This is a genomic window from Pseudoduganella sp. jia 12 (assembly GCF_055502675.1).
Genome location: NZ_JBUXKP010000011.1, coordinates 229,598 through 277,189, shown reverse-complemented (window position 1 = coordinate 277,189; position 47,592 = coordinate 229,598). Strand labels below are relative to the sequence as shown.

Annotated in this window: 47 protein-coding genes, 1 tRNA gene and 1 pseudogene; 25 read left to right on the top strand and 24 right to left on the bottom strand. The window is 65.7% G+C overall.

Going from position 1 to position 47,592, the window contains the following annotated elements:
- A pseudogene (locus tag ACY65G_RS23880) lies at nt 1-292 on the top strand (IS1595 family transposase); the annotation flags it as partial.
- A 49-nt stretch (nt 293-341) separates the two neighbouring features.
- Here the strand turns inward: ACY65G_RS23880 and ACY65G_RS23875 are convergent.
- Entirely contained in the window at nt 342-1,364 is a 1,023-nt protein-coding gene (locus ACY65G_RS23875; RefSeq protein ID WP_464999778.1) for an alpha/beta hydrolase, read from the bottom strand.
- A 51-nt stretch (nt 1,365-1,415) separates the two neighbouring features.
- The gene (locus ACY65G_RS23870) at nt 1,416-2,198 is read right to left on the bottom strand and encodes an alpha/beta fold hydrolase (protein WP_464999777.1); all 783 of its coding nucleotides are present in this window, start codon (nt 2,196-2,198) and stop codon (nt 1,416-1,418) included.
- Between the two features lie 299 nt (nt 2,199-2,497).
- On the opposite strand from ACY65G_RS23870, the gene dgoD reads away from it, so the two are divergent.
- The 10 genes from dgoD to ACY65G_RS23820 all read left to right on the top strand — a co-directional run bounded on the left by dgoD (nt 2,498) and on the right by ACY65G_RS23820 (nt 16,085).
- Nucleotides 2,498-3,646: a galactonate dehydratase gene (gene dgoD / locus ACY65G_RS23865; protein ID WP_464999776.1), complete on the top strand. Its 1,149-nt coding sequence runs from the start codon at nt 2,498-2,500 to the stop codon at nt 3,644-3,646.
- 5 nt (nt 3,647-3,651) lie between these two features.
- Entirely contained in the window at nt 3,652-4,632 is a 981-nt protein-coding gene (locus ACY65G_RS23860; protein ID WP_464999775.1) for a 2-dehydro-3-deoxygalactonokinase, read from the top strand.
- Nucleotides 4,629-5,261, top strand: coding sequence for a 2-dehydro-3-deoxy-6-phosphogalactonate aldolase (locus tag ACY65G_RS23855; RefSeq protein ID WP_464999774.1), 633 nt, complete (start codon nt 4,629-4,631; stop codon nt 5,259-5,261). Before ACY65G_RS23860 ends, ACY65G_RS23855 begins: the two co-directional genes overlap by 4 nt.
- 119 nt (nt 5,262-5,380) lie before the next feature.
- A complete protein-coding gene (locus tag ACY65G_RS23850) occupies nt 5,381-7,852 on the top strand; it encodes a beta-galactosidase (RefSeq protein ID WP_464999773.1) in 2,472 nt (823 codons plus the stop codon).
- A gap of 25 nt (nt 7,853-7,877) precedes the next feature.
- Nucleotides 7,878-10,496 carry a TonB-dependent receptor gene (locus ACY65G_RS23845; RefSeq protein WP_464999772.1) on the top strand — a complete coding sequence of 873 codons (2,619 nt, stop codon included), beginning with the start codon at nt 7,878-7,880 and terminating at the stop codon, nt 10,494-10,496.
- Complete coding sequence (locus ACY65G_RS23840) at nt 10,496-11,374, top strand: SMP-30/gluconolactonase/LRE family protein (protein ID WP_464999771.1); 879 nt, start codon at nt 10,496-10,498, stop codon at nt 11,372-11,374. The genes ACY65G_RS23845 and ACY65G_RS23840 overlap by 1 nt, the downstream gene beginning before the upstream one ends.
- Nucleotides 11,375-11,428: 54 nt before the next feature.
- The gene (locus ACY65G_RS23835) at nt 11,429-12,634 is read left to right on the top strand and encodes a glycoside hydrolase family 53 protein (protein ID WP_464999770.1); all 1,206 of its coding nucleotides are present in this window, start codon (nt 11,429-11,431) and stop codon (nt 12,632-12,634) included.
- Between the two features lie 173 nt (nt 12,635-12,807).
- Nucleotides 12,808-13,764: a LysR substrate-binding domain-containing protein gene (locus ACY65G_RS23830; protein WP_464999769.1), complete on the top strand. Its 957-nt coding sequence runs from the start codon at nt 12,808-12,810 to the stop codon at nt 13,762-13,764.
- A complete protein-coding gene (locus tag ACY65G_RS23825; RefSeq protein WP_464999768.1) occupies nt 13,761-14,567 on the top strand; it encodes a PPK2 family polyphosphate kinase in 807 nt (268 codons plus the stop codon). The genes ACY65G_RS23830 and ACY65G_RS23825 overlap by 4 nt, the downstream gene beginning before the upstream one ends.
- A gap of 60 nt (nt 14,568-14,627) precedes the next feature.
- Complete coding sequence (locus ACY65G_RS23820) at nt 14,628-16,085, top strand: NAD-dependent succinate-semialdehyde dehydrogenase (protein WP_464999767.1); 1,458 nt, start codon at nt 14,628-14,630, stop codon at nt 16,083-16,085.
- Nucleotides 16,086-16,247: 162 nt separating this feature from the next.
- On the opposite strand, the gene ACY65G_RS23815 is transcribed toward ACY65G_RS23820, so the two are convergent.
- From ACY65G_RS23815 to ACY65G_RS23805, 3 genes are all read right to left on the bottom strand, one after another.
- The gene (locus ACY65G_RS23815) at nt 16,248-16,616 is read right to left on the bottom strand and encodes a DUF4148 domain-containing protein (RefSeq protein WP_464999766.1); all 369 of its coding nucleotides are present in this window, start codon (nt 16,614-16,616) and stop codon (nt 16,248-16,250) included.
- A 77-nt stretch (nt 16,617-16,693) separates the two neighbouring features.
- On the bottom strand, nt 16,694-17,062 hold the full coding sequence (locus ACY65G_RS23810; protein ID WP_464999765.1) for a hypothetical protein: 369 nt from the start codon (nt 17,060-17,062) through the stop codon (nt 16,694-16,696).
- 215 nt (nt 17,063-17,277) lie between these two features.
- Nucleotides 17,278-18,294, bottom strand: coding sequence for an extracellular catalytic domain type 2 short-chain-length polyhydroxyalkanoate depolymerase (locus tag ACY65G_RS23805; protein WP_464999764.1), 1,017 nt, complete (start codon nt 18,292-18,294; stop codon nt 17,278-17,280).
- A 162-nt stretch (nt 18,295-18,456) separates the two neighbouring features.
- Here ACY65G_RS23805 and ACY65G_RS23800 point away from each other — a divergent pair, with 162 nt between their 5' ends.
- The gene (locus tag ACY65G_RS23800; protein ID WP_464999763.1) at nt 18,457-19,068 is read left to right on the top strand and encodes a glutathione peroxidase; all 612 of its coding nucleotides are present in this window, start codon (nt 18,457-18,459) and stop codon (nt 19,066-19,068) included.
- Between the two features lie 11 nt (nt 19,069-19,079).
- Here ACY65G_RS23800 and ACY65G_RS23795 read toward each other — a convergent pair whose 3' ends face one another.
- The gene (locus ACY65G_RS23795) at nt 19,080-19,472 is read right to left on the bottom strand and encodes a rhodanese-like domain-containing protein (RefSeq protein ID WP_464999786.1); all 393 of its coding nucleotides are present in this window, start codon (nt 19,470-19,472) and stop codon (nt 19,080-19,082) included.
- Nucleotides 19,473-19,568: 96 nt separating this feature from the next.
- Here ACY65G_RS23795 and ftrA point away from each other — a divergent pair, with 96 nt between their 5' ends.
- Together ftrA and ACY65G_RS23785 are read left to right on the top strand one after the other, a co-directional pair.
- Nucleotides 19,569-20,552, top strand: a complete 984-nt coding sequence (gene ftrA, locus ACY65G_RS23790; RefSeq protein WP_464999762.1) for a transcriptional regulator FtrA — start codon at nt 19,569-19,571, stop codon at nt 20,550-20,552.
- Between the two features lie 59 nt (nt 20,553-20,611).
- Nucleotides 20,612-20,968, top strand: coding sequence for a DUF1428 domain-containing protein (locus tag ACY65G_RS23785; protein ID WP_464999761.1), 357 nt, complete (start codon nt 20,612-20,614; stop codon nt 20,966-20,968).
- On the opposite strand, the gene ACY65G_RS23780 is transcribed toward ACY65G_RS23785, so the two are convergent.
- From ACY65G_RS23780 to ACY65G_RS23770, 3 genes are read right to left on the bottom strand one after another with little or no spacing between them, the layout of a single operon-like run.
- Nucleotides 20,958-22,829 carry a chorismate-binding protein gene (locus tag ACY65G_RS23780; protein ID WP_464999760.1) on the bottom strand — a complete coding sequence of 624 codons (1,872 nt, stop codon included), beginning with the start codon at nt 22,827-22,829 and terminating at the stop codon, nt 20,958-20,960. The genes ACY65G_RS23785 and ACY65G_RS23780 overlap by 11 nt on opposite strands.
- A gap of 5 nt (nt 22,830-22,834) precedes the next feature.
- Nucleotides 22,835-23,416 (bottom strand): nucleoid occlusion factor SlmA, encoded by a 582-nt coding sequence (gene slmA, locus ACY65G_RS23775; RefSeq protein WP_464999759.1) that lies wholly within the window; start codon nt 23,414-23,416, stop codon nt 22,835-22,837.
- Complete coding sequence (locus tag ACY65G_RS23770) at nt 23,416-24,153, bottom strand: pyrimidine 5'-nucleotidase (protein ID WP_464999785.1); 738 nt, start codon at nt 24,151-24,153, stop codon at nt 23,416-23,418. The genes slmA and ACY65G_RS23770 overlap by 1 nt, the downstream gene beginning before the upstream one ends.
- Nucleotides 24,154-24,184: 31 nt before the next feature.
- Here ACY65G_RS23770 and ACY65G_RS23765 point away from each other — a divergent pair, with 31 nt between their 5' ends.
- On the top strand, nt 24,185-25,111 hold the full coding sequence (locus tag ACY65G_RS23765; RefSeq protein WP_464999758.1) for a TraB/GumN family protein: 927 nt from the start codon (nt 24,185-24,187) through the stop codon (nt 25,109-25,111).
- A gap of 65 nt (nt 25,112-25,176) precedes the next feature.
- Here the strand turns inward: ACY65G_RS23765 and ACY65G_RS23760 are convergent.
- Nucleotides 25,177-25,251: transfer RNA gene (locus tag ACY65G_RS23760), tRNA-Thr, on the bottom strand.
- A 50-nt stretch (nt 25,252-25,301) separates the two neighbouring features.
- Nucleotides 25,302-26,228 carry an acetylglutamate kinase gene (gene argB / locus ACY65G_RS23755; RefSeq protein WP_464999757.1) on the bottom strand — a complete coding sequence of 309 codons (927 nt, stop codon included), beginning with the start codon at nt 26,226-26,228 and terminating at the stop codon, nt 25,302-25,304.
- Nucleotides 26,229-26,393: 165 nt separating this feature from the next.
- Here argB and ACY65G_RS23750 point away from each other — a divergent pair, with 165 nt between their 5' ends.
- Nucleotides 26,394-26,633: a cysteine-rich CWC family protein gene (locus ACY65G_RS23750; RefSeq protein WP_464999756.1), complete on the top strand. Its 240-nt coding sequence runs from the start codon at nt 26,394-26,396 to the stop codon at nt 26,631-26,633.
- 17 nt (nt 26,634-26,650) lie between these two features.
- Here the strand turns inward: ACY65G_RS23750 and ACY65G_RS23745 are convergent, their stop codons facing one another.
- The gene (locus ACY65G_RS23745) at nt 26,651-27,703 is read right to left on the bottom strand and encodes an extracellular catalytic domain type 1 short-chain-length polyhydroxyalkanoate depolymerase (protein WP_464999755.1); all 1,053 of its coding nucleotides are present in this window, start codon (nt 27,701-27,703) and stop codon (nt 26,651-26,653) included.
- Nucleotides 27,704-27,955: 252 nt separating this feature from the next.
- On the opposite strand from ACY65G_RS23745, the gene ACY65G_RS23740 reads away from it, so the two are divergent.
- The 3 genes from ACY65G_RS23740 to ACY65G_RS23730 all read left to right on the top strand — a co-directional run bounded on the left by ACY65G_RS23740 (nt 27,956) and on the right by ACY65G_RS23730 (nt 30,137).
- Nucleotides 27,956-28,162 carry a DUF1289 domain-containing protein gene (locus ACY65G_RS23740; RefSeq protein ID WP_464999754.1) on the top strand — a complete coding sequence of 69 codons (207 nt, stop codon included), beginning with the start codon at nt 27,956-27,958 and terminating at the stop codon, nt 28,160-28,162.
- Nucleotides 28,163-28,166: 4 nt separating this feature from the next.
- Nucleotides 28,167-29,075 (top strand): MBL fold metallo-hydrolase, encoded by a 909-nt coding sequence (locus ACY65G_RS23735; protein WP_464999753.1) that lies wholly within the window; start codon nt 28,167-28,169, stop codon nt 29,073-29,075.
- Nucleotides 29,076-29,183: 108 nt separating this feature from the next.
- Nucleotides 29,184-30,137: an NAD(P)H-dependent flavin oxidoreductase gene (locus ACY65G_RS23730; protein WP_464999752.1), complete on the top strand. Its 954-nt coding sequence runs from the start codon at nt 29,184-29,186 to the stop codon at nt 30,135-30,137.
- 201 nt (nt 30,138-30,338) lie between these two features.
- Here ACY65G_RS23730 and ACY65G_RS23725 read toward each other — a convergent pair whose 3' ends face one another.
- Nucleotides 30,339-31,025: a hydrolase gene (locus ACY65G_RS23725; RefSeq protein WP_464999751.1), complete on the bottom strand. Its 687-nt coding sequence runs from the start codon at nt 31,023-31,025 to the stop codon at nt 30,339-30,341.
- Between the two features lie 69 nt (nt 31,026-31,094).
- On the bottom strand, nt 31,095-31,913 hold the full coding sequence (locus ACY65G_RS23720; protein WP_464999750.1) for a sigma-70 family RNA polymerase sigma factor: 819 nt from the start codon (nt 31,911-31,913) through the stop codon (nt 31,095-31,097).
- A gap of 124 nt (nt 31,914-32,037) precedes the next feature.
- Here ACY65G_RS23720 and clpP point away from each other — a divergent pair, with 124 nt between their 5' ends.
- On the top strand, nt 32,038-32,640 hold the full coding sequence (gene clpP / locus ACY65G_RS23715; RefSeq protein WP_464999749.1) for an ATP-dependent Clp endopeptidase proteolytic subunit ClpP: 603 nt from the start codon (nt 32,038-32,040) through the stop codon (nt 32,638-32,640).
- On the opposite strand, the gene ACY65G_RS23710 is transcribed toward clpP, so the two are convergent.
- The 9 genes from ACY65G_RS23710 to ACY65G_RS23670 form a co-directional block, all read right to left on the bottom strand.
- On the bottom strand, nt 32,632-33,204 hold the full coding sequence (locus ACY65G_RS23710) for a hypoxanthine-guanine phosphoribosyltransferase (RefSeq protein WP_464999748.1): 573 nt from the start codon (nt 33,202-33,204) through the stop codon (nt 32,632-32,634). The genes clpP and ACY65G_RS23710 overlap by 9 nt on opposite strands.
- A 122-nt stretch (nt 33,205-33,326) precedes the next feature.
- The gene (locus ACY65G_RS23705) at nt 33,327-34,604 is read right to left on the bottom strand and encodes a phenylacetate--CoA ligase family protein (RefSeq protein ID WP_464999747.1); all 1,278 of its coding nucleotides are present in this window, start codon (nt 34,602-34,604) and stop codon (nt 33,327-33,329) included.
- Nucleotides 34,601-34,960, bottom strand: a complete 360-nt coding sequence (locus ACY65G_RS23700) for an MmcQ/YjbR family DNA-binding protein (protein WP_464999746.1) — start codon at nt 34,958-34,960, stop codon at nt 34,601-34,603. Before ACY65G_RS23700 ends, ACY65G_RS23705 begins: the two co-directional genes overlap by 4 nt.
- Nucleotides 34,957-35,757, bottom strand: coding sequence for an ABC transporter ATP-binding protein (locus ACY65G_RS23695; RefSeq protein WP_464999745.1), 801 nt, complete (start codon nt 35,755-35,757; stop codon nt 34,957-34,959). The genes ACY65G_RS23700 and ACY65G_RS23695 overlap by 4 nt, the downstream gene beginning before the upstream one ends.
- Nucleotides 35,754-37,049: an ABC transporter substrate-binding protein gene (locus tag ACY65G_RS23690; RefSeq protein ID WP_464999744.1), complete on the bottom strand. Its 1,296-nt coding sequence runs from the start codon at nt 37,047-37,049 to the stop codon at nt 35,754-35,756. The genes ACY65G_RS23695 and ACY65G_RS23690 overlap by 4 nt, the downstream gene beginning before the upstream one ends.
- A 23-nt stretch (nt 37,050-37,072) precedes the next feature.
- Nucleotides 37,073-38,131, bottom strand: a complete 1,059-nt coding sequence (locus tag ACY65G_RS23685) for a branched-chain amino acid ABC transporter permease (RefSeq protein WP_464999743.1) — start codon at nt 38,129-38,131, stop codon at nt 37,073-37,075.
- Nucleotide 38,132: 1 nt separating this feature from the next.
- Nucleotides 38,133-39,029, bottom strand: a complete 897-nt coding sequence (locus ACY65G_RS23680; RefSeq protein WP_464999784.1) for a branched-chain amino acid ABC transporter permease — start codon at nt 39,027-39,029, stop codon at nt 38,133-38,135.
- Nucleotides 39,025-39,846 carry an ABC transporter ATP-binding protein gene (locus ACY65G_RS23675; RefSeq protein WP_464999742.1) on the bottom strand — a complete coding sequence of 274 codons (822 nt, stop codon included), beginning with the start codon at nt 39,844-39,846 and terminating at the stop codon, nt 39,025-39,027. The genes ACY65G_RS23680 and ACY65G_RS23675 overlap by 5 nt, the downstream gene beginning before the upstream one ends.
- A 14-nt stretch (nt 39,847-39,860) precedes the next feature.
- Nucleotides 39,861-41,807, bottom strand: coding sequence for an AMP-binding protein (locus tag ACY65G_RS23670; protein WP_464999741.1), 1,947 nt, complete (start codon nt 41,805-41,807; stop codon nt 39,861-39,863).
- 117 nt (nt 41,808-41,924) lie between these two features.
- On the opposite strand from ACY65G_RS23670, the gene ACY65G_RS23665 reads away from it, so the two are divergent.
- Entirely contained in the window at nt 41,925-42,641 is a 717-nt protein-coding gene (locus ACY65G_RS23665; protein WP_464999740.1) for a Crp/Fnr family transcriptional regulator, read from the top strand.
- A gap of 123 nt (nt 42,642-42,764) precedes the next feature.
- Nucleotides 42,765-43,781 carry an alpha/beta fold hydrolase gene (locus ACY65G_RS23660; RefSeq protein WP_464999739.1) on the top strand — a complete coding sequence of 339 codons (1,017 nt, stop codon included), beginning with the start codon at nt 42,765-42,767 and terminating at the stop codon, nt 43,779-43,781.
- On the opposite strand, the gene ACY65G_RS23655 is transcribed toward ACY65G_RS23660, so the two are convergent.
- The gene (locus ACY65G_RS23655; RefSeq protein ID WP_464999738.1) at nt 43,778-44,572 is read right to left on the bottom strand and encodes a nucleotidyltransferase domain-containing protein; all 795 of its coding nucleotides are present in this window, start codon (nt 44,570-44,572) and stop codon (nt 43,778-43,780) included. The genes ACY65G_RS23660 and ACY65G_RS23655 overlap by 4 nt on opposite strands.
- Nucleotides 44,573-44,684: 112 nt before the next feature.
- Between ACY65G_RS23655 and ACY65G_RS23650 the strand changes: the two genes are divergently transcribed.
- Genes ACY65G_RS23650 through ACY65G_RS23640 form a run of 3 tightly spaced genes read left to right on the top strand, consistent with a single transcriptional unit; the run spans nt 44,685 to nt 47,486 of the window.
- Nucleotides 44,685-46,487, top strand: a complete 1,803-nt coding sequence (locus ACY65G_RS23650) for an aminopeptidase P family protein (RefSeq protein WP_464999737.1) — start codon at nt 44,685-44,687, stop codon at nt 46,485-46,487.
- On the top strand, nt 46,484-46,744 hold the full coding sequence (locus ACY65G_RS23645) for a hypothetical protein (protein ID WP_464999736.1): 261 nt from the start codon (nt 46,484-46,486) through the stop codon (nt 46,742-46,744). Before ACY65G_RS23650 ends, ACY65G_RS23645 begins: the two co-directional genes overlap by 4 nt.
- Before the next feature lies 1 nt (nt 46,745).
- Nucleotides 46,746-47,486 carry an MgtC/SapB family protein gene (locus ACY65G_RS23640; RefSeq protein WP_464999735.1) on the top strand — a complete coding sequence of 247 codons (741 nt, stop codon included), beginning with the start codon at nt 46,746-46,748 and terminating at the stop codon, nt 47,484-47,486.
- Nucleotides 47,487-47,592 lie beyond the last annotated feature (106 nt).

The window sequence follows — 47,592 nt, the reverse complement described above, 5'->3', positions numbered from 1 at the left end:
GATCAGCGATGCGGCGAAGGCCTACCAGGCATTTGCGCACGCTGCCCACATCACGCATGAAGCAATCAACGTTCGCGCCGGCATCAGGAAACGCGGCGCGATCCACCTGAACAACGTCAATGGCTGGCATAGCCGCTTCAAGACCTGGTTGCGCCGCTTCAATGGCGTGGCCAGTCGTTACCTGGCCAATTACACCGGGTGGCAACGGGTACTGGATGCCGCAACCTTGACGCTGCCGGTCGACTGGCTGCGCGTGAGTGTCAGCAAAAGCAATATTTCCGGGGCGGGGTAACGAAAAAGTTCCCGATCAACGCACGTCGCATATTTAACGCTGACAGCGCTTATTTCAAACGCTTCTTCAACTCATTGGCCGCCTGGTCCATCGCATCGCGCACCGCCGGCACGTCGGCCAGCACATTGAGCAGCCCGAAGTCGTGGATCATGCCGTTGTAGCGCACCGAGGTCACGGTCACGCCGGCGGCGTCGAGCTTGCGGCCATAGGCTTCGCCTTCATCGCGCAGCACGTCGAATTCGGCGGTCTGGATCAGCGCGGGCGGCAAGCCTTTCAGCTGTTCCAGGCTGGCCTGCAGCGGCGAGGCATACGTTTGCTTGCGGGCCGCCGCATCGCGGGTGTAGTTGTCCCAGAACCAGGCCATCATGTTCTTCGTGAGGAAGTGGCCATCCGCATATTGCTGGTACGACGGCGTGTCGAAGTTCGCATCCGTCACGGGCCACAGCAGCACCTGGGCACGCAGCGCCGGGCCGCCCCTGTCTTTGGTCATCAGGCTGACGACGGCCGCCATGTTCCCACCCACGCTGTTGCCTGCCACGGCCAGGCGCTTGCCGTCCACACCGATCTCGTTGCCGTGGGCGGCTACCCAGCGGGTCGCCGCATACGCTTCGTTGACCGCCACGCCGTAGCCCGCCTCCGGCGACGGCGTGTAGTTGACGAACACCGCCACCGCACCCGAACCCGCCACCAGGTCGCGCACCAGCCGCTCGTGGGTCGGGTAGTCGCCCAGCACCCAGCCGCCGCCGTGGAAGAACATGAACGCGGGCAGCGTGCCCTTCACGCCGGCCGGGCGCACGATCGTCAGCTTGACCGGCTTGCCGTCGAGCGTCACCGTTTTTTCGCTGACGTCCGCGGCGGGCAGTGCCACCTTTGCGCCGGCCTGCGCGCCCACCAGCACGGCACGGGCTTCCTGCGGTGTCATCTGCTCGATCGGCTTGCCGCCTTCGATCGCCTGCAGGAAGGCGGCGGTCTGGTGCTCGACGCCGGGCAGGGCGGCGGCGGTCGAGGTGATTGCAGTGCCTGCGGTGATGGCGAGCAGGGCGGTGGCGAGGATCGATTTGGCGGCGTTCATGTTGTTTCCTTCAGTTTCTTTAGTTAGCGATTTTATAGTGTACGATTTAAATCAGTTGGCCTGGGCGGCGGTTTCGATCAGCTTCGCCACTTGTGCCGGGTGCGACGTCATCACCACGTGCGAGGCGCCCGGGATGGCCACGGTCTGGCGCGATTGCGCCCGGTCGGCCATGAACTTCAACGCGGCGGCCGGAATGTTCTTGTCGGCGGTGCCGTAGACGAAGTACGACGGTACGTTCTTCCAGGCCGGCGCACCGGAGGCTTCGGTCAATGCCGCTTCGGCGATCGGGCGCTGCGTGACCGCCATCAGTGCCGCCTGGGCTTTCGGCACGTCGGCAGCGAACTGCTGGTGGAACTTGTCCTGCTGGATGTAGAAATCCTTGCCGCCATCGGGCAGGGCGACCGGCTCGGCCAGTGCGCCACCCAGCGTGCCGCCCGGGAAGCGGCCCGACAGTTCGAGTGCCGTTTCGCCCTGTTCCGGTGCGAAGGCGGCCACGTACACCAGGCTCTTCACGTTGGACTGGCCGTAGGCCGCGGCCGAGATCACGGCTCCGCCGTACGAGTGGCCCACCAGCACCACGGGACCCTTGACGCTTTTCACCACGGTGGCCACCGCTGCCGCGTCGCCTTTCACGCTGCGCAGGGGATTGGCCGCGCCGATGACGGTGTAGCCGTCGGCACGCAGTTTCGCGGCCACGCCGTTCCAGCTGCTCGAATCGGCGAACGCGCCGTGGACCAGGATGACGGTGGGTTTCACTGCCACGGCCGGCGCGGCGATGGCGGATGCGCTACCGATGATCGACAGGGCGAGGGCGATGGTTTTGATGGCGTTCATGGTAATCTCCAGTTAGATAGTTTGCGTTTAAATAGTGTGCTACTTATTTGGTACGATTCCAGCGCATTGAAAGCTTGGTACTTCGTTTGCTGCTTTCGTTACGTTGTCTTCAGTGCATGGAAAGAAGTATAGATAGCGCGCGATGTAATAGCAAGCGATATTTTTACTTTTTTTCACGGTGTGTCCTGTACTCCATACCGCGTAGATATGCGAAATTGATATATGTTTCGATGAATAAACAATATTTCAACGCTATCGTGCCGCGCTACACTGGCCTGACCACATTCACGCAGGCCGCCATGAAAATCACCAAGCTGACGTTGTACCGCGTTCCGCCCCGCTGGATGTTCCTGAAGATCGAGACCGATGAAGGCATCAGCGGCTGGGGCGAGCCGGTGATCGAAGGCCGCGCGCGCACCGTCGAGGCGGCCGTCAACGAGCTGGCGGAGTACCTGGTGGGGCAGGATCCCACGCGCATCAACGACCTGTGGCAGGTGATGTACCGCGGCGGCTTCTACCGGGGCGGGCCGATCCTGATGAGCGCCATCGCCGGCATCGACCAGGCGCTGTGGGACATCAAGGGCAAGGCGCTGGGCGTGCCCGTCTACGAGCTGCTGGGTGGCCGCGTGCGCGACAAGATGAAGATGTACAGCTGGGTCGGCGGCGACCGCCCGGCGGACGTCATCGAAGGCATCCTCACGCTGCGCGAGATCGGCATTCACACGTTCAAGCTGAACGGCACCGAAGAGCTGGGCATCGTCGATACGGCCACCGCGGTCGACGCGGCCATCGCGCGGATCGCGCAGATCCGTGAAGCGTTCGGCAACACCATCGAATTCGGCATTGACTTCCATGGCCGCGTGGCCGCGCCGATGGCCAAGGTGCTGCTGCGCGAGCTGGAGCCGTTCCGCCCGCTGTTCGTCGAGGAGCCGGTACTGGCGGAGCAGGCCGAGTACTATCCACGCCTGGCCGAGCATACGTCGATCCCGCTGGCGGCCGGCGAGCGCATGTATTCGCGCTTCGAATTCAAGCACGTGTTCCAGCGCGGCGGCATCGCCATCGTGCAGCCCGACCTGTCGCATGCCGGCGGTATCACCGAATGCGTGAAGATCGCCGCGATGGCCGAAGCGTATGACGTGGCATTCGCACCGCATTGCCCGCTCGGCCCGGTGGCGCTGGCCGCGTGCCTGCAGGTCGACTTCGTGTCGCACAACGCCGTGCTGCAGGAGCAGAGCATGGGCATCCATTACAACAAGGGCGCGGAGCTGTTCGACTATGTGGTCAACCGCGAAGATTTCCAGATCACGGACGGCTACTTCCCGCCGCTGCCCAAGCCGGGCCTGGGCGTGATCGTCGACGAGGAGCGCGTCGTCGCCGCCAGCCAGAATCCGCCGGACTGGCGCAACCCCGTGTGGCGCCATCCGGATGGCAGCGTGGCCGAATGGTGACCGCCATGGCGGCCACGCCTTCCCTGATCGGCCTGGACTGGGGCAGCACGAGCCTGCGCGCCTGGCTGGTCGCGCCCGATGGCACCGTGCTGGAAGAACGCAAGGCCGACAAGGGCGCATCCACGCTGTCCGGCCACGCCGCCTTCGTCGAGGCGTTCGATGACGTGGCCGGCGCGTGGCGCACCGCGTACCCCGGCTTGCCCGTGCTGGCCTGCGGCATGGTCGGCAGCACGCACGGCTGGCTGGACGTGCCCTATGCGCGCTGCCCGGCCGGCGCCGCCGCGCTGGCGGCCGGCCTGCGCCGCCCCGATAGCGGGCCCGAATCTGGCCCCGAATCTGGCCCCTATATCGTGCCGGGCGTGCTGTTCGACGACACGAGCCTGCCGCCGGACGTGATGCGCGGCGAGGAAACGCAGGTCGTCGGCGCGCTGCACCTGCACGACACGCTGCGCGCCTCGAGCTGCGTGGTGCTGCCCGGTACCCATTCGAAGTGGGTGCAGGTTTGCAGCGAGCGCATCGTGCGCTTCGCCACGCACATGACGGGCGAGCTGTACGCGGTGCTGCGCCAGCATTCGGTGCTGGGCCGGCTGATGCCCGACGATGCGCCGGTCGATCCCGATGCGTTCGTGCAGGGCGTCGACGCGGCGCGCGACCATGGCGAACTGGGACTGCCGCACCAGATCTTCGCCGCGCGCAGCCTGGGCGTGACCGGACGCCTGCCCAACGAGATGCTGGCCGATTACCTGTCCGGCCTGCTGATCGGCCATGAACTGCGCGCCGGCCTGCAATGGCGCGCGATGGCCGGCCTGGGTTCGCAGCCGCTGGCGCTGGTGGGCGCGCCGAACCTGTGCGCCCGCTACCAGGTGGGACTGCACCGTTTCGACCGGCCCGCCGACCTCGTTCTCGACAACACGGCCCCCGCCGGCCTGCTCGCGCTCGCGCGCGCCGCGGGCCTCCTGCCGCTGGAACCACTGGAGAATCAATGACCGCCGAATCAATCGACGCTTTCGCCAACGCCTTTGAAAAACTGCCGCTCGTCGCGATCCTGCGCGGCCTGCAACCCGCCGAAGCGGAAGGCGTCGGCGCCGCGCTGTACGACGCCGGTTTCCGCCTGATCGAAGTGCCGCTCAATTCCCCCGACCCGTTCGCATCGATCGCGCGGCTGGCACGCAGCCTGCCGGCCGATGCCGTGCTGGGTGCCGGCACGGTGCTGCAGTCCGAAGCGGTGGCGCGCGTGCGCGATGCCGGCGGCACGCTGGTCGTGATGCCCCATGCGGACGTGGAAGTGATCCGCGCGGCCAAGGCGGCCGGCATGCTGTGCGTGCCCGGCGTGGCCACGCCCACCGAAGCCTTCGCGGCGCTGAAGGCCGGGGCCGATGCCCTGAAGCTGTTCCCGGCCGAGCTGATCTCGCCGGCCGTCGTGCGCGCAATGCGTGCGGTGTTGCCAAAAGATATAAAATTGTTGCCTGTGGGTGGCATAACGCCCGGTAATATGGCAGACTTCCGCGCCGCCGGCGTGGCCGGCTTCGGCCTCGGGTCCGCCCTGTACAAGCCCGGCATGGATGCCGCAACGGTCGCCGCCAACGCAAAGGCCTTCGTCGACGCCTGGAAGTAGCAAGGAAGAAGCAAGGAAGAAGCAAGGAAGAAGCAAGGAAGAAGCAAGAACAGGTATGAATAAGCAAGCGCCGGTACCCCGCCGGCGGTAACAGCCCGCAGTGAATCACTGGAGACGCAATGAACAAGGGAGTGAAGCGCCCAACGATGGCGCTGGCGGCAGCTTTCGCCGTATTGCCGGCCATGTTGGTGCAAGCCATGGCGGCGCAGGTCATCGGCGTGGACGCGTCCGCGCCAGCGGCAAGCCCCGTCACCGGCCACCTGCAACTGGGCACCGCCACGACGCCGCGGGGCAGCGCGCTGGGCGCGAACAACCGCTACCTCACCCTCGATGGCCAGCCGTGGATGCCCGTGATGGGCGAATTCCACTATTCGCGCAGCCCCGCCGCCACGTGGGAAGCGGAACTGGCGAAGATGAAGGCGGCCGGCATCACCGTCGTTGCCAGCTATGTGATCTGGAACCACCACGAGCCGCGGGATGGCGCGTTCGACTGGAAGGGTGACCGCGACCTGCGCCGCTTCGTGCAGCTGTGCGGCAAGCTGGGACTGAAGGCGGTCGTGCGCGTGGGGCCGTGGGTGCATGGCGAAGTGCGCTATGGCGGCATTCCCGACTGGGTGGTCGACGGCATGCGCACGCGCGGCGACGATCCCCGGTACCTGCGCCACGTGGCGCGGCTGTACCGCGAAATCGGCGCGCAACTGAAGGGCAGCCTGTGGAAGGATGGCGGTCCCGTCATCGGCCTGCAGCTGGAAAACGAATACAACCTGAATGGCCCGGGCGAGGGCGCCGGCCATATCACCACGCTGAAGAAGCTGGCGCTGCAGGCAGGCATGGATGTGCCGTTCTATACCGTCACCGGATGGGATGGCGCGCAATATCCGTCCGGCCAGGTCACGCCCGTGTTCGGCGGCTATGTCGACGAGCCGTGGGCCGTGTCCACCACGGAGCTGCCGCCGAAGGAAACGTACGCGTTCCGCTTCGACAGCCGCGTCTCCGGCGACCTGGGTGCACAGACGAAATCGCACGGCCCCGGCACCGCCGAATCGGACATCGACAAGACGCCGTTCCTGGGCGCCGAATATGGTGCCGGATTGCCGTTCATGTACCGCCGCCGCCCCGTGGTGTCGCCGGACGATATCGCGTCGATGCTGCCCGTGCAGCTGGGTTCCGGCGTGAACCTGATGGGTTACTACATGTTCCACGGCGGCCGTAATCCGGTGGGCGGCACCACGCTGGAAGAAAGCAGCATCAGCGGCGGCTACAACGACACGCCGGCGATCAACTACGACTTCCAGGCCCCGCTGGGCCCGGACGGCCAGCAGCGCCCGGTCCTCGGGTATCTGCGCCCGTTCCATTACTTCATCGCCGGATTCGGCAACCGGCTGGCGCCGATGACGGTGCGCAAGCCGGACGTGACGCCTGCCGGCCCGACCGACCTGCGCACGCCGCGCGTGGCCGTGCGCAGCAATGGCGACAGCGCCTTCGTGTTCGTCAACAACCACGTGCGCCAGTACCCGATGCCGGTGCAGTCGCTGCAGTTCGATGTGAAGCTGGCCGGCGGCACCGTGCGCTTCCCGGGCAAGCCGGTCGACGTGCCGAACGGCGCCTATGCGATCTGGCCGGTGAACTTCGACCTCGATGGCACGCGCCTGCGCCATGCGACAGCGCAGCCGGTCGCGCGCCTCGATGGCGGCGCCGACGGCATCACCTACGTGTTCGCCGCCACGGAGGGCATTCCCGTCGAACTGGCGCTGGAGGCTGATAGCGCTACGATCGATACGGCCGCTCCCCGCGCGACCGAACACGGCGCCACCATCGTCGACGTCACGCCGGGCACCGCGCGGGCATTGACGATCCGCCGCGCCAACGCAAGGGCGGTGCACCTGCTGGTGCTGCCGGCCGCGCAGTCGCGCCAGCTGGTCATCGGCGACATCGCCGGCCAGCGCCGCCTGGTATTGAGCAGCCAGCAAACCTGGTTCGAAGGCGGCAAGCTGCACCTGCGTTCCGTCGGCGATGCCGCGATGCGCTTTGCCGTCTACCCGGCGCTGGCGCGCGCACCCAAAGCCGACCATGCGCTGCGCGCCCCGGGCAGCGACGGCATTTTCCAGGCTTACGAGGCAGCGCTGCCCGCCGTGCACCTGACCGCCACGGCAACGCCGCTGCGCGAAGCGCGGCCCGCACCGGCCGTCATGAAGGGCGGCCTCGCGCAGGCGGCCGTCCAGCCGATCCCGGAAGCATGGCGCACCGCCGCCACGTGGCGCATCGACGTGCAGCGCGATGCGCTGAAACACGTCGACGATGCGCACGTCGACGGTGCGCTGTTGCAGGTCGACTTCACCGGCGACATCGGCCGGCTGTTCGACGGCACGCGGCTGGCGGACGACTGGTACTACAGCGGCTACGGCTGGCAGGCCGGCCTGAAGGCGCTCGCCCTGAAAGGGGAATTGTCGCTGGCGGTGCTGCCGCTGCGCGCGGATGCGCCGGTGTACATCCCCAAGGAAGCAAGACCGGATTTCGGCGCGCAAACGCAGATTGCGCGCGTCAACAAAGTGAGCCTGACCCCCGTCTACAAGCTCACCGTCACACCATAAAAATTCACACCCCATCGGAGAAAGCATGAACTTCAACAACCAACCCGGCCGCCGCCACGCGATCGCCATCGCCGCAGCCCTGTGCGCGATGCCGGCACTGGCCCAGACCACCGACACCGCTGCCGCACCCGCGGCTGAAACGCAGCAGGTCGTCGTGACCGGCATGCGCGCCAGCCTGCAAAAGGCGCAGGACCTCAAGAAGAACGCCGACCAGGTCGTCGACTCGATCGTGGCCGACGATATCGGCAAGCTGCCCGATTCGAACGTGGCCGAAGCGCTGCAACGCATCACCGGCGTGCAGATTTCGCGCAGCCGCGGCGAAGGCGACCGTGTGCAGATTCGCGGCCTGTCGCAGACGCAAACCCTGGTCAACGGCCGCTCGATCTTCACCGCAGGTAAAGAGCGCGGCCTGTCGTTCCAGGACGTACCGTCCGAACTGCTGGCCGGTGCCGATGTCTACAAGAGCCCGACCGCCGAACAGGTGGAAGGCGGCATCGGCGGCGTGATCGACCTGCGCATGCGCCGGCCGTTCGACTTCGCCGGCTCGAAGGTGGCCGGCACCGTCAAGATGACCGATGCCGATTACGCGAACAAGCGCAATGGCGAAGGCTCGCTGCTGGTATCGAACCGCTGGAAGCTGAATGGCCAGGATTTCGGCGCGCTGGTCAGCATCGCCCACCAGAAGCGCGACTACCGCTCGGATACGCAGGAGCTGAATGCGCCGTCGCAGCTCGCCGACGGCTCCGGCCTGTATGCGCCGATCGGTGCCTGGTATGCGTATGAGCTGGGTGAACGCGAACGCACCGGCATCAACGCATCGCTGCAATGGCGCCCGACCCGCGGCGTCGAGCTGTACCTGGATGCGAACTACACGAAGCTGGAAACGGCCACCGACACGTATGGCTTCTATGCGTCGCCGTACTGGCCGAACTGGTCGGCCGCGACGAACGCCGGTGCCATGTGGCCGAACGGCAGCGTCGAAAGCCAGGATGGCAACGTCACCAAGGGCTCGTTCTATGGCGCGGAGATGAGCACGTCCGGCACCATCGGCGACAACGACACCAAGACGCGCCAGCTGGCGATCGGCGGTTCGTGGCGCGCCAACGGCTGGACCGTCAAGTCCGAACTGGGCTTTACCAAGAGCGATTTCGAGCGCCTGTACCAGGAAATCCGCCTGGGCGTGTGGAGCGAGAATCCGACGTTCAACTATGACCTGACGACCGCGCTGCCATCGGCCTATCCAAGCAACTTCGCCGATCTGGTGAACCCGTCGCAGTACTGGGCCAGCAAGGCCCTGTACTTCCGCCAGAAGAACGAGGGCCGCGAAACCGTGTGGCGTGGCGACGTCGAACGCAGCCTGGACAGCGACCTGATCCCGCGCATCAAGGCCGGCGTGCGCCTGACCGACCGCAAGGCGTCGAGCTCCGAGATCAACACGATCGACGATATCGGCTCTGCGCTGCCGGCACTGTCGGGCCAGATCGGCACGATTCCGCACAACGACCTGCTGCACCGCGAAGGCGCGGGCACGATCCCGAAACAGTGGCTGTCGATCGCCAACCTGGACTGGCTGCGCAATCCACAGACCGTGCGCAGCACGGTCGGCCTGACGGTGCCGGCGTTCGACGCGGCGCAAACCTTCGACTACGCCGAGAAGACCCAGGCGCTGTACGGCATGGCCGACTTCGAATCCGAACTGCTGGGCAAGGCCGTGACGGGTAATTTCGGCGTGCGCTACGTGCGCACGAAAACCGAACGCGGCTGGCAGGAATCGCAGAACGGCACCTACGTGCCGCGGCAGAACAGCACGACCGACGATGACTTCCTGCCGAGCGTGAACGCCCGCATGGCACTGACGGACAAGCTGATCGCCCGCGTGGCCGCCTCGAAAGTGGTGACGCGCCCGGACTTCGACCAGCTGACCCCGAGCCTGTCGCTGAACGCCAACAGCCGCACCGGTTACCTGGGCAACCCGGACCTGCAGCCGCTGTCGGCCCGCCAGTTCGACACCACGCTCGAGTACTACATGAGCCCGAGCGACTACGTGTTCGCCGCCGCGTTCTACAAGAAGGTGGACGGCTTCATCCAGACCACCACGGCCCCGATCCTGTACAACGGCGTTACCTACAGCGTGCGCACGCCATCGAACGGCCAGGATGGCACGATCAAGGGCCTGGAGATCGGCTACCAGGGCTTCTTCACGAGCTTGCCGGGCATGTGGAAAGGCCTGGGCCTGCAAGCGAACTTCACGTACGTGGACAGCAAGGCACCGGGCCCGCTGGGCGGCCAGGAGACGGCGCTGGAAAACCTGTCGAAGCAGAGCTACAACATCGTCGGCATGTACGACTGGAACGACTTCGCGTTCCGCCTGGCCTACAACTACCGCGGCAAGTACCTGGCCGGCACGCAGGACTACTACGTCAACAACGGCGCCACGATGGCACAGACCACGACGTACATGAACGGTTATGGCCTGGTCGATGCGTATGCGAGCTACCAGCTGACGAAGAACCTGAAGGTGGCATTCGAAGTCAGCAACCTGACCCGCAAGTCGCGCAGCAGCTACTTCGGCGTGACCGGCACGCAGTACGGCCGCTATGCGGACGACCGCCGCTTCGGCCTCAGCCTGCAAGCCAACCTGTAATGGACGGCGGCGTACGGCTGGCGCTGGCACACCGTGCACTGCTGGCGGACGGCCTGCTGTGGCAACACGGCGCCGGCCGCTGGTGGTGGACGGACGTTCCGGCCGCCGCGCTGTATGCCTGGCAGGACGGCCAGCGCGGGCCGGCCGCCTGCCGTTTGCCGGACCGCGCCGGCACGTTTGCCTTCTGCCATTCCGGCCGGCTGCTCGTGGGGCTGGCCAAATGGCTGTGCTTTGCCGAGCCGCCGGCGCCGGGCGGCAGGACGCCGCGGCAGCTGGCCTTGCAGCCGGCCGTCGTGGTCGATCCCGCCGAGCCGCGCACCCGCGTGGCCGATGGCCGCACCGACCGGCGTGGCCATTTCGTGTTCGGCACGCGCATCGAGGCCGACGAACCGCGTGCAATCGGCAGTTTCTTCCAGTACTCCCAACGCCATGGCCTGCGCCGGCTGGCATTGCCCGCGGCGGCGGCGGCCGGCAGCATCTGCTTTTCGCCGGATGGCGCCACGATGTATTTCAGCGATGCCGGCGAGCCCCGCATCCTGTGCTGCGATTACGACGCCGATGGCGCGCAAGTGGCGAACGTGCGGCCCTTCGTGGAATTGGCGGACGCCATGCCGCACGGCGCCGTGGTGGACAGCGATGGCTGCGTGTGGAACGCCGAGCGGGGCAGCGGCCGGCTGGTGCGCTACTCGCCCGCGGGTGAACGCATGGGCATCCACACGTTGCCGGTACAGGACCCCACCCGGCCCGCCTTCGGCGGCACCGCGCTCGACCGCCTGCTCGTTGCCAGCGCCGGCGGGCAGCTGTTTCATGTCGCCGCGCCCGGCGCGCGCGGCATTCCCGATACGCCGTTCGACGACGGTGCCCGGATCGATAGTTAACGATTCATAGTTCATCGATCGATGATTGTCGATCGACATACCAGGAGACCTCCCATGATGAAATCCCTGTTCCGCCCGCTCGCGCTGGCGGCGCTGCTGTGCGCCTTGCCCCTGTCGGCACTGGCCAAGGAACCGCTGCTGGCCGGCGGCGACTATTCGGTGCTGCCGCTGATGGAAAGGCATGGCGCCGTGTTCAGCGACCGCCAGGGCAAGCCGGGCGACGCGCTGAAGATCCTGCGCGAATCAGGCCACAACATCGCCCGCCTGCGGCTGTACGAAGGGCCGGGCCCCGGCACCGGCAATGAAGGCTGGCACTGGCCCGCCGGCTCGATGGACCTGCCGGACCTGCTGAAGATGGCGCGCCGCAGCGCCGACCTGGGCATGCAGATCGAGCTGACGTTCCACTACAGCGATTTCTGGACCAACAGCAAGACCCAGATCGTGCCGGCCAAATGGCGTGCCGAACTCGATAGGCTCCCGGACGACAAGGCCCGCTTCGAGCGCCTGCGCAAGCTCGTGTTCGAGCGCACGCGCGAAGTGATGGCGGCGCTGGAGGCGCAAGGCACCACGCCGCAGTATGTTTCGGTCGGCAACGAGACCGAGGGCGGCATGCTGTACCCGTACGGGAAACTGGGCGGCAAGACACTCGATGAAAACTGGCCGCGCCTGGGCGCGCTGTTCCAGGCCGGCTACGACGGCGTGAAAGCCGTGTCGCCCTCCAGCCAGGTGATCATCCACCTGGACGACGGCGGCAACGTGGCCAAGTACCGCCACTATTTCGACCACCTGCAGAAGCTGGGCGTGAAGTGGGACGTGATCGGCGCGTCGTACTACCCGTTCTGGACCAAGCGCAACGTGGCGCAATTTACCGCCTTCGCGCAGGAGATCACGAAACACTACGACCGCGACCTGTTCGTGATGGAGACGGGCTTCAACTGGTCGCCGGTGCTGCCGAACGGCCACGCCGGCCAGCTCTCGGATAACGGCCCGTACCCGGCGTCGATGAGTTCCCCGGAAGGCCAGGCCGCGTTCATCGACGAACTGCTGGGCGCCCTGCGCCGCACCGACCGCGTGCTGGGCGTGCTGTACTGGGACCCGGTGATGATCCAGGTGCCGGGCACCGGCTGGGCGGTGCGCGACACGGATGGCAAGCCGGGTGAAAACGTGGTGTCGAACACCACGCTGTTCGACTTCAAGGGCCGCGCGCTGCCGGTACTCGATGCGTGGCGCAGGCATACGCCGGCGGTGCGGAAAGAGTGAAAGCATGGCAAGGCCGGTGAAATTCAAAATTTTATATTTTTCACGTTACGTGAAAATATAAAGAATTGAAAAACCGCCGCCGGACGCTTCGATTGACGGGGGCAGGGCAGCGGCCTATCATGGCTGACGCACCGGGGATTTGCACCCGGTTTTGCCTCCGATCGCGTCCCCGCATGCACGACATCCTTTCCGACCGGTTCGTCCGCTCCCACCTGAAGATGCGCCAGCTCGTGCTGCTGGTGGAACTTGGCCGCCACGGCTCGATCCTGCACGCGGCACAGGCGGCGAACCTCACGCAGCCCGCGGCCTCGAAGCTGCTGGCCGAACTGGAACATGCGCTGAACGTGCAACTGTTCGAGCGGTTGCCGCGCGGCGTGCTGCCCACCTGGTATGGCGAAGTGCTGATCCGCCGCGCGGGAGCAGCGCTGGCCGAGATGGATGCGGCGCACCAGGAAGTGATGGAGCTGCTTGCCGGCCTGTCGGGCAAGGTCAATGTCGGCGCGGTGCTGACGCCATCAGCCAGTCTGCTGCCCGATGCGATCAAGCTGCTCAAGACGCGCCATGCGCGGGTGCGCGTGTCCGTCACCGTCGATACCAGCAAGCTGCTGACGGATAAACTGCGTGCCGGCGAGCTGGACATCGTCATCGGCCGCGTGCAGGATTCGCACGCCGCCGGCGAGCTGCATTTCGAACCGATCACCGACGAACCGCACAGCCTCATCGCCGGTGCCGGCCACCCGCTGGCATCGCGCACCGACCTGTCGCCGGCCGACCTGGCAGGCGAACCCTGGATCGTGCCGCCGGCCGGCTCGGTGCTGCGCGACCGGTTGACGGCATTGTTCCTGTCGCACGGCCTGGAGCCGCCGTCGGACACGGTGGAAGCGATGGCGCTGCCCGTCATCGTCAACCTGCTGGCGGGCAGTCGCATGGTGTCCGCGCTGCCGGCCGAACTGGTTCGGCCTTACCTGGACATGGGACTGATCACCGTGCTCCCGTACGACCTGGGCCTGACGATGGACCTGTATGGTATCGTCACCCGCAAGCAGCATCGGCTCTCGCCAGGGGCGGAAGCGATGCTCGCCACGCTGCGCGAAGTGGCCGCGCAGCGCTATCCCCGGGAGAATAAATGAAGGCTTGCAGACTGTTCGGGGTGAGCGACCGGCTCGCCCTGGCGGACAAGGATGCGGCGGCAACGCCGCTGTGCACCGGCGACGAGCGCGAGGACCGCAACTTCGGCAAGGGCCTGCACAAGGAAATCGCGATATTGCAGGAAATGCTGTACGCGGAGCGCCAGCGCAAGGTGCTGCTGGTGCTGCAGGGCGTCGACTGCGCCGGCAAGGACGGCACCGTGCACCACCTGTTCGGCCGGATCAATCCGATGGGCCTGCGGCCCGTGCGTTTCGACGTGCCCACGTCGGCCGAGACCGCGCGCGACTTCCTGTGGCGCGTGCACCTGCAGGTGCCGCGCAAGGGCGAGATCGCCGTGTTCAACCGCAGTCACTACGAGGACGTGCTGCACCCGGTCGTGTACGGGCAGGTCAGCGACATCGAAACAGGCCGCCGTTACGCGCAGATCCGCGAATTCGAACGCATGCTGGCCGAATCGGGTACCACGATCGTGAAGGTGTTCCTGCACATCTCGAAAGACGAGCAGCGACGGCGGCTGCAGGAACGCATCGACAATCCGGAAAAGCACTGGAAGTTCGATCCGGAAGACCTGAAGCACCGCGAGAAATGGTCGGCGTACCATGCGGCCTATGACAAGGCGATCGCCGAGACCGATGCGCCCCATGCGCCGTGGTACATCGTGCCGGCCGATTCGAAGCCGCACCGGGATATCGCGGTGGCCGCGCTGCTCGCGGAAACGATGCGGGGAATGAATCTGGCGTTTCCGGCGGGGGATCCGAAGATCGCGAAATTGCGGGTGAAGTAGGCTTTCTGCAAAGGTTTTCACCCTATGGCATAGTGCCCTCTCACTTCCATGGAGAGCACCATGCAACTGACATTGAACGACCCCTCCCTGCTGCGCCACCAGGCTTACGTGAATGGCCAGTGGGTCGATGCCGACAGCGGCACCACATTCTCCGTCGCCAATCCCGCCACCGGCGACGACCTGGGCACCGTGCCGAACCTGGGCACGGCCGAAACGCGCCGGGCGATCGAGGCGGCGAACGCCGCGTGGCCGGCATGGCGCAGGCAGTCCGCCAAGCAGCGCGCCGCCGTGCTGCGCAAATGGTACGACCTGATCATCGAGAATGCCGACGACCTGGCCCTCCTGATGACGACCGAGCAGGGCAAGCCGCTGGCCGAGGCCAGGGGCGAAGTGGAATCCGGCGCGAGCTTCATCGAGTGGTTCGCCGAGGAAGCCAAGCGCATCGCCGGCGACACGCTCGAATCGCCGTGGCCGGACAAGCGCATCGTCGTTACCCGCGAACCGATCGGCGTGTGCGCCGCCATCACGCCATGGAACTTCCCCATCGCGATGATCACCCGCAAGGCCGGCCCGGCGCTGGCCGCGGGCTGCCCGATGGTGCTGAAACCGGCGGAAGCCACGCCATTCTGCGCGCTGGCGCTGGCCGTGCTGGCCGAGCGCGCCGGTGTGCCGCCCGGCGTGTTTTCCGTGGTGACGGGGGCACCGAAGGACATCGGTGCCGAGATGTGCGCGAATCCGCTCGTGCGCAAGCTGTCGTTCACCGGCTCCACCGGCGTCGGCCGCATCCTGATGCAGCAGTGCGCGCCCACGATCAAGAAGCTGTCGCTGGAACTGGGCGGCAATGCGCCGTTCATCGTGTTCGACGATGCCGACATCGACGCCGCGGTCGAAGGCGCGATCGCATCGAAATACCGCAACGCCGGCCAGACATGCGTGTGTGCGAACCGGATCTACGTGCAGGACGGCATCTACGAAGCGTTCGCCGAGAAATTCACGGCCGCCGTCGGCAAGCTCAAGGTCGGCAATGGCGTGGAGCAGGGCGTCACGCAGGGGCCGCTGATCGACGAGAAGGCCGTGCAGAAGGTGGAGCACCACGTGGCCGACGCGCTGGCCAAGGGCGGCCGCCTGCTGGCCGGCGGCCATCGCCATGCGCTGGGCCACAGCTTCTTCGAACCCACCGTGATCGCCGACGTGACGGGCGACATGATCGTCGCCGGCGAGGAAACGTTCGGGCCGCTGGCCCCGCTGTTCCGCTTCAAGACCGACGAGGAAGCGGTGGCGCTGGCCAACAATTCCGAGTTCGGCCTGGCCTCGTATTTCTATTCGCGCGATATCGGCCGCGTATGGCGCGTGGCCGAGGGGCTCGAGTCGGGCATGGTCGGCGTCAACACCGGCATCATTTCCACCGAGGTGGCGCCGTTCGGCGGCGTCAAGCAGTCCGGCCTCGGACGCGAAGGCTCGCGGTATGGCATCGACGATTACCTCGTTACCAAGTACATCTGCCTGGGGTTGAACTGAGCCGGCGCTACCGGCGTTCAATCGAAAAGCATTCAACGATTTCGTGCTCGCCCGGGGCCTGCTGCCACCTGCGCTACTGCGCAAGGCGGTGACGGAAGAATTCGTCCCCGGAGCCGGTAAGGCCGGGGGAGGGGGTGCTGGCCGCCATCGCTGGCCTCCTGCTCAGTTTTCGTAACGCGGATCGGGATTGGCCAGGCGATAGGCGGCCAGCTCGGCCTGCACTTCGGCGCGGGTCTTGCCCTGGCCGGGCGCATCGTCCATCACGAATGGATAGTGCTCGCCAACCGCCAGTTCTCCGCGCTGCTGGGCGATCCGTAACTCGGCACGCACCTGCTCGCGTGTCCTGGTCGAAACGGTTTCGAAGTGGGTACCCGAGTACAGTTCGCCGGAGGCAAAAAGGTTACCCGTGGCGACTGCCGTACTGTGTTCGGCGGTCACCTGGATACGCGGCATGTCGTTTGATTGCTGAGCCGATACGTGGGCGGAAGCGAACATGGCGGCAGTGGCGAGAGCGAAGGCGATGGTTTTCATGGCAGTATTCCTTTCACGGACAAGACAGTTTTTACAAGCTATTAAATAGTGCACTACTTACTGGCGTTGACTCTGCTTTACAGCCGGCCCTCGAGCGCCATTTCCGGGTTCGTTTGACGATCGGCAGCCAGGTCTGCTGCGACTTCGGCGCGTGTCTTGCCGGTACCGGAGACATCGGAAGGAACGAATGGATACTGCTCGCCCGCTTGCAGTTCGCCGCGTTGCTGGGCAATGCGCAGTTCGGCACGCACGTCGTCCCGCGTCCTGGTCGACATGTCATCGATGAAGATGTCCGCGTACGAACCCTCGTAGACCAGGTGATGACCGGAAGCGATAGCGGCGGAGTATTCCGCAACCACCTGGGCGCGGGTCAACTGGGCCGTGGCCGATGCATGGGCCGAAGCGAACAGGGCGGCGGCGGAGAGGGCGATAGCGATGGTTTTCATGTGGTGGCTCCTTGGCAGTGAAGTGTCGGGCAGGTTGATTGTTAGCTATTTAATCGCGAACTACTTATAAGTAGTTCGTTGCGGTTGTTTGTTGCGATGGAAGGATAATAAATCGCGCACTATGTAATAGCAAGCGATTTTATAAAAAAGTTACCTGTCGAGGAAAGTGGAAGCGAATGCCGGTCCGCCTGGTCGATGCGATCGCCAGCGACTGCTCAATGGCGCGGGCTTCCACTGCCGTTTTCCTGCATCAGCCGCTCGGTCATCCGCTTCACCGCCCGCATCTGTCGCCCGGATTTCACGGCGAAATCCGGATCGTCGTAACTGAACCAGTCCCAGCACGAATTCGGATTCCTGAACGATAGCGGTGCGGCCTGCGGGTAGAGCACCACGATGCGATTCGCATCGGCCCAGCCGTTGTAGCCCGCGTGCCGGACCCACGCTTCCTTGACCAGTGCCGACGTCTGCTTGCAGCCGTGGAAAGCCACGTGCAGCTTGCACCCGGCGCCAGCACCTTCGCAACCGGGCGGCACGTACAGCCAGCCGGTGGCCGCCATGCCGTGTTCCAGTGGGCGGCGCAGGAATTCGGCCTGATCGAACTCCACGAAGCGGCCGGCTGCGTCGCCGTTCGCCTTCGGCTTCAGCGGGCCATAAATCCATCGCAGCAGCTCGCCGGCGCCATCGATGTCGCAGTCGCTGATGTAGGGCGCGCCGAGCTGGTCGCAGCGGTTGCCGAAGCTTTCCGTGGGCATCGCGTGTTCGGCCCGCACATCCTTGCGGTAGCGGATGTTTTTCGGCGGGATGTAGTTGCGATAGTAGGCTTGCAGGTCGTTCATGACGGCCATCGGCACGACGCTGTCCGCCAGGCCGGAAAACAGCCATACCCGGTGCCGGGCCAGGTTACTGGTGGGATCGATCCGGCCGCGCCCGGCATACCGGCCCGTGAGCTTGACCAGTTCCGGCACGTTGGTGCCGCCGGGAGACACATTGCACCAGGGCGTGCCGGAAGTGCAGCTGCAGCGCATCGTGGCCACGCTCAGGTTGCCGCGCGAGCACGAGTAGGGGCCGGCGGCAATCACGCCGGCGCCGATGACGCTGGCCGAATAGGCGACATGGAACTGCACCGCCATGTAGCCACCGGAGGACAGGCCGGATACCGACAGCTGGCCGGTCTTCATGGCGGGCAGCGGCATGGCCCGCGCAGCGGCCGGTGTGGACGAAGCAGGCAGCATTATTGCCGCCAATGCGGCAGCCGCACAGGCATGACGAAACAACGAAACGCGGTGCATGAACCACTCCTGACCGGTATTGCTGACGATTGGCATTCCCAAAGCCGGCACGGTGCCGCTGGCCGGCATACAATGGCTTTTTACCATCACTTCGTCGGATTCGACATGAATATTCTGTTCAGGTTCGCGGCCGTGTCCGCGTTTGGCCTTGCAGCGGCAAGCGCCTTCGCGCAGCAGCCGGCCGCATCCACTCCCGCCGCGCCGGCCGCTTCGGCGGCGGCAGCCCGCCCGGCCAGCTGCCCGGCCATCCTGCACCGCTCGTTCAAGCGCTTGCAGGACGAAGCTTCGCAAGACCTGTGCCAGTATGCCGGCAAGGTGGTCCTCGTCGTGAACACGGCCAGCTATTGCGGCTACACGAAGCAGTATGAAGGGCTCGAGGCATTGCATGCGAAATATGCCGACAAGGGCCTGGTGGTGCTGGGCTTCCCGTCGAACGACTTCGGCAAGCAGGAACCGGGTACGGCGAAGGAAATCGCCGATCTCTGCTTCAACACCTACGGCGTCAAGTTCCCGATGTTCGCCAAGACGGTGGTGTCCGGTAGCGCGGCAAACCCGCTGTACGCCGACCTGATCAAGGCCACCGGCAAGGCGCCCGGCTGGAACTTCCATAAATACCTGATCGGGCGCGACGGCAAGGTCATCGAGAACTTCCCCAGCAAGGTGACGCCGCAGGACAAGGCGGTGGTCGGGGCGATCGAGAAGGCGCTGGCTTCCTGACCAGGCCGTGATCAGGCGCGGGCGAGTTCGAACCCCTCGTCCAGCCATCCAGTCACGCCGCCGGGCATGACCTTCACGGGCCGCCCCAGCTTCGCGATGCGGATGGCGGCGCGGGCGGCGCCATTGCAGTGCGGTCCCGCGCAATAGGTCACGAACAGCGTATCGGCCGGGTACTCGGCCAGCTTCGAACCGATGATCTTGCGGTGCGCCAGGTCGAGGGCACCCGGCACGTGGCCCCGCGCAAACGCTTCGGTACCGCGCACGTCCAGCAGCACGAAATCCTGCTGCGGCGTGCCGAGCACGCTGTGCACGTCCCAGCAATCCGTCTCGAACCGCAGCGAACCTTCGAAATGGGCCAGCGCCACGTCGGCGGGGGCGGCCGGAACTTCGGTCACGATCGACATCATCTACTCCTTGATTGGTTGAACGAGGCTTCATTGTCGGCCTGGCCGCGGCACCGATGCAGTGGCGCGAATGCCAACCTGCGTTAAGATTGCGCCATGCCCACCACTCACGTTCCGCGACGCCACCTCGTTGTCGCCCTCGCTTACGACGGCCTGTGCACGTTTGAATTCGGCTGCACGGTCGAGCTGTTCGCGCTCGACCGCCCGGAACTGGGCGTGGACTGGTACGACTTCCAGGTATGTGCCGTGGAACGGGGGCCGATCCGCGCGGCCGGCGGCATCACCGTGCAGGCCCGCTATGCGCCGGGCCTGCTGAAGAAGGCCGACACCATCGTCATTCCCGGCTGGCGTGGCGCCGATGCGGCGCCGCCACCGGCGCTGCTGGCCGCGCTGCGCGCCGCGCACGCCCGCGGTGCGCGCCTGTGCTCGATCTGTTCCGGCGTGTTCGTGCTGGCCGCGGCGGGCGTGCTCGATGGCCAGCGCGCCACCACCCACTGGCGCTACGCCGAGCGGCTGGCGCAGCGCCACCCGGCGATCACCGTCGAACCGGATGCGCTGTATATCGACAACGGGCAGGTGATCACGTCCGCCGGGTCCGCCGCCGGGCTGGACATGTTGCTGCACCTGGTGCGCCGCGACTACGGTGCGCGCGTCGGCAACATGGTGGCGCAGCGGCTCGTCGTGGCGCCGCACCGCGAGGGCGGGCAGGCCCAGTTCCTGCCACGCCCGATGCCCGCCGATGAGGCGGGCCGGCTGGCGAAGTTGATGGAGTGGCTGCGGCGGCATCCCGCGCAAACGCACACCGTGGCCACGATGGCCGAACGGGCGGCCATGAGCGCGCGCACGCTGCAGCGGCAATTCCGCGATGCCACCGGCATGGGACCGGTCGAATGGCTGACCCGCGAACGGGTAGCGATCGCCAAGGACCTCCTCGAATCGCCGCTGCCGCTGGCGCAAGTGGCGGAACGGGCCGGCTTCGGCTCGGAAGAAACGTTGCGGCACCACTTCCGGCGGCTGGCCGCCACGACACCGGGCGCTTACCGGAAAGCATTCCTTGTTGCGGGCACATCGGTCGACTAAGCTGCATGGGCACGGCTGTCCGGCCGCCCGCGAGCTTTCAAAACAAGGAGGAGTCCACCATGCCTTATGTCGATGGTTTCGTTGTCCCCGTCCCGAAAGACAAGATCGAAGCGTATCGTGCGATGGCCGAGAAGGCCGGCGCCGTGTGGCGCGAGCACGGCGCGCTGGAATTTCACGAATGCATCGCGGACGATATAAAGCCGGGGGAAGTCACGTCCTTTCCACAAGCCGTGCAGCTGAAGGAGGACGAAACCGTGTTCTTTTCCTGGATCGTCTACAACTCGCGCGAGGAACGCGATGCGATCAACGAGAAGGTGATGAACGATCCGCGCCTGAAGGAATCGATGGGCGACGCGATGCCGTTCGACGGCAAGCGCATGTTCTGGGGCGGCTTCAGGACGTTCGTCAGCCTGTAGGCCCCGCCGGCACTACCAGTTCGGCGCGCAGCGCGCCCCGCAGCGCGTTGCAGACGACGATTTCCTCGGCCCCCGCCAGCATGCCGCGCGTGATGGGCGTTTCCGTGGCGCCCCATGCTTCCAGCACCACGGCGCGCATCACGCCCGGCAGCAGGCCGCATGCCAGCGGCGGGGTGAGCCAGCGCCCGCCGATGCGCACGAACACGTTGCTGCGGCCGCCCTCGGTGAGTTCGCCCCGTTCATTGAAGTGCAGCTGGTCGAACGCACCCTGTGCTTCGGCTGCCTTCCAGGCCGCGTCGTAGCCCGCGCGCAGCGTGGTCTTGTGGCGCAGGAACAGGTCGTTCGACACGGTGGGCGATTCCGCCAGCAGTACGCGCACCGGTTGCTGCAGCGGGACCAGCACGCCGGTCTGCACGGCGAAACCGCCGGCCCCGTTCATTGCGAGGCGCAATCGGTGTTCCATTCCAGCCTGCAGGTCGTTGCAGGCTACGGCGATATAGGCCCTGGCGGCCGCTTCATCCCATGCAAAGCCGAAGTAGCGGGCCGAATGCGCCAGCCGCGCCAGGTGTCGTTCCACATGCCGCACGCCTCCTTCGCGAGTGGCATGCATGGTTTCGAACAGTTCGAAATCGTTGGACAGGCCGGTGAGGAAACGCGCCTTCAGCCGGCATTCGGCATATTCGTCCCGCGCCACGCTGTCGTGCACGATGCCCGCGCCCACGCCCATCTCGCCGCGCCGCACGCCGCCTGCTTCCGGCTGCAGGACCAGTGTGCGGATCGGCACATTCAGGCAAAAGTCCCCCGGCGCACCGGGGCGCGGCGGATCGAACCAGCCGATCGCGCCCGTGTACAGGCCGCGCGGGTCCGGTTCCAGCTCCGCGATGATTTCCATCGTGCGGCGCTTCGGCGCGCCGGTGATCGAGCCGCACGGGTACAGCGCGGCGAACAGGTCGGCCAGGGTGGCATCGGGCCGCACCTGTGCCTGCACGGTGGACGTCATCTGCAGCACGCCGCTGTAGCGCCGCACGTCGAACAGCGCCGGCACCCGTACCGAGCCGGTCACGGCCACGCGGCCGATGTCGTTGCGCAGCAGGTCGACGATCATCAGGTTTTCCGCGCGGTTCTTCGGGTCGGCGGCGAGGGCCGTGGCGCGGCGCGCATTCTCGGCCTCGATATGGATCGCCGCGTCCCCCTTGTCCGCCTCGCCCGGCAGCGCGGCGGGCGCGGTCCCTTTCATCGGCTGCGCCGTCAGCATAGTGCCTGCGCGACGCACGAACAGCTCCGGCGACAGCGACAGTATCGCCGTGCCATCGTCGACCATCACCAGTGCGCCGTAGGGCACCGGCTGGCGCGCGCGCAGCCGCTGGTATAGCGCGCATGGCGAACCGAAGGCATCGAAGCGCAGCCGGTACGTGTAGTTGACCTGGTAGGTGTCGCCGGCTGCGATGTAGTCGCGGATGCGTGCGATGGCCGCCGTGAATTGCGCTTCGGTGACATTGGCGCCGATGCCGGCCAGGCCGGCAACGCCGTCACCGCGCATTTGCTTGCATTCCGCCTCGCGCTCCATCAGCCAGCGCGCCACCGCTTCGCCATCGAGGTGATCGCATTGCCGGAACAGCAGCACCTGCGCCAGCGGCATGCCGGCATCGCGCGGCGGCATGCCCACGATGTGGTGCCCCAGTTCGTAGCTGCACAGCGTGACGGCGAACAGTCCCTGCGCCAGCGCCGCCTCCATGTCCCGCAACAGGGCCGGCCACGTGTCGAACGACGTGCAGCGCAGCGTGCGCACGTGGCCGGTCAGCAGGCGCGAGCGGCCGCCGGCCGCGGCGTCATCGAGCAGGGCGAAGCACTCGGTATTCATCGGTATCAACGCAGCAGCAGCGCGATCTGCGCGTTCGCATCCTGCGCCGGGGAGAGTGCAAAGCCGCTTTTTGCATAGCGGTGCCAGCGGCCCACCACGAACGCCATCATCAGGCTGGCGCGCGCCGCCACGTCGCGCTCCTGGTCGCCCGCCGCGGCGTCGGCGACGGCCTGCCGCAACGCACCCTTCAGCGCCAGTTCCACGCGGTCGTAGAAGCCGTTCATGCGCTGCTGCAGCCGCTCGTCCTCGCCCACCAGCGCATCGCCGATCAGCACGCGTGTCATGCCCGGGTTGTTGGTGGCGAAGTGCAGCAGCATCGACAGGATGTCGCAGGCTTGTGCCAGGCCGTCTTCCTGGCGCTCGGTGATCTGGTTGATCAGGCCGAAAACCGAGGTTTCGATGAACTCGATCAGCCCCTCGAACATCTGCGCCTTGCTGGCGAAATGGCGGTACAGCGCCGCCTCGGACACGTCGAGCCTGCGCGCCAGCGCGGCCGTGGTGATCTTCTCGCCCTTCGGATGCTCGAGCATCGCGGCCAGGGCCTGGAGGATTTGCAGCTTGCGCTGGCCGGACGGTTGGGTTGGCATTATTCGATCACGGTATTGCGGCGCAGGTGCGACAGCCGCGCCGGCAGGTGTTTGACGGATTTGACCTTGACGTCGACCCAGCCGGGGCGGACCAGGCGCTTGGGCGGGTGCGCCGTGCCGATCGGGTCGCCCACCTTCAGGTACTGCGTGACCCACGCCGTGCGCATACCCAGCGCATGCGCGGTGCGCAGGTTGGCCAGGGTGTCCTCGACGAGGATGCAGCGCCGCGCCGCCACCTGCTGGCGGCGCATTACCTTGCGCAACAACAGCTTCGAGGGCTTGGGCCGCAACTGGCCATGCACGCGCATCGATTCGATGGCGATGTGGTGCGAGAAGTGGCGCTGTATGCCGAGGTGGCGCAGCACCATCGTCGAGTAGCGGTGCGGCGCATTCGTCAGCAGCACCTTGCGGCCCGGCAGGCGCTTGAGCAACTGGCCGAGGCCTTTTTCATGCCGGATCATCGACAGCAGGTCCTCCATGCCATGTGTCTCGGCGAGGAAATGGTCGGCTTTTACGCCATGGTGCTTCACCAGTCCCAGCAGGGTTGCGCCGTAGCGTTTCCAGTACAGCGTGCGCGCCGCGTTCACTGCGTCGATGTGGGCCGGCGTGGTGCCGTCGCCCAGCACGCGCGCGATGTACGTGTTCATGTTCGCCATGATCGCGGGGAAGATGGCGTGCGATGCGTTGTGCAGCGTGTTGTCGAGGTCGAAGAGCCAGACCGGGGCCAAAGGTTTAATATTCACGTCTCTCGGAACTGCAAAGGTAGCCATGCGACGCCAGATTATAGTGATGTTTTGTTGCCTGTTCGTGTTTACCGCGGGGCTGGCGCCGCAGGCGATGGCGGCGGACGGCGTTCCGAACCGCGGCGCGCTGTTCCGCATCGAACAGGCGGACGACAAACCAGGCAACGTCGTATGGCTGTTCGGCACGATCCACGTGGGCGCCAAGAGCTTTTATCCGCTCGAACCCACGATCACGGCCGCGCTGGAAAACGCGGCGGTCCTTGCACTGGAAGTCGACCCGCTCGGCAGCCAGGACGACATAGCCGGCGCCGTGCGCGAATATGGCATGTACCCGGCCGGCCGCGGCCCCGCGTCCGCCGAACTGGCGGCCGCGTACCGGCCGCGCCTGGAGCGCCTGCTGCGGCAGTACGACGTGCCGCCCGCATCGGTGGCGCCGATGAAGCCCTGGATGCTGGCAAGCCTGCTGACGGTGCGCGAATTCGAACGGCAGGGCTACCAGACCGGGCTGGCCGTGGAAGTGTGGCTGTCGCAGGGCGCGCGGGCGCGCAAGCAGAAAATCGTCGAACTCGAATCCGTGCAGGCGCAGATGGCGCTGTTCGGGCGCATGGCCACGGCCGACCAGGCGCTGTTCCTGCAGGAGACGATCGATGCGATCGACGGCAGCGAACAGGCCAGCGACGCGCGCGCGATCGCCTCCGCCTGGGCGACGGCCGACCGGGCCGCGCTGGACCGCATCGCCGGCAAGACGGCGACCGACGACACGTTTTCCGGAAGGTTCGTGAGCCGCGTGCTGCTGGGCGAGCGCAATCCGCTGCTGGCCGAAGGCATCGCGAAACTGCTGGCGCGCGAAAAGCAGAGCGTGGCCGCGATCGGGGTACTGCATCTGGTAGGAAAGGACAGCGTGCCGGAACTGCTGCGGCGGCAAGGATTGCGGGTGGAACGGGTGTATTAGGGCAAGACGGAGGAAAGCAGGGAATGGCGGGTGACGGGGGGAATGGCAGGTGAAGCGGGGGAGGGTGGTGCCCTTTACGTGGATTGAACACGTGGCCTCTCCCTTACCAAGGGAGTGCTCTACCACTGAGCTAAAAGGGCATCTGCGTTGCAGACTTTGAAAAAACGGGCGGTTTGCACCGCCCGTTTTTTCAGTGAGACCGGATCATAGTGCCAAATGCCTGTTCGGTCAACACTTCGAGCAGCAGGCTGTGCTCGATGCGGCCGTCGATGATGTGCACCGTGTTGACGCCGGACTTGGCGGCGTCGAGGGCGGACGAAATCTTCGGCAGCATGCCGCCGGAGATCGTGCCGTCGGCGAACATCTCGTCGATTTCGCGGGCCGAAAGGTCGGTGACCAGGTTGCCGCTCTTGTCCTGCACGCCGGCGATATTGGTCATCATGATGAGCTTTTCCGCCTTCAGGATCTCGGCGATCTTGCCGGCCACCACATCGGCGTTGATGTTGTAGGCCTGGCCATCCTGGCCGAAACCGATCGGCGAAATGATCGGAATGAACGCGTCGTCCTGCAGCGCCTTCACGACGGCCGGGTTGATCGCATCGATTTCGCCGACGAAGCCGATGTCCAGGTATTGGCCCGGGTTTTCCTTGTCCGGCATCGCCATCTTGCGCGCGCGGATCAGGCCGCCGTCCTTGCCGGTCAGGCCCACGGCCTGGCCGCCGTAATGGTTGATCAGCATGACGATGTCCTGCTGGACTTCGCCGCCGAGCACCCACTCGACGACTTCCATGGTTTCCTCGTCGGTGATACGCATGCCCTGCACGAACGTACCCTGCTTGCCGATCTTCTTCAGTGCATTGTCGATCTGGGGGCCGCCGCCGTGCACCACGACCGGATTCATGCCGACCAGTTTCAGCAGGATGACATCGCGCGCGAAGCCGTGCTTCAGGCGCTCATCGGTCATCGCGTTGCCGCCGTATTTGATGACGATGGTCTTGCCATGAAAATTGCGGATGTACGGCAGCGCTTCCGCAAGGATCTGCGCCTTGATTGCCGGGGAAACGGCGGCGAGGTCATCGGCTGGCACATCCAGGTTCAAATTCGACAGTTGGCTCATGGCGGGTCCGGTAAAGAGTGTGGGGCAATTTTACAGCGAAGCGGCAGAAGATCCGCTTCCCACCGGCCTGTCACGGCCGGCAACGGTGATTTTGACGCGCATTATAGAGCCAAATCCGCATCGAATAAGTTGTCATCCCAGGCATGATCGATTAGCCTCTGCACGATGAGCACCTGCGAGCGCTGCGGCGCCACCTTTCACTGCGCGATGAGCGACATAGAGACCGGCGGAAAGACCGGCGGAAAGACCGGCGGGAAGCCCGATGCCGGGGAACCGCCGTGCTGGTGCACGCTGCTGCCGCCGGCTGTCCCGGTACCGCGACAGGAAGGCAGGGCACCGGCAGCCACCGTGGGGTGCTGGTGCCCGGACTGCCTGAAGGCGCATATCGCGGCGCTGCGGCGCTGACACGGCCGGACGGCGCTTCAACTGCCCCGCACCGTCGCGAAGAAACGCATCATTTCGCGGCTCGCGTCCGGCCCCTTGCCGTCGGTGTAGCTGCCGGCGGGGCTGCCGCCGGACCACGCATGGCCGGCGCCGTGGACCACCCAGTGCTCGGCCAGCGGCGAGCCATCGCGCAGCCAGTGTTTGGTACGTGTGTAGGCATGGCCGTCCGGCACGCGCCCGGCCAGCCGCGATGGCAGGGCCTTCGGCCCCAGCGGGTGGCTGCGCAAGCCCTGTTCCATCAGTTCCTCGCCATTGACGGGATGGACGGTCGTATCCTGGTCGCCGTGGAACACGATGATCGGCAGGCCGGCGCTCTTTACCGTCCGCGCGCTGCCGGCGCCGCGCTGCATGGCCGCCAGCGCCGACGGCAGGTCGCGCGCCGCCGCGAACGGCAACCCGGAATGCACGCCCACGGCGGCAAACAGTTCCGGGTACAGCGTGCCCACGATGACGGCCATCGCGCCGCCGGCGGACATGCCGGCGATGTAGACCTGGCCGCTGGCGACCGGATACGTGTCCATGATGTCGCGCGTGATGCCGGCGATGATCGAGGGTTCGCCCTGGCCGTGCTTGTTGTCGAGCGCATTGAACCAGTTCCAGCAGCGCGAATTGTTCGCGTCCGCCGATTGCGCGGGATACACGACGAAGCAGCGCCGTTCCTCGGCCACCGCGTTCATCTGCGTGCCGGCGGCGAAATCGTCCGGATCCTGCGCGCAGCCGTGCAGCATCACCAGGAGCGGCAAGGCCTCGCCTTTCCAGCTCGAGGGCACGTACAGCTTGTAGGAGCGGCTGCCGGCGTCGTTCGCATACACGCCGCTCATGAAATGGGCGCCGGGCGGCAGCGGGACAGGCGACGCGGGCATATCGAACACCGACGCCGGCAAATCGAAATGGGAGCGGGAATTCGGCGCGGCGCCTGGATACGGGCCAGGATGCATGGCTTGTTGCGGGTTCGACCCGGGCAGCGTGAACGCTGATTCAGGTAGATCGGGAAGGTCGCTGCCGAACAGCAGCTTGACCGTCTTTCGCATTTGCGTGAACCAATGATGACCGTCATTCATGGTGTTCCCCGGAGGCTGGTGGATGGTCAACAAGCACCTGTCACTGGGGAAATTCCGGCGGAAAAACTGCGGGAAAAAACGACCAGGTCCAGCGTGCCGTGCTGCGTCTCCTCCGCGCTCCGTGCGATCCACGGGCCTTTTTTGGCCCAGTATAGCCACATTCGCCGGATGGGGGTGCCGCACTGTATCGGCTAGAATACAGCTTCGCTACAACGCTACCGCATGATGAAAACTGCATTGCCGGAACACGCCACACCCGTCCCGTCGCCCTGCGTCAGCCTGTGCAAGATGAACCGGGATACCGGCTTTTGCGAAGGCTGCCTGCGCTCTATCGAAGAGATCGTCGCATGGGGCAAAGCCGACGACGATTACAAGCGCGCCGTGTGGGCGCAGCTGCGGCTGCGCGAGCAGACGATCGCGTTCGATTGAAACGATGATGACCCTACCCGACTCCATCCGCGTGTTCGAACGCGGCTGGCTCTCCGCCAACAACGTGCTGCTGGTCGGCCGCCACGACACGGCGCTGATCGACAGCGGCTATGTCACGCATGCGCCGCAAACGCTCGAACTGGTGCGCCACGCAATGCCGGGGCGCCGCCTGGATCGCCTGTTCACCACGCACCTGCATTCCGACCATTGCGGCGGCAACGCGCAGCTGCAGGCGCATTTCGGCTGCGACACGTTCGTGCCCGCCGCCGAGGAAGACAAGGTGCGCCGCTGGGACGAAGATGCGCTGACGTTCCGCGCCACGGGCCAGCAGTGCCCCCGTTTCACGATCGACGGTGTCGTGAAGCCGGGCGACGTGGTGACGGCGGGCGACCTCGAATGGCACGTGCTGGGCGCGCCAGGCCACCATGCGCACTCGCTGATCTGGTACTGCCCCGAACACAGGATTCTCGTCTCCGCCGATGCGTTGTGGCAGAACGGCTTCGGCGTGATCTTCCCGGAACTGGAGGGCGAGGAAGGCTTCGCCGAAGCGGGTGCCACGCTGGACCTGATCGCCGCGCTGGACGTGCGCCTCGTGATTCCCGGCCATGGCGCGATGTTCGACGACGTGGAAGCCTCGCTGGCGCGGGCGCGGCGGCGGCTCGATTTCCTGTCCTCGAAGCCCGCCAACAACGCCGAGTACGCGGTAAAGGTGCTGCTGAAGTTCCTGTTGCTGGAACGGCAACGCATTCCCGTCGCGGGCGTGCAGGCGCTGCTGGCATCGATCCCGCTCGTCGTCGAAACGAACCGGCGCCACCTGCACAAATCGGAAGAAGAGCTTGCCGCCTGGGCCGTCAAGCAGCTCGTGCGGGGCCTGGCCGCGAAAGTCGAAGGCGACGACCTAGTGAATGTTTGACGGCTCAGCATTGGTAGAGCGTTCCGTCTAGAATTCGCACGATCGTACTTTTATAAGTCTATAATCGTTTGATCCGAATAACCCTCAACCTCAACAGCGAGACGACCCATGGCCTTGCCTTCCGTGCTGCAAAACCTGTCCCTTCCCGTGATTGCATCGCCGATGTTCATCGCCAGCGGCCCCGCGCTGGTGGCGGCGCAGTGCAAGGCCGGCATCGTCGGTTCGTTTCCCGCGCTGAACGCGCGCCCGGCCGAGCTGCTCGATACGTGGCTGACCGACCTGCAAAAGGAACTGGCCGAGTTCCAGGCGGCCAATCCGGGCGCGAAGGTGGGTCCGATCGCCGTCAACCAGATCGTGCACCAGTCGAACGACCGCCTCGCGCACGACGTTGAAGTCTGCGTGAAACACCAGGTGCCGATCATCATCTCGTCGCTGCGCGCGCCGCCGAAGGAAATGCTCGACGCGATCCACAGCTACGGCGGCATCGTGCTGCACGACGTGGTCTCGATCCGCCACGCGCAGAAGGCGCTGGAAGCGGGTGTCGACGGCCTGATCCTGGTGGCGGCCGGCGCCGGCGGCCATGCGGGCACGCTGTCGCCGTTCGCGCTCGTCGGCGAAGTGCGCAAGTTCTTCGATGGTCCGCTGGCCTTGTCCGGCTCGATCGCCACGGGCGATGCGATCCTGGCCGCGCAGGCGATGGGCGCCGACTTCGCGTACATCGGTTCGCGCTGGCTGGCCACGAAGGAATCGAACGTGACGGAGGATTATCGCAACGCGATCGTGGAATCTTCGGCAGCCGACGTCATCTACACGAACCTGTTCACGGGCGTGCACGGCAACTACCTGAAGAAATCGATCGTGGCCGCCGGCCTCGATCCGGAGGCATTGCCGGAATCGGACAAGACCAAGATGAGCTTCGGCTCCGGCAGCGCGAAGGCGTGGCGCGACATCTGGGGCGCCGGCCAGGGCGTGGGCCTGATGGACGACGTGCCGACGACGGCGGAAATGGTCGAGCGGCTGAAGGCGGAGTACGAAGCGGCCCGCAAGCGCCTGGCGCTGTAAGGCAGAGACACCAGCCGGCATCGCGGCTGGCGATGAAAAAGGGGGCCGCGGCCCCCTTTGCTGTTCAGATAAGCCAAACCCCAGCGGCAGATGCCGGGGTCAGACCCGGCGGGTCCGACCCCAGCGTTGGCCTCCGGGTTGGAGGCACCTTATCGGTGCGCAGGCGAGGTAAAAAAAGGGGTCCGCGGCCCCCTTTGCTGTTTACTTCGCCGCCACCGGCGCCAGCGTTTCGTGCTGCGACGTGGTGCGCTGCGGTGCCTTGTGCACCATCGTGTAGGCGTAGTCCACGCCCATGCCGTATGCGCCCGAGTGTTCCTTGACGACCTTCATCACGGCATCGTACGAATCGCGGTGCGCCCAGTCGCGCTGCCATTCCAGCAGCACCTGCTGCCACGTCACCGGCACCACGCCGGCCTGCACCATGCGCAGCATCGCCATGTCGTGCGCTTCCTTCGACGTGCCGCCCGAGGCATCGGACACCATGTAGATCTCGTAGTCGCCTTCCAGCATCGCGCACAGGGCAAACGTGGTGTTGCACACTTCCGTCCACAGGCCGGCCACGATCACTTTCTTGCGGCCGTTCTTCGCCAGCGCATCGCGCACCTTCTGGTCGTCCCACGAGTTCATCGAGGTGCGTTCCAGGATGTCCTGGCCAGGAAACACGTCCAGCAGTTCCGGGTAGGTATGGCCCGAGAAGCTCTCCGTTTCCACGGTGGTGATCGTGGTCGGGATGTTGAAGACCTTGGCGGCTTTCGCCAGGCCGACGGTATTGTTCTTCAGTACCTGGCGGTCGATCGACTGCACGCCGAAGGCCATCTGCGGCTGGTGGTCGATGAAGATCAGCTGGCTGTTTTGCGGGGTCAGGACTTCCAGTTTTGGGTTGATCATGTAAGGCACTCCGAATGGGTTGATTGTGCGGAAAATGGTAGTCCAGACAACCCCCGGTGCCCATTGGCCTTAGGTGGGAGACATTGCCGCCCCGATCAAGGGTGTCGCCGACGGCATGTGCAGCCCGGATTGCCACACCACCTGTGGTCGCACCGCATACAGCTCCGTACCATTCTCGATGCTCAGCAGCAGGTCGATGCGCCCGTAGCGCAGCACCGCCACCCCCCAGCCGCCATTGATGCATTGCAGCCGCGCCGTCGTACCTGGGGCGGTCAGTGCCTGCGGCGCCACGCGAGCGGCGAGGCCGACGATGCCCACGCCGCGCACCAGGCGCACCACCGCCTCCTCGTCGTGGCACCGGATCGCCTCGACGAACGCATGGGCCAGGCGGGCACTGTCGGCGCTGGCGCCGCGCCGGGCCGGCCCCGCCTGCACTCGGGCCCGGGCGCGGCGCACGAGCTGGCGCGAGTGTTCCGTTTTCAGCCCGAGGATGCGGCCCACTTCCTCGTGCGGCACGTCGAACACCTCGTGGAGCAGCAGCGCGGCGCGCTCGTCGGGAGAAAGACGCTGCAGCATCAGCAGCACGCCATACGACAGGTCGCACAGCCGTTCGACATCGTCCTCGGCGGATGGCAGCCCGTCTTCCAGCCATGGGTCCGGCAATGCCGTTTCGCGTTTGGCACGGCGCAGGCGGTCGATCGCCAGCCGCGTCGCCACCGTCGTCAGCCACGCGACCGGCGTTTGCAGGCCATCCGGCCCGGCGGCATGCCAGCGCAGCCACGTGTCCTGCACCACGTCCTCCGCCTCGGCCAGGCTGCCCAGCATGCGGTAGGCGATCGACAGCAGGCGCCGGCGCGACGCCTCGAATACGGCAATGGAATCGTTCATCTCATCCTCCTTGGGCCATTGACGCGCGAACCCGGCAAAACGTGACAACCGTCGTGAAAAATACATCTGTCACGCAGCGGCGGCCGGCAGCGTCAAGCCGGCACACACCACCAACGGAGCCGCCATGCACATGATCCCCACCGTCATCGAAAACACCGGCCGTGTCGAGCGCGCCTACGACATCTATTCGCGCCTGCTGCGCGAGCGCATCGTCTTCATCGTCGGCCCCGTCACCGACGAATCGGCGAATCTCGTCGTCGCACAACTGCTGTTCCTGGAATCGGAAAACCCGGACAAGGATATTTCACTCTACATCAATTCGCCCGGCGGTTCCGTCTACGCGGGACTGGCGATCCACGACACGATGCAGTTCATCCGGCCGGCGGTCGCGACGATCTGCACGGGCTTCGCGGCCAGCATGGGCGCGTTCCTGCTGGCGGCGGGAGAAAAGGGCAAGCGCTTTGCGCTGCCGAATGCCCGCATCATGATTCACCAGCCCAGCGGCGGTTCGCAGGGCACGGCGGCCGATGTTGAAATACAGGCAAGGGAGGTGTTGCACCTGCGCGAGCGGCTGAACCATATCTTTGCCGAGCGCACGGGGCAGGATATCGCGCGGGTCGCGCGCGATTCGGATCGCGACAACTTCATGTCCGCCACGCAGGCCGTCGAGTACGGCCTGGTGGACGAGGTGCTGCGGGAACGAGGTAATGCGGGCTGCTCAGCTTGACAGGTCGGTGTTGTTGAGTGCCCACAGGCCGGGCAGGTTGCGCCAGTAATTGTAGGCATCCATGCCATAACCGACGACGAAACGGTTCGGAATGACGAGGCCCACCAGGTCCGGCTTCACCGGCTTGGTCTTGCCGATCGCCTTGTCCGCGAACACGACGATGACGACTTCCCTGGCGCCCATGTCCAGCAGGCGCTGCTTCACGTGGGCCAGCGTTTCGCCTTCGTCGAGGATGTCGTCGACGACGATCACGGTGCGGCCTTCGACGTTCGAGCGGGGCACCACCTTCCACACGACTTCGCCGCCGCGGTCTTCGTCGCCATAGCGGCTCACGTGGATGTAGTCGAACTCGAGGGGGAACGTCAGCTGCGGCAGCAGGTTGCCGGTGAAGACGACGGCGCCGCCCATCACGCCGAGCACGAGCGGGAACTCCTCGAGTGCGTTGAAGCGTGCGTTCAGGTCGTTGGCCACCTGGTGCACGGCGTCGGACACCTGCTGGGCGGTGAAGATTTCCTCGGCGTTGTCCAGCAGCGCACGGGCCCGTTGATGATGAAATTCTTGCATGGGGTAAAAATGACGTGGAAAGTACAGTTGAAAAGTGCGCCAATTATCCGCGATAACGATGCGGTTGTCCGGTCCCGTTTCAACGGTACTGGCTGAGTGTCGCTTCGGTATCGGTGGCGCCTTCAGTCGTAACGGCGGCGATCGTCGATCACCTTGCCGTCGTTCGGCAGGCTGCCGCGTTGTACAAAAAGCACTTCGCCGCGCAGCTTCGTCACGTCGCGCAACGTGGCCACGATGGCCGTGCCGGAATCGGCCGCGGTGCTGGCCGCCGGATCGTCCACCTCGCACTGCAACATCATCGTTTCATCGGCGATCGTGCCCGATACCACGAGCCGCGCTTTCGCGATGCCGTGGCGGCGCGCGATCTCGTGCACCTGCGACGGATGCACGAACATCGCCCGCACCTTCGTCGTCTGGTCCGCGCGCCCCAGCCAGCCGCGGATGCGCGCATTGGTGCGGCCGCAGGAGGACGGCACCGCGTCGCCCAGCAGCGCGGACAGGTCGCCCGTGGCGAAGCGGATCAGCGGATAGTCCGGGTTGAACACGGTGAGCACCACTTCGCCGACTTCGCCCGGCGCTACCGGTTCGCCGGTGCCGGGCTTGACGATTTCGAGGATCACCTCCTCGTCCAGCACCATGCCGGGATTGAGCACGCCATCGGTGCGCGTCTCGTAGGCGATGCTGCCGGCATCGGCCGAAGCGTAGGCCTGGCACACGTGCGGCACGCCATGCTCGACGAACCACGTGCGCAGCGACTCGGGCAGCGCCTCGGCCGACAGCAGCGCATGCCGCAGGCTCGACACGTCCGATCCGGTTTCCGCGGCTTTTTCCAGGATGAGCTTCAGGAACGATGGCGTGCCCACGTAGGTATCCGGCCGCAATGCGGCCATGGCCTGCACCTGCAATTCCGTCTGGCCGCTGCCGGCGGGGATCACCGTGCAGCCGATGCGCGCGGCGCCGCCTTCGACCATGAACGCGGCCGGCGTGAAGTGATACGAGAAACAGTTCTGCAGTAGCCCGCCAGCGCGCACGCCCGCCGCATACATGGGCCGTGCGAAACGCCACGGGTCGCTCGAGCGGCCTTCGGGATCGAAGATCGGCCCGGGCGACATGCAGATGCGCGACAGCGCGCGCGGCGCGGTGCTCGTCAGCCCGCCGAACGGCGCATCCTGCTGCTGGAGTTCCGCCAGTTGCGACTTGCGCGTGACGGGCAGTTGCGCCAGCGCGGCGCGGTGGTCGACGGCTGCGGCTTCCACGCCATGCAGGATGCGCGCCCAGCCGGCCGCGGATTGCGCCTGCGCCACCAGCGACGGCAGGCGCCGCATCAGGTCGCGTTCGCGCTCGTGCGGATCGCGCGTTTCGAGATCGTCCAGGATCGCTGGGGAAATATGCGTGTTCATGCGCCGCCGCCTTCCGCGATTTCCTTCTGCAGCTTCTTCGTCAGCTTGCCGAAGATGATTTCATGGGCACGCTTCAGCAGCGTGGCCGCTTCCTCGTCCGACACGGCCTTCGTGTCGTCGATCTGCACCCATTTCGCCCGCGCCAGGTAGGGCGCGGGGATGATGCCCGGGCGATCCGTCAGTGCCAGGAACGCATCGTCGTCGACCTTGATGCTGAACCGGCTGGCTTTCGGACCGCTGTCCGTGATGGCGAACATCTTGCCACCCACGGAAAACGCCAGGCATGATTCCCACTTGATGTCCTGCGTGGCCCCGGGCAGCCCGGCGCACAGTTTCTTTGCCTTGGCGATGTTCATGACAGCCACCGTTTGCGCCGCTTGTAGAATTTCTGGTCGCGGAAGTTCTTGCGGCCCGCACCGGACACGCCCAGGTAGAATTCCTTCACGTCCTCGTTCGCCGCCAGTTCCGCCGCATCGCCTTCCATCACCACGCGGCCGTTCTCGAGGATGTAGCCGAAGTCCGCATAGCGCAGCGCCACCATCGTGTTCTGCTCGGCCAGCAGGAACGACACGCCTTCACTGGCATTCAGGTCCTTGACGATGCCGAAGATCTCCTCGACGATCTGCGGTGCGATGCCCATCGACGGTTCGTCGAGCAGGATCATCGACGGCTTGGCCATCAGCGCGCGGCCGATCGCGCACATCTGCTGCTCGCCGCCGGACGTGTAGCCGGCCTGGCTGGTCCGCCGTTCCTTCAGGCGGGGAAAATAGTGGTAGACACGCTCCAGTTCCTCGCGCAGTCCGGCACGCGACAGCTTGCGCGTGTAGGCGCCGGTCAGCAGGTTTTCCTCGATCGTCAGGTGGCCGAAGCAGTGGCGGCCTTCCATCACCTGGGCCAGGCCGCGCGTGACCAGCGCGTTCGGCGTGAGCTGGTCGACGCGTTCGCCGTTGAAGCGCACCTCGCCCTTCGTCACGTCGCCCCGTTCGCCGCGCAGCAAGGTGGAGATCGTCTTCAGCGTGGTCGACTTGCCGGCGCCGTTCGCCCCCAGCAGTGCCACGATGGACCCTTGCGGCACTTCGAGCGACACGCCCTTCAGCACCAGGATCACGTGGTCGTAGATCACCTCGATATTGTTGACGGACAGGGCACTCATGGCATGCAGGCCGGCTTGATGTTCTTCTCGGCCGCGTACTTGTTCGACGATTCGTCGATCAGCTTTTTCACGAGCGCGCGGTCGCCCACGATCCAGTTCGGCGTGATGGCATTCCACTTTTTACCGTCCCACTGCTGCACCTTCACGGCGCCCGAGCCTTCATGGTCTTCGCAACTCGTCTTCACGGTCGGGAACATGTTCGCGGCGCCCACCGCCTTCTGGCGGGCCGCGTCGATGTTCAGGTGTTCCAGGCCCCAGCGCATCTGCTCGCCCGTGACGGGCTTGCCCTTGCCGAATTTTTCCTGCGCCGTGCGCATCGCTTCCACGAACAGGATGCCGGCCGTCACGCCGCGCATGTGGTACACCGACCCGATGCGGGCCTGGTCGGCCAGGTTGCCCTTGCCGGCCTTGTACAGCTTCGTGCGGATATCGTCGAGCACCGGGTAATTGCCGGGCGTGTTGAACGACATCGCCGTGTAGCCCTTCGCGGCGTCGCCGGACGGCACGGTGTCTTCTTCCGAGCCGGCCCACCACACGCCGAGGATTTTCTCGCGCGGGAAGCCGTTGCGCTGCGCCGTCTTGATCGCCACCGAATTCATCACGCCCCAGCCCCACAGGATCACGTGGTCGGGCCGCGCCTGGCGGATCTGCAGCCACTGCGCCTGCTGCTCGCTGCCCGGCGGCGCCACGGGAATCTTCACGAGCTCGAAACCCTGCTGCTTCGCCAGCGCTTCCAGCACGGGCAGCGGTTCCTTGCCGAATGCGGAGTCGTGGTACAGGTGCACGATCTTCTTGCCCTTCAGCGAGCCGCCATTCTTGTCGGCCAGGTATTTCACCATGGCCGCGGCCTGGCTCCAGTAGCTGGAAATGAGCGGGAACACATACGGAAACACCTTGCCGTTAGCGGCATCCGAGCGGCCGTAGCCCAGCATCGTCATCGGAATCTTGTCCTGCGGGATGCGGTCGAGGATGCCGTAGGCGATGCTGGTCGACAGGGGTTCCACGAGGGTGGCGCCGCCCTGCTGTGTCTTCAGCCGCTCGTAGCATTCCACGCCGCGCGACGGGTTGTATTCCGTTTCGCATTCCTGCCAGGCGATCTTCACGCCGTTGACGCCGCCGGCCGCGTTGACGAGCGCGAAATAGTCGATGATGCCGCCATAGAAGCCGGAGCCTCCCGAGGCATACGGCCCCACGCGGTAGGAGGGCAGGGCAACGAACTGTTCCTGTGCCAGGACGGGAGCGGCGGTGGCAGCGAGTACTGCGCCGAGTACGATCGATTGCAACAGCTTCATGACGGTCTCCTTTGGATCTTGTTTTAGTGAGGGAATGGCCACAGGCGCAGCTTCTCTTTTCCGATCTGCCACAGCCGCGCCAGGCCATGCGGCTCCACGATGAGGAAGAAGATGATGAGGGCGCCGAACACCATCAGTTCCAGGTTCGACGCCACGTTGGTGGGCAGTGCCAGCCCGTGCGCGGCGATGTTCAGGAACACGGGCAGCAGCACGATGAACGCGGCGCCGAGGAAGGAACCGAGGATCGAGCCCACGCCGCCGATGATGATCATGAACAGGATGCGGAACGACAGGTCCAGGCTGTAGGCTTCCGGTTCCACCGTGCCCAGGTAGGCAAACGCATACAGCGCGCCGGCCACGCCGCAGTAGAACGAGCTGACGGCGAATGCCAGCAGTTTCGTGCGCATGGGGCGGATACCGATCACCTCGGCCGCCATGTCCATGTCGCGCACCGCCATCCAGGAGCGGCCGACGTTCGAACGCACCAGGTTCTTCGCCAGCAGCGCCAGCAGCGCCACCACGAGCAGTACCAGTACATATTTGCGCTGCGGCGTGTCGAACGCGTAGCCCATGATCTCGATGCGCTGGGCCGTGATCACCCCGGACGGGCTGTAGTTCGTCAGCCACGAGATCTTGGTCAGGCACCAGATCACGAAGAACTGCGTGGCCAGCGTGGCCGCGGCAAGGTAGAACCCGCGGATGCGCAGCGATGGCAGGCCGAATGCGATGCCGACCAGGGCGGCGCACAGCCCACCCAGCACGAAGGCCAGCAGCATGGGCATGCCGGGAATGCGCGCCACGAAATTCCACGATGCGAACGCGCCCACGGCCATGAATGCGGCCGTGCCGAGCGACAGCTGGCCCGCATAGCCGGTAAGGATGTTCAAGCCCAGCGCGGCCAGCGAAAAGATCAGGAACGGGATCAGGATCGCCGACAGCAGGTAGGGCGAGGCGATGAACGGCACCGCCACCACGGCGATGGCCAGCGTGGCCAGCAGCATGATGCGGTCCTGGCGGATCGGCAGGATCTGGCCGTCGGCCTCGTAGGTGATGCGGAATTGCCCGGCTTCGCGGTAGAGCATGTCAGATCCTCCGGATGATCTTTTCGCCGAACAGCCCTTCCGGCCGCACCAGCAGGAACAGCAGCGCCAGCACGTAGGGGAACCAGCCCTCGATGCCGCCGCCGACGAGCGGCCCGATATACACCTCGGCCAGTTTTTCCGATGCGCCGATGATCAGGCCGCCCACGATGGCGCCCGGCACGGACGTGAAGCCGCCGAGGATCAGTACCGGCAAGGCTTTCAGCGCGATGAACGTGAGCGCGAACTGCACGCCATTGCGCGCACCCCACAGCAGGCCGGCCACGAGGGCCACCACGCCCGCCACCGCCCACAGGATGGCCCAGATGCGCTGTAGCGGGATGCCCACGGCCAGGGCGGCCTGGTGGTCGTCCGCCACGGCGCGCAGCGCGCGGCCGACCTTTGTTTTCGCGAACAGCAGCGCCAGCACGGCAACGAGCACGCCGCAGATGAGGGCGGCGATCACGTCGAACTGCGACACGACGATATTGAAGCGGTCGAGCAGCGACTGCATCGGCACGTCCTCGATCGGCAGCGGCAGCTGGTGGACCTGCGAGCCCCACAGCAGTTGCGCCAGCCCTTCGAGGAAGAACGCCAGGCCGATGGTGGCCATGAACAGCGTGATCTCCGGCTGGTTCACGAGCGGGCGCAGCACCACGCGTTCGATGGCGAAGCCGAGCAGGATCATGGCGACGACGGTGCAGGGAATGGCCAGCCAGAGCGACATGCCGAACTTGTCCATCAGGCCCACGCACGTGAGCGCGGCAAAGAACACCATCGCGCCCTGGGCGAAATTGAACACGCCGGACGCCTTGTAGATCAGCACGAAGCCGATGGCCACCAGCGCATACATCACGCCGGAGAGCAGGCCGCCGATCAGCACTTCAAAGAAGAAGTTAATGTCCATCTGCAGTTCCTAGGTACGCTTTGATGACGTCCGGGTTCGAGCGCACCTCGTCCGGCGTGCCGTCGCCGATCTTGCGGCCGTAGTCGAGCACCACGACACGGTCCGAGATATCCATCACGACGCCCATGTCGTGCTCGATCAGCACGATCGTCGTGCCGAATTCGTCGTTCACGTCGAGGATGAAGCGGCACATGTCCTGCTTTTCCTCCACGTTCATGCCGGCCATCGGTTCGTCGAGCAGCAGGACTTCGGGTTCCGCGGCCAGCGCGCGCGCCAGTTCCACGCGCTTCTGCAAGCCATAGGGCAAGCGGCCCACGGGTGTCTTGCGGATGTGCTGGATCTCGAGGAAATCGATGATCTCCTCGGCCTTGCGGCGGTGGGCGATTTCCTCGCGCCGCGCCGGTCCCCAGTACAGGGCCTGCAGCAGGAAGTTCGACGTCATCTTGAGGTTACGGCCCGTCATCACGTTGTCGAGCACCGTCATGCCCTTGAACAGCGCGATGTTCTGGAACGTGCGGGCGATGCCGGACTTCGCGGCCGCATAGCAGTCCATGTTGCGGCGGTGCCGGCCACGAAACACGATCTCGCCACCCTGCGGACGGTACACGCCGTTGATCACGTTCAGCATCGAGCTCTTGCCGGCGCCGTTCGGGCCGATGATGGCGCGGATCTCGTGCTCGCGCACGTCGAACGAGATGTCGGTGAGCGCCTTCACGCCGCCGAACGACAGCGAGATATTGCGCAGGTCGAGGATCACGGGCCCGACTTTCCTCTGGCCCTGGAACAGCGTGTCGGGTTCGTTCATCAGCATCGTGGTTTCTCCCATCACGCCGCGCGCCGCACGTCGGGCGGGAACACGCGGCTGTCGACAATGCGCAGGTCGGCCGCCACGATGCCCGTGCGCCCATCCTCGAACTTCACCTGCGTTTCGATGTACTGCGACGTGCGCCCGGCATACAGCGCATCGATCAGCACGCGGTACTTCTCGGCGATGAACTTGCGGCGCACCTTGCGCGTGCGCGTCAGTTCATCGTCGTCCGGGTCGAGTTCCTTGTGCAGCACGAGGAAGCGGTGCACCTGCGTGTCGCTCATCGCCACATCGGCGACGAGGTCCGCATTGACCTTTTCCACGCAGTCGGCCATCAGGGCATACACGTCCGGGTGGCTGGCCAGGTCGGTGTAGCCGGCATAGGCGATGTTGCGCCGTTCGGCCCAGTTGCCGACCGCTTCCATGTCGATGTTCAGGAAAGCGCAGACGGTATCGTGGCCGTTGCCGAACGCGACGGCCTCCTTGATGAACGGGAAGAATTTCAGCTTGTTCTCGATGTAGTTCGGGGCGAAGATCGCGCCGCCGTTCAGGCGCCCCACGTCCGCCGCACGGTCGATGATCTTCAGGTGGCCTTCGGCATCGAAGATGCCGGCATCGCCCGTGTGGAACCACCCTTGCGGATCGATCGCTTCCACGGTGGCATCCGGACGCTTGTAGTAGCCGCTCATCAGCGTGGGCGACTTGACCAGCACTTCGCCGTTGTCGGCCAGCTTCACGTCCACGCCCGGCGCGGCCATGCCGACGCTGTCGAACTTGATCTGGCCGTTCGGCTGCAGGCAGATGTATGCGCACGTTTCGGTGGAGCCGTAGAACTGCTTCAGGTTGATGCCGATCGAGCGGTAGAAGCGGAACAGGTCGGGTCCGATCGCGGCGCCGGCCGTGTACGCGACGCGCACCCGCGACAGGCCCAGCACGTTCTTCAGCGGCCCGTACACGAGCAGGTCGCCGAGCGCATAGCGCAGCCGGTCCATGGCGGACACCGGGCGGCCATCGAGGATATCGGCACCCACGCGGCGCGCCACCGCCATGAAGTGATCGAACATGCGGCGCTTGATCGTGCCAGCATCCTCCATGCGGATCATCACCTGGGTCAGCATGCCTTCGAAGATGCGTGGCGGCGCGAAATAGTACGACGGGCCGATCTCGCGCAAATCGATCGTGACCGTTTCCGCCGATTCCGGGCAATTCACGGTGAAGCCCGCCACGAGCGCCTGGGCAAACGAGAACAGGCAGTCGCCGACCCACGCCATGGGCAGGTACGACAGCACGTTCTCCGCATCCGTCAGGCGTTCGAAGCCGGTGCCGCCGATGCCCGCCGCGATCAGTGCGGCATGTGTCTGGCACACGCCTTTCGGCTTGCCGGTGGTGCCCGAGGTGTACAGGATGATCGCGCTGTCCGCGCCGCGGCCCGCGGCCAGTTCCGCTTCATAGAAACCGGGATTGGCCTGGTCCCAGGCGCGGCCCGTCTCCTGCAGGCGCGCATACGAGACGAGTTCGCCCTGGCGGTAATGGCGCATGCCGCGCTCGTCGTCATAGGCGATATGCCCGATGCCGGGATAGTCGGCCTGCAATTCGAGCAGCTTGTCGACCTGTTCCTGGTCTTCGACGATCGCATAACGGATCTCGGCGTTCTCCAGCACGTAAGCCATGTCCGCCGCGGGCGCATCCTGGTACAGCGGCACGGGCACGCCGCCCAGGCACTGCGCAGCCAGCATGGCCCAGTACAGGCGCGGCCGGTTGTCGCCGATGATGGCCAGGTTCATGCCGCGCGTGAAACCCAGCGCGGCCAGGCCGCAGGCCAGTGCCCGCACTTCATCGTTGACCTGGGCCCAGGTCCAGGCTTGCCAGATGCCCAGGTACTTTTCCCGGTACGCGCACTTGTGCGGCCGGACCCGTCCATGCTCCAGGAGCAGGCGGGGGAATGTCTCCGGTATTGCGTCCATTTGTCTCCCGTGGTGATAGGGGTGAGGCGCACTTTTATGCAATGATATTAACTGCCCTTCTTCCCGGCGGTTGTCATTTCAAAGACAATTGCTCCACTTTCGATGGTGCAATGCAAAATGAACGACAGCGTGAATGACAGCGTGGATGGCAAGGTTCCCAGCCTGAAAGAGGCATTGCGCAGCGCGCTCTGGGCACAGGCACTGACCGCCGAGCAGATGGCGCGCGTGGAAGCGACCACGTTCGAAGTGTTCGTGCCGAAGGGCGGTTACGTGTGCCGCAAGGGCGAGCTCGTCGACAACTGGGTCGGCATCGTCGCCGGCATGGTCAAGATGAACAACTTCTCGCCGTCCGGCAAGAGCGTGACGTTCACCGGCGTGCCGCCCGGCGGCTGGTTCGGCGAAGGCTCGCTGCTGAAGGACGAGCACCGCAAGTACGATGCGATGGCACTGCGCGACAGCCGCATCGCCCGCATGCCCGCCGCCACCTTCCACTGGCTGCTGGAAAACAGCCTGCCCTTCACCCGTTTCCTGCTGATGCAGCTGAACGAACGGCTGGGCCAGTTCATCGGCATGGTCGAGCACGAACGGCTGCTCGACCCCGATACCCGCGTGGCCCGCTGCCTGGCTTCGCTGTTCAATACCCACCTGTATCCCGGCAGCGAGCGGCTCGTGCAGATCTCGCAGGAAGAGGTGGGATTGCTGTCGGGCGCCTCGCGCCAGCGTGCCAACCAGGCGCTGCAGGTGCTGGAGCGGGAAGGGCTGCTGCGCGTGGATTACGGTGGTATCCGCATCCTAGACCTCGAAGGGCTGCGCAAGTTCGAAGCGCACATTTGAGCGTTGTCTCGAGGTTGCCCCAGTCGTGTGGTAAACGATTCGCGTTCTGTGTTAGTGCCTTAACAAATGGCAGCTCCCTCCTGCTTTAGCCTGTCTCGGACACGGTGAATTCAGGAGCTTTTCATGTTACAGCTGAGCAAAAAACAAACGGCGTGGGCCGCCGCCGCAGGGGCGCTGGCCGCCGCCTACATGGTGGTGCGCAGCAAGACCAAACAGGCCGAGGCGGAACATCCGCCGGCCGGCGAGTTCGTCACGGTCGATGGGGTGAAGCTGCATTACCTGCGGCGCGGTGCCGGCCCCGTCGTCGTGCTGTTGCACGGCAATGGCGCGACGTCGCTGGACTTCGAACTGTCCGGCCTGACCGACATGCTGGCACGCGACCATACGGTGATCGCCTTCGACCGCCCCGGCTTCGGCTACAGCGACCGGCCGCGCAGCACGGTGTGGACGCCGGCCGAGCAGGGGGGCTTGCTGGCCAAGGCGCTGAAGGCATTGCATGTCGACCAGGCCATCGTGCTGGGCCATTCGTGGGGCACGCTGGTGGCGCTGGCGATGGCGGTCGACCATCCCGGCCTGGTGAACGGCCTCGTGCTGATGGGCGGCTATTACTATCCCAGCCCGCGCGCGGATGCGGTGCTGATGTCCGGCCCGGCGATCCCGGTCGTGGGCGACGTAATGCGCTTCACGGTCTCGCCGCTGGTCTCGCGCCTGCTGTGGCCGGGCCTCATCAAGAAAATGTTCAGCCCCCGGCCCGTGGCCGACAGTTTCCAGCGCTGGCCCAAGTGGCTGTCGCTGCGGCCTTCGCAGCTGCGTGCGGCCAGCGCGGAAACCGTGCTGATGATTCCCGGCGCCGCCAGCCTGCGCCACCGCTACCCGGAAATCACGATGCCGGTCACGATCTTTTCCGGCGATGGCGACAAGATGGTCAACCACGAGCACAACGCCGAACGCCTGCACCGCGAACTGCTGCAAAGCCAGCTGCACACGGTGCAGGATGCCGGCCACATGCTGCATTACGTGGCGCAGGACCAGATCGTGCGCGCCGTGCGCGATATCGCCGAGGGGCGCGTCCGCATGGACTTCCAGCAGACCACGCACCCCGCGGACATGGATACCGGCCAGCCGCGCGTGCTGCATTAAGGTTCGCCCGGCGTCTCGCGCAGCACGGCATGGAACAGCGAATTGAGCTGCGCGCTGACGCTGCCGCGTTCGAAGCGCGGGATGGCGGGATGGTCGAGCCTGTCGAGTTCCGCCTCGATGAAGGCATTCAGGCTCGGCACCGGGTCGGCCAGGCCGAGTTCCGGCGCGGCGCGCTTTTTCGCCAGCAGCGCGTCGATATCGCGCAGCAGGTCGGGGCGGTCGTCCAGCAGGTGCAGCAGCTTGTGGAACTCGATGGGCGCGGCCGTGCGGTAGCGTTCGATCCACCGTACCGCCAGCAGGGGCCGCAAGACATAGAAATACTTCTTCAGGGGAACCCGGTCCGCCCGCAGGTAGCCGCGGTAATTGGTCTTGGCCATGCTGCGGTAGTGGTACACCCCATGCTCGCCGTTGTACACCTGCGGCAGCAGTGCGTTGGCGCGGTGGCGGAAGATACCGGTATCGATGTACACGATGGGCGACTGGATCCATTCGACGAATGCCGGGTTCGATTTCCAGAACAGCCGCAGGGCCTTGCGGATGTCCCAGCCGTTCAGGTCGATGTCGTCGACGATCGGGTATTCGATGACGTCGCGCTTTTCCTCGAGGTCCACGGCCAGGTACCAGTCCGGCGGATGGGCGTAGATGAAGCGCACGTCGTAGTCGCTGTTGGGCGAGGCAAAGCCCCAGGCGCGGCTGCCCGATTCCACGGCCAGCAGGATGCGCACGCCGTGCTCCCGTTCGGCCGCGGCCAGGCGCCGCATGATTTCCTGCCGTATGTCTTCCGGTATCACTCGCGCTCCTCGTTTCCAGTGGGAGATACGATTGTATGGTGGGCACTGACGAGCTGCAATCGCGGTATCATTGCGCCGACCACCGCTGCCGATGCCGGCATGAGATACCACCATGACTGATACCATTCCCGACCGCCTGGCCGCGCTGCGCCGGGCCATGCACCACCATGGCGTCGATGCCGTCGTCGTGCCGTCGTCCGACCCGCACCTGTCCGAGTACCTGCCGCCGCGCTGGAAAGGGCGCGAGTGGCTGTCCGGCTTCACCGGTTCCGTCGGCACGTTCATCGCCACGCGGGAATTCGCCGGCGTGTGGACGGATGGCCGCTACTGGACACAGGCCGAAAGCGAACTGGCCGGCACGGGCATCGCGCTGATGAAGATCGCGTCCGGCGCCAGCACGGACTACGTGAACTGGCTGGCCGCCACGCTGCAGGCCGGGCAAACGGTTGCCGTCGACGGCGCCGTGCTGGGCCTGGCCATCGCCCGGCTGCTGCAGGGCGCGCTCGATGCGAAGGGGATCGTGCTGCGCACGGATGCCGACCTGCTCGATGATGTATGGACCGGCCGCGCCGGCCTGCCGCCGGAACCCGTGATCGAGCACGAGCCGCCGTATGCCACCATGCCCCGCGCGGACAAGCTGGCCGCGCTGCATGCGGCGATGCGCGAGCATGGCGCCGACCGGCACCTGGTCTCCACGCTGGACGATATCGCCTGGCTGTTCAACCTGCGCGGATCGGACGTCAACTTCAACCCGATCTTCGTGTCGCATGCGCTGGTCGCCCTCGACCATGCCACGCTGTTCGTGGCCAATGGCAAGGTCGAGCCGGCGCTGGCGGCCAAGCTGGCTGCCGATGGCGTCACCGTCGCGCCCTATGAGCGCGCCGCCGCCGCGCTGGCCGAGCTGCCGCCCGGCACGGTGCTGCTGCTGGACCCGCGCCGCATCACGCACGGCACACGCCAGGCCGTGCCCGGCCACGTGAAAGTGGTGGAAGCGATCAATCCCACCACGTTCGCCAAGTCGCGCAAGAGCGAGGCCGAGGCGGTCCACGTGCGCGCCACGATGGAACAGGATGGTGCCGCGCTGTGCGAGTTCTTCAGCTGGCTGGAGGGCGCGCTGGCACGCCGCCATGAAGCGCGATTGGACGAAGTGGACATCGACCGCCACATCACGGCGGCGCGCGCGCGCCGGCCCGGTTTCGTCAGCCCCAGCTTCGGCACGATCGCCGGCTTCCAGTCGAACGGCGCGATCATGCATTACCGCGCCATCGAAGGGCAGTGCGCCGCGATCGATGGCGACGGCCTGCTGCTGATCGATTCGGGCGGCCAGTACATCGGCGGCACCACCGACATCACGCGCGTGGTGCCGGTGGGCGCCATCACGGCCGAGCACCGCCGCGACTTCACGCTGGTGCTGAAGGGGATGATGGCGCTGTCCGCCACGCGCTTCCCGCGCGGTACCAAGGCGCCGCTGCTCGATGCGATCGCGCGCGCGCCGATCTGGGCGGCCGGCATCGATTTCGGCCACGGTACCGGCCATGGCGTGGGCTTCTTCCTGAACGTGCACGAGGGACCGCACGCGATCACGCCGTCGATGATGCCGGAGCCGCACACGGCGATGGAACCGGGCATGATCACCTCGATCGAGCCGGGCATCTACCGGCCCGGCAAGTGGGGCATCCGCATCGAGAACCTGGTGATGAACCGCGCCGACGGCACCACGGAATTCGGCGAGTTCCTGCGCTTCGAGACGCTGACGCTGTGCCCGATCGACACCCGCTGCATCGACCGCACGCTGCTGCGCGACGACGAGGTCGCGTGGCTGAACGATTACCATGCCACCGTGCGCGAGCGCCTGGTCCCCTGGGTGGACGGCGCCGCGCTGGCGTGGCTCAACGAAAGGACCGAACCATTATGACCCGATCCACCAGGGCGTCGAACGCGATCGACCGGCTGAAGCAGCGCAGCGGCAACCAGGGCTGGTCGATGTCGATCACCGGCAGCGGCCATTTCTTCCTGACCGAGGGGCCGGGCAAGCCGCCGCTGTGCCCGCCGATGGAGCTCGACGAATTCGTCGCTTTCGTCAATGCCCAGGGGCCGCAGGTCGCCAAGCGCATCAGCAAGAACGATATCGAATTCGAAAAGCAGCTGACGAAGAAGCCGCCGAAAGCCTGACATGACGCGCGACCTGCTGGGTGCCTACTGGTCGTCCGCGGAACTGGTGACGAATGGCGTCATCTTCCTGAACCTGCTGGGCGCGCTGCTGCTCGGCATGCTGGTCGGCTACGAGCGCTCGTATCACGGCCGCGCCGCCGGCATGCGCACGTATGGCCTGGTGTGCATGGCATCGGCCGCGCTGACGGTGATCGGCGGCTACCCGGAACACTGGTTCGGCGGCCAGATGACGGCGCTGGTGGGCACGGATCCGACGCGGGTGGTGCAGGGCATCGTCACCGGTATCGGCTTCCTCGGCGCCGGTGTCATCATGCGCGAAGGCTTCAACATCAGCGGCCTGACGACGGCGGCATCGATCTGGGCGTCGTCCGTGATCGGTATCCTCGTCGGCGTGGGCTTCTATGCCGCGGCGATGGGGCTGGCCATGATGTCGGCCGTCGTGATGATCTACCTGTCGCGCATCGAGGCATGGCTGCCGTCGCGCCATGCGATCGCCATCACGCTGCGCTTCAAGCAGGGCTACGAACCGTCGGAAGAAAAACTGCGCGCGATGGCAAATGCGCGCGGCTATGAAATCGCCGGCGGTTCGCTGATGATCGCACTGGATGCCGGACGCATGGAGTGGCGCTTCGTCGCGCTGGCCCACAGCAAGCACAGCGGCGCCCCGTTCGGCAAGCTGGCCGCCGAGATGGCGCATTACGAAGGGGTGGACGGCTTCCAGATCACCCATGCACGCAACTGAACCATTGCCTGGAACCGGTGAAAAAACCGGTGACAGACACCGATTTTTGCGGAACATATGTTGCAAGAAAACTGGTGTCTGTCACCGGTTTTCCTGAAACTTTCCG

Excerpts from the sequence above, each read along its gene's own strand:
- ACY65G_RS23785 (WP_464999761.1), top strand. The coding sequence starts at position 20,612 with ATGCCTTATGTCGATGGTTTCGTTGTCCCCGTCCCGAAAGACAAGATC.
- ACY65G_RS23705 (WP_464999747.1), bottom strand. The coding sequence starts at position 34,604 with ATGAACACGCATATTTCCCCAGCGATCCTGGACGATCTCGAAACGCGC.
- ftrA (WP_464999762.1), top strand. The coding sequence starts at position 19,569 with ATGCCCACCACTCACGTTCCGCGACGCCACCTCGTTGTCGCCCTCGCT.
- argB (WP_464999757.1), bottom strand. The coding sequence starts at position 26,228 with ATGAGCCAACTGTCGAATTTGAACCTGGATGTGCCAGCCGATGACCTC.
- ACY65G_RS23665 (WP_464999740.1), top strand. The coding sequence starts at position 41,925 with ATGAACGACAGCGTGAATGACAGCGTGGATGGCAAGGTTCCCAGCCTG.
- ACY65G_RS23820 (WP_464999767.1), top strand. The coding sequence starts at position 14,628 with ATGCAACTGACATTGAACGACCCCTCCCTGCTGCGCCACCAGGCTTAC.
- ACY65G_RS23815 (WP_464999766.1), bottom strand. The coding sequence starts at position 16,616 with ATGAAAACCATCGCCTTCGCTCTCGCCACTGCCGCCATGTTCGCTTCC.
- ACY65G_RS23700 (WP_464999746.1), bottom strand. The coding sequence starts at position 34,960 with ATGAACATCGCCAAGGCAAAGAAACTGTGCGCCGGGCTGCCCGGGGCC.
- ACY65G_RS23640 (WP_464999735.1), top strand. The coding sequence starts at position 46,746 with ATGACGCGCGACCTGCTGGGTGCCTACTGGTCGTCCGCGGAACTGGTG.
- ACY65G_RS23740 (WP_464999754.1), top strand. The coding sequence starts at position 27,956 with ATGATGAAAACTGCATTGCCGGAACACGCCACACCCGTCCCGTCGCCC.
- ACY65G_RS23825 (WP_464999768.1), top strand. The coding sequence starts at position 13,761 with ATGAAGGCTTGCAGACTGTTCGGGGTGAGCGACCGGCTCGCCCTGGCG.
- ACY65G_RS23710 (WP_464999748.1), bottom strand. The coding sequence starts at position 33,204 with ATGCAAGAATTTCATCATCAACGGGCCCGTGCGCTGCTGGACAACGCC.
- ACY65G_RS23780 (WP_464999760.1), bottom strand. The coding sequence starts at position 22,829 with ATGAATACCGAGTGCTTCGCCCTGCTCGATGACGCCGCGGCCGGCGGC.
- ACY65G_RS23830 (WP_464999769.1), top strand. The coding sequence starts at position 12,808 with ATGCACGACATCCTTTCCGACCGGTTCGTCCGCTCCCACCTGAAGATG.
- ACY65G_RS23725 (WP_464999751.1), bottom strand. The coding sequence starts at position 31,025 with ATGATCAACCCAAAACTGGAAGTCCTGACCCCGCAAAACAGCCAGCTG.
- ACY65G_RS23650 (WP_464999737.1), top strand. The coding sequence starts at position 44,685 with ATGACTGATACCATTCCCGACCGCCTGGCCGCGCTGCGCCGGGCCATG.
- ACY65G_RS23745 (WP_464999755.1), bottom strand. The coding sequence starts at position 27,703 with ATGCGAAAGACGGTCAAGCTGCTGTTCGGCAGCGACCTTCCCGATCTA.
- ACY65G_RS23870 (WP_464999777.1), bottom strand. The coding sequence starts at position 2,198 with ATGAACGCCATCAAAACCATCGCCCTCGCCCTGTCGATCATCGGTAGC.
- clpP (WP_464999749.1), top strand. The coding sequence starts at position 32,038 with ATGCACATGATCCCCACCGTCATCGAAAACACCGGCCGTGTCGAGCGC.
- ACY65G_RS23860 (WP_464999775.1), top strand. The coding sequence starts at position 3,652 with ATGGCGGCCACGCCTTCCCTGATCGGCCTGGACTGGGGCAGCACGAGC.
- ACY65G_RS23875 (WP_464999778.1), bottom strand. The coding sequence starts at position 1,364 with ATGAACGCCGCCAAATCGATCCTCGCCACCGCCCTGCTCGCCATCACC.
- ACY65G_RS23840 (WP_464999771.1), top strand. The coding sequence starts at position 10,496 with ATGGACGGCGGCGTACGGCTGGCGCTGGCACACCGTGCACTGCTGGCG.
- ACY65G_RS23850 (WP_464999773.1), top strand. The coding sequence starts at position 5,381 with ATGAACAAGGGAGTGAAGCGCCCAACGATGGCGCTGGCGGCAGCTTTC.
- ACY65G_RS23670 (WP_464999741.1), bottom strand. The coding sequence starts at position 41,807 with ATGGACGCAATACCGGAGACATTCCCCCGCCTGCTCCTGGAGCATGGA.
- ACY65G_RS23645 (WP_464999736.1), top strand. The coding sequence starts at position 46,484 with ATGACCCGATCCACCAGGGCGTCGAACGCGATCGACCGGCTGAAGCAG.
- ACY65G_RS23720 (WP_464999750.1), bottom strand. The coding sequence starts at position 31,913 with ATGAACGATTCCATTGCCGTATTCGAGGCGTCGCGCCGGCGCCTGCTG.
- ACY65G_RS23685 (WP_464999743.1), bottom strand. The coding sequence starts at position 38,131 with ATGCTCTACCGCGAAGCCGGGCAATTCCGCATCACCTACGAGGCCGAC.
- ACY65G_RS23675 (WP_464999742.1), bottom strand. The coding sequence starts at position 39,846 with ATGCTGATGAACGAACCCGACACGCTGTTCCAGGGCCAGAGGAAAGTC.
- dgoD (WP_464999776.1), top strand. The coding sequence starts at position 2,498 with ATGAAAATCACCAAGCTGACGTTGTACCGCGTTCCGCCCCGCTGGATG.
- ACY65G_RS23750 (WP_464999756.1), top strand. The coding sequence starts at position 26,394 with ATGAGCACCTGCGAGCGCTGCGGCGCCACCTTTCACTGCGCGATGAGC.
- slmA (WP_464999759.1), bottom strand. The coding sequence starts at position 23,416 with ATGCCAACCCAACCGTCCGGCCAGCGCAAGCTGCAAATCCTCCAGGCC.
- ACY65G_RS23690 (WP_464999744.1), bottom strand. The coding sequence starts at position 37,049 with ATGAAGCTGTTGCAATCGATCGTACTCGGCGCAGTACTCGCTGCCACC.
- ACY65G_RS23765 (WP_464999758.1), top strand. The coding sequence starts at position 24,185 with ATGCGACGCCAGATTATAGTGATGTTTTGTTGCCTGTTCGTGTTTACC.
- ACY65G_RS23795 (WP_464999786.1), bottom strand. The coding sequence starts at position 19,472 with ATGTCGATCGTGACCGAAGTTCCGGCCGCCCCCGCCGACGTGGCGCTG.
- ACY65G_RS23855 (WP_464999774.1), top strand. The coding sequence starts at position 4,629 with ATGACCGCCGAATCAATCGACGCTTTCGCCAACGCCTTTGAAAAACTG.
- ACY65G_RS23730 (WP_464999752.1), top strand. The coding sequence starts at position 29,184 with ATGGCCTTGCCTTCCGTGCTGCAAAACCTGTCCCTTCCCGTGATTGCA.
- ACY65G_RS23735 (WP_464999753.1), top strand. The coding sequence starts at position 28,167 with ATGATGACCCTACCCGACTCCATCCGCGTGTTCGAACGCGGCTGGCTC.
- ACY65G_RS23805 (WP_464999764.1), bottom strand. The coding sequence starts at position 18,294 with ATGCTGCCTGCTTCGTCCACACCGGCCGCTGCGCGGGCCATGCCGCTG.
- ACY65G_RS23800 (WP_464999763.1), top strand. The coding sequence starts at position 18,457 with ATGAATATTCTGTTCAGGTTCGCGGCCGTGTCCGCGTTTGGCCTTGCA.
- ACY65G_RS23660 (WP_464999739.1), top strand. The coding sequence starts at position 42,765 with ATGTTACAGCTGAGCAAAAAACAAACGGCGTGGGCCGCCGCCGCAGGG.
- ACY65G_RS23810 (WP_464999765.1), bottom strand. The coding sequence starts at position 17,062 with ATGAAAACCATCGCTATCGCCCTCTCCGCCGCCGCCCTGTTCGCTTCG.
- ACY65G_RS23695 (WP_464999745.1), bottom strand. The coding sequence starts at position 35,757 with ATGAGTGCCCTGTCCGTCAACAATATCGAGGTGATCTACGACCACGTG.
- ACY65G_RS23845 (WP_464999772.1), top strand. The coding sequence starts at position 7,878 with ATGAACTTCAACAACCAACCCGGCCGCCGCCACGCGATCGCCATCGCC.
- ACY65G_RS23835 (WP_464999770.1), top strand. The coding sequence starts at position 11,429 with ATGATGAAATCCCTGTTCCGCCCGCTCGCGCTGGCGGCGCTGCTGTGC.